This window comes from Deinococcus roseus, from assembly GCF_014646895.1.
GTDB classification, from domain to species: domain Bacteria; phylum Deinococcota; class Deinococci; order Deinococcales; family Deinococcaceae; genus Deinococcus_C; species Deinococcus_C roseus.
Genome location: NZ_BMOD01000002.1, coordinates 448,314 through 505,984 on the forward strand (window position 1 = coordinate 448,314; position 57,671 = coordinate 505,984).

At 56.6% G+C, this 57,671-nt stretch carries 48 protein-coding genes and 1 tRNA gene (2 of these 49 cut by a window edge); 27 read left to right on the plus strand and 22 right to left on the minus strand.

Annotation, left to right across the window (positions count from 1 at the left end; all coding sequences use genetic code 11):
• From IEY52_RS05140 to IEY52_RS05165, 6 genes are all read left to right on the plus strand, one after another.
• Window positions 1–962, plus strand: the 3' portion of a protein-coding gene (locus IEY52_RS05140; RefSeq protein WP_189000855.1) for a hypothetical protein. 310 nt of this gene lie to the left of the window's left edge; only the last 962 of its 1,272 coding nucleotides appear in the window; its start codon lies off the left edge, out of view; it ends in the stop codon at window positions 960–962.
• A gap of 2 nt (window positions 963–964) precedes the next feature.
• Entirely contained in the window at window positions 965–1,282 is a 318-nt protein-coding gene (locus IEY52_RS05145) for a hypothetical protein (RefSeq protein WP_189000858.1), read from the plus strand.
• 18 nt (window positions 1,283–1,300) lie between these two features.
• A complete protein-coding gene (locus IEY52_RS05150) occupies window positions 1,301–4,528 on the plus strand; it encodes a tubulin-like doman-containing protein (RefSeq protein WP_189000861.1) in 3,228 nt (1,075 codons plus the stop codon).
• Entirely contained in the window at window positions 4,525–5,817 is a 1,293-nt protein-coding gene (locus IEY52_RS05155; RefSeq protein ID WP_189000863.1) for a hypothetical protein, read from the plus strand. The genes IEY52_RS05150 and IEY52_RS05155 overlap by 4 nt, the downstream gene beginning before the upstream one ends.
• Window positions 5,814–6,416, plus strand: coding sequence for an OmpA family protein (locus IEY52_RS05160; RefSeq protein WP_189000866.1), 603 nt, complete (start codon window positions 5,814–5,816; stop codon window positions 6,414–6,416). The genes IEY52_RS05155 and IEY52_RS05160 overlap by 4 nt, the downstream gene beginning before the upstream one ends.
• A gap of 622 nt (window positions 6,417–7,038) precedes the next feature.
• Window positions 7,039–8,931, plus strand: a complete 1,893-nt coding sequence (locus tag IEY52_RS05165) for a hypothetical protein (protein ID WP_189000869.1) — start codon at window positions 7,039–7,041, stop codon at window positions 8,929–8,931.
• Window positions 8,932–8,959: 28 nt separating this feature from the next.
• Here IEY52_RS05165 and IEY52_RS05170 read toward each other — a convergent pair whose 3' ends face one another.
• Entirely contained in the window at window positions 8,960–10,333 is a 1,374-nt protein-coding gene (locus IEY52_RS05170) for a nicotinate phosphoribosyltransferase (RefSeq protein ID WP_189000872.1), read from the minus strand.
• A gap of 21 nt (window positions 10,334–10,354) precedes the next feature.
• Between IEY52_RS05170 and IEY52_RS05175 the strand changes: the two genes are divergently transcribed.
• The 5 genes from IEY52_RS05175 to IEY52_RS05195 all read left to right on the plus strand — a co-directional run bounded on the left by IEY52_RS05175 (window position 10,355) and on the right by IEY52_RS05195 (window position 20,638).
• On the plus strand, window positions 10,355–10,750 hold the full coding sequence (locus IEY52_RS05175) for a hypothetical protein (RefSeq protein ID WP_189000875.1): 396 nt from the start codon (window positions 10,355–10,357) through the stop codon (window positions 10,748–10,750).
• Window positions 10,751–11,102: 352 nt separating this feature from the next.
• Window positions 11,103–14,297, plus strand: coding sequence for an ATP-binding protein (locus IEY52_RS05180; protein WP_189000878.1), 3,195 nt, complete (start codon window positions 11,103–11,105; stop codon window positions 14,295–14,297).
• 338 nt (window positions 14,298–14,635) lie between these two features.
• Window positions 14,636–14,818, plus strand: coding sequence for a hypothetical protein (locus tag IEY52_RS05185; protein ID WP_189000881.1), 183 nt, complete (start codon window positions 14,636–14,638; stop codon window positions 14,816–14,818).
• A 107-nt stretch (window positions 14,819–14,925) separates the two neighbouring features.
• Window positions 14,926–18,165 carry a DUF11 domain-containing protein gene (locus tag IEY52_RS05190; protein ID WP_189000884.1) on the plus strand — a complete coding sequence of 1,080 codons (3,240 nt, stop codon included), beginning with the start codon at window positions 14,926–14,928 and terminating at the stop codon, window positions 18,163–18,165.
• A gap of 76 nt (window positions 18,166–18,241) precedes the next feature.
• The gene (locus IEY52_RS05195) at window positions 18,242–20,638 is read left to right on the plus strand and encodes a hypothetical protein (RefSeq protein ID WP_189000887.1); all 2,397 of its coding nucleotides are present in this window, start codon (window positions 18,242–18,244) and stop codon (window positions 20,636–20,638) included.
• 64 nt (window positions 20,639–20,702) lie between these two features.
• Here the strand turns inward: IEY52_RS05195 and IEY52_RS05200 are convergent, their stop codons facing one another.
• Window positions 20,703–21,695, minus strand: coding sequence for an ADP-ribosylglycohydrolase family protein (locus IEY52_RS05200; RefSeq protein WP_189000890.1), 993 nt, complete (start codon window positions 21,693–21,695; stop codon window positions 20,703–20,705).
• A 236-nt stretch (window positions 21,696–21,931) separates the two neighbouring features.
• Window positions 21,932–22,957 (minus strand): bifunctional nicotinamide-nucleotide adenylyltransferase/Nudix hydroxylase, encoded by a 1,026-nt coding sequence (locus IEY52_RS05205; protein ID WP_189000893.1) that lies wholly within the window; start codon window positions 22,955–22,957, stop codon window positions 21,932–21,934.
• Between the two features lie 120 nt (window positions 22,958–23,077).
• Between IEY52_RS05205 and IEY52_RS05210 the strand changes: the two genes are divergently transcribed.
• The 3 genes from IEY52_RS05210 to IEY52_RS05220 all read left to right on the plus strand — a co-directional run bounded on the left by IEY52_RS05210 (window position 23,078) and on the right by IEY52_RS05220 (window position 25,935).
• On the plus strand, window positions 23,078–24,352 hold the full coding sequence (locus tag IEY52_RS05210) for an alpha/beta hydrolase (RefSeq protein WP_189000897.1): 1,275 nt from the start codon (window positions 23,078–23,080) through the stop codon (window positions 24,350–24,352).
• Complete coding sequence (locus IEY52_RS05215; protein WP_189000900.1) at window positions 24,345–24,875, plus strand: PadR family transcriptional regulator; 531 nt, start codon at window positions 24,345–24,347, stop codon at window positions 24,873–24,875. Before IEY52_RS05210 ends, IEY52_RS05215 begins: the two co-directional genes overlap by 8 nt.
• 208 nt (window positions 24,876–25,083) lie before the next feature.
• A complete protein-coding gene (locus IEY52_RS05220; RefSeq protein ID WP_189000903.1) occupies window positions 25,084–25,935 on the plus strand; it encodes a DUF4350 domain-containing protein in 852 nt (283 codons plus the stop codon).
• Between the two features lie 82 nt (window positions 25,936–26,017).
• On the opposite strand, the gene IEY52_RS05225 is transcribed toward IEY52_RS05220, so the two are convergent.
• From IEY52_RS05225 to IEY52_RS05245, 5 genes are all read right to left on the minus strand, one after another.
• Window positions 26,018–26,746, minus strand: a complete 729-nt coding sequence (locus tag IEY52_RS05225) for a tetratricopeptide repeat protein (protein ID WP_189000906.1) — start codon at window positions 26,744–26,746, stop codon at window positions 26,018–26,020.
• A gap of 64 nt (window positions 26,747–26,810) precedes the next feature.
• Complete coding sequence (gene trhO, locus IEY52_RS05230) at window positions 26,811–27,596, minus strand: oxygen-dependent tRNA uridine(34) hydroxylase TrhO (RefSeq protein WP_189000910.1); 786 nt, start codon at window positions 27,594–27,596, stop codon at window positions 26,811–26,813.
• 154 nt (window positions 27,597–27,750) lie between these two features.
• Window positions 27,751–29,220 carry an S-layer homology domain-containing protein gene (locus tag IEY52_RS27020; protein WP_189000913.1) on the minus strand — a complete coding sequence of 490 codons (1,470 nt, stop codon included), beginning with the start codon at window positions 29,218–29,220 and terminating at the stop codon, window positions 27,751–27,753.
• 219 nt (window positions 29,221–29,439) lie between these two features.
• On the minus strand, window positions 29,440–30,039 hold the full coding sequence (locus IEY52_RS05240; protein WP_189000916.1) for an IMPACT family protein: 600 nt from the start codon (window positions 30,037–30,039) through the stop codon (window positions 29,440–29,442).
• Window positions 30,040–30,109: 70 nt separating this feature from the next.
• A complete protein-coding gene (locus IEY52_RS05245; protein ID WP_189000919.1) occupies window positions 30,110–30,694 on the minus strand; it encodes an NUDIX domain-containing protein in 585 nt (194 codons plus the stop codon).
• Between IEY52_RS05245 and IEY52_RS05250 the strand changes: the two genes are divergently transcribed.
• On the plus strand, window positions 30,693–31,745 hold the full coding sequence (locus tag IEY52_RS05250) for an N-acetylmuramoyl-L-alanine amidase family protein (RefSeq protein ID WP_189000923.1): 1,053 nt from the start codon (window positions 30,693–30,695) through the stop codon (window positions 31,743–31,745). The genes IEY52_RS05245 and IEY52_RS05250 overlap by 2 nt on opposite strands.
• Window positions 31,746–31,802: 57 nt before the next feature.
• Window positions 31,803–32,660, plus strand: a complete 858-nt coding sequence (locus IEY52_RS05255; protein ID WP_189000926.1) for a phosphatase PAP2 family protein — start codon at window positions 31,803–31,805, stop codon at window positions 32,658–32,660.
• A 30-nt stretch (window positions 32,661–32,690) separates the two neighbouring features.
• Here IEY52_RS05255 and IEY52_RS05260 read toward each other — a convergent pair whose 3' ends face one another.
• Genes IEY52_RS05260 through IEY52_RS05275 form a run of 4 tightly spaced genes read right to left on the minus strand, consistent with a single transcriptional unit; the run spans window position 32,691 to window position 36,256 of the window.
• Window positions 32,691–33,398, minus strand: coding sequence for an amino acid ABC transporter permease (locus IEY52_RS05260; RefSeq protein ID WP_229684643.1), 708 nt, complete (start codon window positions 33,396–33,398; stop codon window positions 32,691–32,693).
• Window positions 33,399–34,412 (minus strand): alpha/beta hydrolase, encoded by a 1,014-nt coding sequence (locus tag IEY52_RS05265; RefSeq protein WP_189000929.1) that lies wholly within the window; start codon window positions 34,410–34,412, stop codon window positions 33,399–33,401.
• A 50-nt stretch (window positions 34,413–34,462) separates the two neighbouring features.
• Window positions 34,463–34,936, minus strand: a complete 474-nt coding sequence (locus tag IEY52_RS05270; RefSeq protein WP_189000932.1) for a hypothetical protein — start codon at window positions 34,934–34,936, stop codon at window positions 34,463–34,465.
• Between the two features lie 30 nt (window positions 34,937–34,966).
• Entirely contained in the window at window positions 34,967–36,256 is a 1,290-nt protein-coding gene (locus IEY52_RS05275; RefSeq protein WP_189000935.1) for a hydroxymethylglutaryl-CoA lyase-like TIM-barrel protein, read from the minus strand.
• A gap of 76 nt (window positions 36,257–36,332) precedes the next feature.
• On the opposite strand from IEY52_RS05275, the gene IEY52_RS05280 reads away from it, so the two are divergent.
• The gene (locus IEY52_RS05280; RefSeq protein WP_189000938.1) at window positions 36,333–37,535 is read left to right on the plus strand and encodes a citrate synthase family protein; all 1,203 of its coding nucleotides are present in this window, start codon (window positions 36,333–36,335) and stop codon (window positions 37,533–37,535) included.
• Window positions 37,536–37,589: 54 nt separating this feature from the next.
• On the plus strand, window positions 37,590–37,973 hold the full coding sequence (locus tag IEY52_RS05285) for a VOC family protein (protein ID WP_189000941.1): 384 nt from the start codon (window positions 37,590–37,592) through the stop codon (window positions 37,971–37,973).
• 232 nt (window positions 37,974–38,205) lie between these two features.
• Here IEY52_RS05285 and IEY52_RS05290 read toward each other — a convergent pair whose 3' ends face one another.
• Window positions 38,206–39,207: a tRNA dihydrouridine synthase gene (locus IEY52_RS05290; protein WP_229684644.1), complete on the minus strand. Its 1,002-nt coding sequence runs from the start codon at window positions 39,205–39,207 to the stop codon at window positions 38,206–38,208.
• A 202-nt stretch (window positions 39,208–39,409) separates the two neighbouring features.
• Here IEY52_RS05290 and IEY52_RS05295 point away from each other — a divergent pair, with 202 nt between their 5' ends.
• The 3 genes from IEY52_RS05295 (at window position 39,410) to IEY52_RS05305 (ending at window position 40,875) form a co-directional block, all read left to right on the plus strand.
• Window positions 39,410–39,883: a GNAT family N-acetyltransferase gene (locus IEY52_RS05295; protein ID WP_229684645.1), complete on the plus strand. Its 474-nt coding sequence runs from the start codon at window positions 39,410–39,412 to the stop codon at window positions 39,881–39,883.
• Between the two features lie 65 nt (window positions 39,884–39,948).
• A complete protein-coding gene (gene argB / locus IEY52_RS05300) occupies window positions 39,949–40,698 on the plus strand; it encodes an acetylglutamate kinase (RefSeq protein WP_189001129.1) in 750 nt (249 codons plus the stop codon).
• Between the two features lie 103 nt (window positions 40,699–40,801).
• A tRNA-Gln gene (locus IEY52_RS05305) sits at window positions 40,802–40,875 on the plus strand.
• 191 nt (window positions 40,876–41,066) lie between these two features.
• On the opposite strand, the gene IEY52_RS05310 is transcribed toward IEY52_RS05305, so the two are convergent.
• Complete coding sequence (locus tag IEY52_RS05310) at window positions 41,067–41,501, minus strand: Lrp/AsnC family transcriptional regulator (RefSeq protein ID WP_189000943.1); 435 nt, start codon at window positions 41,499–41,501, stop codon at window positions 41,067–41,069.
• A gap of 397 nt (window positions 41,502–41,898) precedes the next feature.
• Here IEY52_RS05310 and IEY52_RS05315 point away from each other — a divergent pair, with 397 nt between their 5' ends.
• A complete protein-coding gene (locus tag IEY52_RS05315) occupies window positions 41,899–42,567 on the plus strand; it encodes an HAD family hydrolase (RefSeq protein ID WP_189000946.1) in 669 nt (222 codons plus the stop codon).
• Between the two features lie 4 nt (window positions 42,568–42,571).
• Here the strand turns inward: IEY52_RS05315 and IEY52_RS05320 are convergent, their stop codons facing one another.
• Window positions 42,572–43,480, minus strand: a complete 909-nt coding sequence (locus IEY52_RS05320) for a DMT family transporter (protein WP_189000949.1) — start codon at window positions 43,478–43,480, stop codon at window positions 42,572–42,574.
• Between the two features lie 98 nt (window positions 43,481–43,578).
• A complete protein-coding gene (gene dusA / locus IEY52_RS05325) occupies window positions 43,579–44,610 on the minus strand; it encodes a tRNA dihydrouridine(20/20a) synthase DusA (RefSeq protein ID WP_189000952.1) in 1,032 nt (343 codons plus the stop codon).
• A 204-nt stretch (window positions 44,611–44,814) separates the two neighbouring features.
• On the opposite strand from dusA, the gene IEY52_RS05330 reads away from it, so the two are divergent.
• Complete coding sequence (locus IEY52_RS05330; protein ID WP_189000956.1) at window positions 44,815–46,995, plus strand: CHASE2 domain-containing protein; 2,181 nt, start codon at window positions 44,815–44,817, stop codon at window positions 46,993–46,995.
• A 10-nt stretch (window positions 46,996–47,005) separates the two neighbouring features.
• Here the strand turns inward: IEY52_RS05330 and IEY52_RS05335 are convergent, their stop codons facing one another.
• Window positions 47,006–47,725, minus strand: a complete 720-nt coding sequence (locus IEY52_RS05335; RefSeq protein ID WP_189000959.1) for a DUF2971 domain-containing protein — start codon at window positions 47,723–47,725, stop codon at window positions 47,006–47,008.
• Window positions 47,726–47,839: 114 nt separating this feature from the next.
• The gene (mqnC, locus tag IEY52_RS05340) at window positions 47,840–48,961 is read right to left on the minus strand and encodes a cyclic dehypoxanthinyl futalosine synthase (protein ID WP_189000962.1); all 1,122 of its coding nucleotides are present in this window, start codon (window positions 48,959–48,961) and stop codon (window positions 47,840–47,842) included.
• Window positions 48,962–49,157: 196 nt separating this feature from the next.
• On the opposite strand from mqnC, the gene IEY52_RS05345 reads away from it, so the two are divergent.
• Both IEY52_RS05345 and IEY52_RS05350 read left to right on the plus strand, forming a co-directional pair.
• On the plus strand, window positions 49,158–49,673 hold the full coding sequence (locus IEY52_RS05345; protein WP_189000982.1) for a diguanylate cyclase domain-containing protein: 516 nt from the start codon (window positions 49,158–49,160) through the stop codon (window positions 49,671–49,673).
• 46 nt (window positions 49,674–49,719) lie between these two features.
• Window positions 49,720–50,892 carry a GGDEF domain-containing protein gene (locus IEY52_RS05350; protein WP_189000985.1) on the plus strand — a complete coding sequence of 391 codons (1,173 nt, stop codon included), beginning with the start codon at window positions 49,720–49,722 and terminating at the stop codon, window positions 50,890–50,892.
• A gap of 17 nt (window positions 50,893–50,909) precedes the next feature.
• Here the strand turns inward: IEY52_RS05350 and IEY52_RS05355 are convergent, their stop codons facing one another.
• From IEY52_RS05355 to IEY52_RS05370, 4 genes are all read right to left on the minus strand, one after another.
• Window positions 50,910–51,188 carry a hypothetical protein gene (locus IEY52_RS05355; protein ID WP_189000988.1) on the minus strand — a complete coding sequence of 93 codons (279 nt, stop codon included), beginning with the start codon at window positions 51,186–51,188 and terminating at the stop codon, window positions 50,910–50,912.
• Window positions 51,189–51,364: 176 nt separating this feature from the next.
• Window positions 51,365–54,205, minus strand: a complete 2,841-nt coding sequence (gene topA / locus IEY52_RS05360) for a type I DNA topoisomerase (protein WP_189000990.1) — start codon at window positions 54,203–54,205, stop codon at window positions 51,365–51,367.
• A gap of 273 nt (window positions 54,206–54,478) precedes the next feature.
• Window positions 54,479–54,913, minus strand: a complete 435-nt coding sequence (locus tag IEY52_RS05365; RefSeq protein WP_189000992.1) for a CpXC domain-containing protein — start codon at window positions 54,911–54,913, stop codon at window positions 54,479–54,481.
• 183 nt (window positions 54,914–55,096) lie between these two features.
• Window positions 55,097–56,017, minus strand: coding sequence for a branched-chain amino acid transaminase (locus tag IEY52_RS05370; RefSeq protein ID WP_229684646.1), 921 nt, complete (start codon window positions 56,015–56,017; stop codon window positions 55,097–55,099).
• Window positions 56,018–56,251: 234 nt separating this feature from the next.
• Between IEY52_RS05370 and IEY52_RS05375 the strand changes: the two genes are divergently transcribed.
• Together IEY52_RS05375 and IEY52_RS05380 are read left to right on the plus strand one after the other, a co-directional pair.
• Window positions 56,252–56,776 (plus strand): YdcF family protein, encoded by a 525-nt coding sequence (locus IEY52_RS05375; protein WP_189000996.1) that lies wholly within the window; start codon window positions 56,252–56,254, stop codon window positions 56,774–56,776.
• A gap of 108 nt (window positions 56,777–56,884) precedes the next feature.
• A protein-coding gene (locus IEY52_RS05380; RefSeq protein ID WP_189000998.1) for an extracellular solute-binding protein crosses the window boundary here: on the plus strand, window positions 56,885–57,671 show its 5' portion. Its footprint extends 389 nt past the window's final position; only the first 787 of its 1,176 coding nucleotides appear in the window; it begins with the start codon at window positions 56,885–56,887; the stop codon falls past the right edge of the window.

Consider the following 57,671-nt stretch of genomic DNA (forward strand, 5'->3'; position numbering starts at 1 on the left):
GGGCCTGGGAAATGCAAATCTGGGAGCACAAACCCACAACAGACCTCACCCGCACCCTGCAGGGCAACACGGCTGAAGAGCGCACCGCCCTGCAAAACCTGTGGCCCACCACCCCCCAGCAGGAATCTGTTGGCGGCCACGACACCGAGCAGGCCATTGTCAGCCTCACCCAGGAGTTCCAGAACGACGCTGGCACCCTGATTTTTCTGGTCACCAACACAGCAGCCAGCATCGGGGCAGCAGGACAGAAGGTGCTGGGCCTCAATGCCCCTGATTACCTGACCGCACTGGAAAACTGGAACCGGGTGGACAGCACCCGCGATGGGGCCACAGTCACCATCAATTACATTGTGAAAACCCCGGAACGCAACATCACGGGCAGCCTGGATGTGATTCTGGTGGCCCCCAGGACTTTTGTGGGTCCTGCCCTGCCAGAAGGCAAAAACCGTGAAGTGCTGAGGCAGGAAAAAGCCTCTGAGCCTGTCAAACCTGCAGAAAGCAAACCCTTCCCGGTGGCCCTGCTTCTGGTGCCCCTGTTGCTGGGCATCGCTTACCTGCTGTACCGCACATTTGCAGGTGGAGGATCCAGAGGAGGATGGGTGCTGGAGGTGGAAGGCCAGCGTTTTGACCTTGCTGGAATTCCCGTTCAGAAGGTGGTGGTGGCCCTGGCGGGTACAGGCGTGAGCAGTGAAGACGGAACCCATGTGGTGAATGTGCCCCAGGCTCCAGCAGAGAAATTTGCAGAGATCATCAGGGTGCCAAATGGCATCAAGATCCGCAGCACCAGTGAGAATTTTGAATTGAAAGAAATCGATGGCAAAGTGGCCACCCGCGATCTGGTGCTTCCATTCAAACCAGACCTGCCAGACCATTCTGCGGTCTTTGCTGGAGAAGTGAGGTCCAGCAGTGGGATTCCACGGCACATTGAACGCACCTTACAGATCCGTCTGGTGAAGGAGTAATTATGGATTATGTCAATGATGGCCTGAAACTCTACCAGCAGACCGAATTCTGGCTGCGTCTGGCCGGTGGCGTGGTGATCTGGTACTTTGTCGCCATTCTTTTTGCCCACCTGCTGTTCGGCGGAGGCAGGGAAGCCGTGCCTTCCACCAAGAGTGGCATGTGGCTCTCAATGGGGGTGATCTTTCTGGTTTTGATCGGTGGCTGCTATTACTGGCTGACCCCTGGCAACTGGGTGGCCGTGATCACCCTGGGCATCACCTATGTCCTGATCGTGCTGGTGCTGACCCTGGCACTCGGGCGTTTCGGCGGCGAGCAGTAAGGAGACTGAGGAAACACCATGCAGAATTACCGCGTCTTCAAAACCCTGGTCATCGGACTGGGCAGCACTGGAACCCGCATTCTGGAGTCGCTCTCTGAACGCATCGACTGGGAAGTTGGTGCCCTCAAACGTGCCCCCTGGGTGCAGTTTCTGGCCATCGAGACCGATGGCAGCATGAAAAGCCGCTTCAATGGCAGCGATGACTTCCGCACCCTGGGCATTGGACCCGATGCCTACCGGGACATCATCACCAACCCGCAAAATTACAACGAATCCATTGCGCTGGAAACCTGGGCCGACATCGACACCCTGCGCAAATTGACCGCCGGGGCCGTGGACACCGGTGCAGGCAACATCCGCATGGTGGGCCGTCTGGCCCTGCTGTATCCCAAGAACTTCCATGACATCAAGGGTGCCATCAACCAGCGGCTTTCCCGGCTCAGGGACCTGACCATTGCCGATGCCAAACGTGCCCTGAATGAACACAACACCGGGATCGAGACCGACCTGATGTTTGCCAGCAATGCCTCCACACAGGGGGAAGGCCTGCGGGTGATCGTGGTGGGCACCCTGGTGGGGGGCACCTGCAGCGGCACGGCTTCTGACATGGGAATCTTGCTGCGTTCGATCATGGGCAATGAAGAGAAGTCCATGGCAATCCTCACCCTTCCCCACCCGAATTACACCATCACCGATGAATCGCTGGCCGAGATCCGCAAGGCCAACGCCTACCACGCCCTGGTGGAACTGAACCAGTACTTTCTGTACGAGGACCGCGAGCGCTACAGGACCATCAAGCACCCCGACCAGATGTGGGGCCAGGAGGTGCTGCCCCCAGACGCCACCCCTTATGACCTGGCTTACCTGGTCGAACCCCGCAACAACCGCCCGGAAGACGAAACCAAACTGAACCAGGCGGTGGCAGACCGGGTGTTTCTGAACATTTTCTATCCCGAAACCGATCCGATGGCCACCACGGTGGACGGCGGAGACACCCCGGCCAAAAGGGGCCTGGCCTTCTCCTTTGCCACTTTTGGTCTGTCCACGGTGGAGTATCCGGTGCGCCGCATCATTGAGGCCTGCAAACTGAAGGTGCTGACCCACGCTTTGAAACAATGGAAAGGTCGGGAATCCGAATGGCGTGCCCAGGATGAGTTGGACCAGCTTGGCCTCACCATTGATCACCTCACCACCGTGCTGTTGCAAGACGACCATGGAGGCAGCGTGAAGCCTGCTGTGGACAACAAAGCCAGTGAGGTGGTGCGTAACGCCCGCAAGGACATTGGCCGGGCCACCCGGGCCCTCGAAGAACTGCGGGCAGCCTTTGGCAAGGAAAAAGGAGATGGCCTGAAGGGTCTGGTCACCTCCACCACCGAGGGAAACAAGAAAAGGGTGGCCCACGACCTCTTGCAGAACCTGCGCCGTCTGGTGGACAGCCGTCTGCTGGATTATGATTACGGCCCCAATTACCTGCAAGTGGTGCTGGACTCGGTTCCCGAGAGGCTTTCTGAATTGAAAGGCTGGGAACCTGCCGAGGCCAAAGCCAACGCGGTGAACGGGGTGCTGGACCAGATTGAAAGCATCTCGCGCAACACCCTGCTGGGCATGTTCTTCCTGAAAAACAAGGCCATCTCCCGCCTGATCCCGCTGCTCAGCAAGGCACTGAACGATGAAATCAAGGCCCGCACCCAGATCAAGGTCCGGGACGCCATGCGCGATTCGGGATACGGACAGCGCACCGAATCAGGCACGCTGTCCCTGATCGAGACCGAACTGCAACCTGTACGCAAACGGCTGCAGAACCTCAAACGCCGTCTGGACGACCAGTATTACCTGTGGAACGAGCGCCGCCTCAGGCTGGAAGGACGCGAAACCTCCGTGAACGGCCTGTCCCTGTTTGATGCTGCCGCTGGAGGCACCGTCGATGTGGAGTTCCAGAACGCCATCAATGACCGGGAACTGGAAAAACTCTCGGCCCGGGTGATCAACCAGTGGACCGACCTCAAAAAAGGGCTGCTTCCCGAACTCACCGATCCAGACTGGCTGATCCAGCCTTACGCAACCGGACTGCCACCTTTTGAACCCCTGCAACTGTTGCCCCTGGAAAACCTGGCGGTGGGTCCTTTTGAGCAACTCAGGCAGGACACCCGCAAGGATGTGGTCACCCGCCTGTACGAGAAGGCCTCCCCAATGTTCGACCCGGACGCCCAGATTGCCAGTGCTGCCAAACAGGCCGAAATCTTCCTGCCCGTGCAGGAACACCTCGGGCAGTCTGATCCTTACACCCCCATCAAGAAGCGCAAAAATGTGATCTCTGCCAGCAATCCCAACGAGGAGCGCTTTGCCCGTGCCCTCAAAACCTGGACCAACACCAACCCCGAAGCCAAACACATCCAGGGGGATGACCGCTACCGGGTGGTGATGCTCGAAGAGTGGTACAAATTCAGTTTGCGCGGCTCTTATTCGATTGCCAAACTGGCCATGTCCAAACCCGACCGTTACCCCACCTTTTTCACCCGCAGGCGGGACGACATCGAATGGACCCCGATTTCCGACAAAGAGCGTCACCTGCTCAGCGAGAGCGAAAAAATGGTCACCCTGGCCCTCTTGCACGAGGTGCTGCGTCTGGAAGGGGGCAAACTGGTGATGGAATGGAGTGCTGGGATGGGAGAAAGCACCGATCCGGTGCAACGCCAGCGCAAATTCCTGCCCCGCATTGGCAAAGCCAGTCGCATGCTGGCCTTCAGTCCCAGGGACCTCACAGGAAAGAGCCTCAGCAACGCCAACACCATCATCCATGCCCAGATTGACCGCAGGTACCAGGACATTGTGGGCCAGTACAAGGACCGCCAGAGCGGCAATCAGGCTTACGTGCTGCACATGCAAAAACAGTTGATGGAAGGCACCTGCCGTCTGGTGCAGGACTGGGACCTCCGGCAGGCCAGCGACGCTTTCATGGAGTATGCCAAAACCAAAGAAGGGCTGCTCTCTGCCATCCTGACGGTGTTCCCTCCAGACGAGGTGCTGCTGGAAAGCCTGCACCGCTACCCCGGAGACCGCAAACCCCAGGGCGGGCATTACCAGGACCACGAAGAGGGCTACTACTGCAAGAAATGTGGAGGCCTGGTGGGCAAAACCCGCGATGATGCCCTCCTCAACAACCTGCGCTGCAGCTACTACCCCGATGAGGCCCAGCACCCCTTTGGCCGGGCCTACAGCCTGATCGAGGATGTCATCCGTCAATGATGGATTTTCTGAAGGTCTTCCTGCAGCTCAAACCCGAGGGCTTCCTGATCCTGCTGGGCTTCATGGTCCCTGTGTTTCTGTACCTGCTGGTGCAGGTGCGGGGAGCTGTGGGGGTGACCGGCACCCTCAGGAACCAGTTGAACAAACTCAGAACCCAGGTCAAAGAACACCTGGAAGGCGACGAACCCTTCCAGGCCGAGGAAGACTTTGAGGGTCTGGCAGACACCACGGGCCACAAGGGGCTGCTGTTCGAGCTGCTGACCGCCATGCTGTACGCCCGCAAGCTCAACAACCCCGACCTCTCGGCCATCGGTGGCACCATTGCCGAGAAACTGCCGGGTTTGCAGCATGTGCGCAACATTCCCAACCTGCTGATGCTGGCAGGACTGCTGGGCACCGTGCTGGGACTGGCCTCGGCCATTTCCAGTCTGGGACCACAAATTGCAACGGCTGCCTCTGCAACAGACCCCAGCCAGCTGGCAAAAGCCCTGGGGTCCACCATGGGCCTGATGCAGGGGGCTTTCGGGTGCAGCCTGTGGGGGATTCTGTTCTCTTTGCTTGCCGCCTTTGTTTTGCAGAGCGCCCAGAAACAACTGGACGCCTTTCAAGATGAACTCGGGGCGTTCACAGTGCTGGAACTCGCTCCGGTGATGCTGCCCCACAATGCCATGAACCAGCTGGACCGCATGCGCAGCATCCTCAAAGGGGTCTCGGACAGCGTGCGGACCATCAACGAGAGCTTTGGGCAGGTGACCGGAGACTTTGGCAAGGTGCTCGGGGAGGCCGCAGGGACACTGAACACCACGCTGGACAAACTGATCACCTCTACCAACAACATCCAGCAGACCTTTGAAGGCAGTCAGGCCGCCATCAAGCAGTCTGCCCAGTCCCTGCAAAGCGGAGCGGAAACCCTGGCAAAAGCCCAGCAGAACGCCGCAAAACTGATGGAAGATGCCCAGGTGCGCTCTGCAAGGCAACTGGAACAGGCCCACGAGGAACTGCGCCAGCGCATCATGGAGCAGGTGAGAAAAATCGACGACCTGCAAACATCCTTTGTGGGCCAGAGCGTCCGGATCATCCAGGGCATCGAAAACACGCAGCAGCAGGTCAGCAACAGCATCAAGCTGTTCCGGGACCTCAGCGACAGCCAGGTGGGCTTCTTCAACACCCACCGCCAGGACCTCAAAGAAGAATTTCATGTGCTGCAGGGCACCCTCTCCAGGCACATTCAGGACCACCGCCAGTACCTGGAAACCCTGGCAAAACAGAACGGGGTGCGGCCCTCGTGATCCGCAAACAGCGGGAAATCGAGACCAACACCTACCTGGCTTTCAGCGACCTGATGCTGAACCTGGTGTTCGTGCTGGTCTTCTTCATTGCTGGCATTCTGGTGGTGGGGCAGGCAGGCTGGGACCAGGTCAGATACCGCAAAGCGCAGGACGCCGTTTATGCTGCCATCACCCACTCCGACCTGAAAAACAAACCCATTTATTTGCCTCCCACCCGCAGAAACGACCCTCCAGGGGTGCAGCGCTGGGCGTTTCCGGCCCAGAAAATGTTCAAAAGTGGCACAGCAGAACTGTCTGCAGATGGCAAAAACATCCTGGTGAGTTTTGCACGGGTGCTCAAGCAAAACCAGCTGTGGAAACGCATCCGCATTGAGGGGCACACCCAGACCACCAGAACGGGCACCAAAGAAAGCTGGGCGCTGTCTGCGGCCCGTGCCAGTGCAGTTGCAGATGCCATCTACTCTGAAGGGGGCATTCCCTCTTTTTATCTGGCGGTGGCGGCCCGTGGCGGCCAGACCCCCTTCAAGGGCATCAAATTCGACAGAGAGAATGACCGGGTGGAAGTGGTCATCGAGTACTCCCAGAAAGCCTTCCAGTGACATGACCGATCTGGAGACAGCCAGAACCTCTGTAAACCCCAATGATCTGGTCTTTCTGGCTGGATCAGAGGATGCTGCTGTGCGCAGTGCAGCACGAGCAAACGCAAAATTACCAAAAAATTTTTTTAATCTCCTTATCAAATTGGAAACTTTTGAAAACCCACAGTTCTCATCAAGAGAAATTCAAAGTTTAGAAAACAGCGGAACGTACGTTCAAGATATTTTATGGGAAAAAGTCATTGCTCACTTTTCTCCAGAATTAAAATGGAAAAGACTGATTCAAAGAAGCAGCATTAAAACGAAAATTTTACTGAAATCTGCAGAAATTCGATTTGAGAACAATGTATTAAAAATCAATATCAAAACAAAATTCCATGCCCTTGAATTACTCCGCATGGCAGATCAATTGAGAGATGATATCTATGAAAATTTTGGAGAAATCTCCATTGAAATTTTAAGTCTTTATGGATATAAAAGCTTTTTTCTTGATCAAACAGAAAATCACACAAATAAATCTAAGGTTCCCAAAAAAGAAAAATATGTTTATCATCCCTCTGCTGAACCATCTGAAGTTCCAGAAATCACCCAGGAGGAACTGAAACAGCTTCAGGACGAAGACGCCATGTACCGCCTGATCCTGAAGATCCCGCACTACAAGAATGCAAAGGACATCGAGGTCCTGTCCAACAACATCTTTCTGGCCCGTGAGTCCCGCTGGGAGGTGCGTGAAGCGCTGGCCCTGAACCCCAGAATCAAACCGGCCACCGTGCAGCGCTTTGTGCAGGACACCGACTGGACCGTCCGGCAGGCTGTGAGCACCCATCCGTTGCTGACTCCGGGGTTGCTGGACAGCCTTTCCCAGGACCGTTACTCTGCCACCACACGGGCCAATGTGGCCCTCAATCCCCGCACCCCTGCCCAGGTGCTCTCCCGCCTGACCCGGGATGAAGACCCAGAAGTGCGGCTGGGGGTGGCCAAAAACCTGGGAACCCTGCCCGAAGATCTGGCACTGCTGATGCAGGACACGGCTCCGCAGGTCCGGGAATACGCAGCAGCCCATCCGTTCACCCCTCTGGAAGCCCTGCAAGATGCAAAAGCAGAACCCTCTGCACACGTCCAGAGGGTGTTGATGCTCAGGCTCAGACCCCTGACCGAGGCTGCGGTGCAGGAAGCCCTGAAGCACCGCAGAACCAGTGTCAGACTGGTCCTGGCTGGACATGCCAGCACCCAGACAGACCTGCTGGACCGCCTGCTGAAAGACCGCAACCTGCTGGTGCAGTCTCTGGCGGCCCTGCATCCGGGGATGCCAGCAGCACTGGAAGGCCAGGGGGAGCATCCCAGACGCATTGCCGATTTGCTGATGGCCCGCAGTGACATCACCTCTGCAAACCACCTGACCATGCAGGGGCGCTCTGGGAACATTTGTTTTGCGCTGGCACTGGCTGGAAATCCAAAAACCCCTCCAGACACCCTGAAGCAACTGAGTCACCATGCCCATCCAGAGGTGAAAATCCGCCTGATTCAGAACCCTTCCACCCCCGCAGAGGCGCTGATTCAGATGGTGCACCATCCCAGGTGGCGAGAGCTGATCCAGACCCATCCGAATTTTTCCAGCGAGGTGCAGGCCCAGGTGCTGGAACTGGAACTGCAGGAGGCGCGGGCCTGGGATGCCAGCCCGGAAACCCTGCACCGTCTGGCCCACAGCAGGTTTCTGGAGGTCAAACTGCTGGTGGCTGCCCACCGCAACCTGCAAGAGGACACCCTGCATTTTCTGCTGCAGGATCCAGCCATCGAAGTGCATTACACCTTGCTGGAACGGGAAGGCCTGCCCGAAACCATCCTGAACAGCATGGCCCAGGAGTCTCCCATAGAGGTTCGCAGGCTGCTGGCCCTGGATGAGCGCAGCCCCGAAACGGCCTTGCTGATGCTGGCGGCAGACACCGACCAGACCGTGCAAATGAAACTGCTCACCCGTCCCAGGTTGCCTCAAAGCGTGGTGACAAAACTGGTCCAGAACCCACACCAGTCCATCACGGTGGTCCAGCAGGTCCTTTACCGTCCTGAAGTGAATGAAGCGGTGCTGCTGGCTCTGGCGCTCCATGCAGACCCAGCGGTCCGAACCTGGGTGATTGCAGATTACCGCCTGACCCCCGCAGTGCTGGAAAAACTGGCTGATGACCCCCATGACCCCATCCAGAGGCAGGTGATCCAGCACCCCCTCACCCCTGCTGCTGCCTTGCTGAAACTGACCCGCGAGCACAAACACCTCTGGAGCCAGCTGGTCAAAAATCCACACACCCCTGCAGAAGCCCTGCTTGTCATGGCAGATGATCCGCTTTACCACTGGTGCGCCTGGCCCAGAAGAAATGCCCAGTTTTCCCGCAAAACCCCAAGCCTGCTGGTGTACTGGATGGTGAAGCGTTTTGACCAGCACCACAGCCTTTACCGGCAAATAGGACAGCACCCGAACTGCAATCCCCAGGTGAGGCATTTGCTGAATCGGGTGCTGGACTGAAGCCCTGAATTTCAGGAAAGAACCGGGGTCATCTGGCCCGGATGTCCTCTAAAGATTCGTCGATCAGGAGTTCACCGTTGCGGTACACCACCTGCAGCAGGCTGTCTTCGCTGTACTTGCCGAATTCTTTGCCCTGGATGGTTTCAAATTTGCCGTTTCTCTTGACCAGATCGAGGATGCCGTCTTTTGAACGTTTGCCCGGATCGGTGACAGGGTCTTTGTAGATGGGCTGGTATTTGCCATCAATGATGCCTGCACTGGCCTTGTAGGCAAACTTCTGGGTGTCCCGGTTGACCATTTGCAGCAGTGCTCCACCCATTCCGAAAGCCACGTTGGTGGCACTGTAGCCCTCTCCAAGCAGCACGGCCAGGATTTCCCGGATGCTGTCTTCATTGATGCCGTCTCCCTGAATGACCCGCACAGCGTTCAGCACCTTGAAGCCCTTGCTGTTGATGGTGTGCCCGAATTTGGCATCCAGGGCACGCACGGTCATGCGAACCATGGCAGCAGGATCCCCCGAGTCAGGACGGATCACCACGGTGGCTCCACTTTCCAGAATTTCGTCGTGCAGGGTGGTGCCCCAGTGTTCGTTGATGGCGTTCTTCAGGTCGTAGGAATCGCTGACAATCGCCACCGTTTTGCCGGGTCTGGCAAATTGTTTGAGCATGTTGCGGTAGGCATCCACCTCGTGCTCTTTGCCCCAGCTGGTGATGCTGGAGTGCTCTGCAGCAGGGATGCTGAAACCTGCCATGGGGGTTTTGTAGAACCTGCGTCCGAACATCAGGGCCTCGACGGTGTCGGTGCCCATGAAGTTGGTCAGGTGGGCGAGGCCCCCTATTCCAGCACTTTCCTGGCTGCTGACCCCTCTGGAACCAAAGTCGTGCAGTTTGAAGTTGATTTCTGCAGCAGGATCGTCGCTGCTCTTTTCCAGGGCTTCCCGGATGATTCCCTTGAGGTAGTGGGACTGGGTGGCCACCGTGGTGGGGTACCAGACCCGCATCAGCAGCGTTTCAAACCAGCTGACCAGCCAGTAGCACCTGGGGTCGGTGTTGACCACGCTCATCAGGACATTGTGGGTGGGAACGATGCTGCCTTCTGGCACTGCGCGCACTTCCAGCGGCAATTTGCCTCCATGCTGCTCTGCAATGTGCATCCAGCCTTCAAAATTGAAGGGTTCGCCGTGGGCCTCCAGAATTTCCTTTGCCTCCTCCACCATTTCACGGGTGATGGGGGTGGAAAGGTAACGTTTCAAAAGGTACTGCAGTCCAAAAAAGCGGGTGTAGGGGTATTTTCCGCCCCGGGATTCCAGGTAGGAGTGAATGTACTGGGTGTTGGGTGGGTACTGCAGGTAGTGGCTGGCTTTGTAGGAATCGGTGTCAATGATGGTGTTTTCGGTGAACATGGGGGCCTCCTTTGAAGGCACTTGCTGTTTCTTGTTCTCATAATCCAATTTTTAATTATGAGTTTGGTGAGTTTTGAACATCTTTTCGCATCTGTGGTACAAGAGCTTATGGCCTATACCCTGTATATCACAGGCAAAAATCACCCCATCTCTGAAGCTGCATGGATTGATTTCACTGCCCAAAACCCTGAATTCCACCCAGACCCTCTGAACACCATCAACCCGAACACCAGAGAGCACCTTGCATTTTCTGGAGCACTGGCTTATCGACAGGGCAAGGCAGTCTTTGTGCTGATTCGAGGGAGAATCCAGTTCAGGGCACATGATCTGGAGATCAGCCTTCCTGTGGCACAGCACATTGCCGCTGCCTTGAACGCCGAGATCCTGGGAGAAGAAGGAGAAATGTACAGCAGCTGAGCCTCTTTTGACATTTCTTCCATTGGGCGCAGCACGCTGCGCCCCTACAGGTCTCACCTGAAATTCCTGCCAGCAGGGCGAGGCATGCCGTCTCGTGCTATACGAGGGACCGCAAGCTGTCTTGCCCTGACTACGCGCCTCGGGGACGGCCCGGTCGGCACTGGGCGCTGGTCCCTCAGCACACTCGCCCCTACAATTGGATCCCGCATTTCTGCCTTCTGCCTTCTGTCTTCTGCCTTCTGTCTTCTGTCTTCTGCCTTCTGTCTTCTGCCTTCTGTCTTCTGCCCCAGCATCAAGCTGACCATGCAGCCTCACCCCATCCCAGACCCAATTCCCCTATCATCAAGACAGAATGAATTTCGATCTGCAGATGCTCGGGTATCCGCATTTTCGGGGGAGCAAACTCCCCCCGCACAAACCCGTGGCTTTGCTGCTGCATCTGGCCTGCCGTCAGGAATGGGTTTCCAGAGAAGAACTCTCCACGCTGTTCTGGCCGGACACCGACACCCCCACGGCAAGACACAACCTGCGCATTTTGCTGCACCGCACCAGGCAGCTTTCCTGGGTTGAGGGGCTGGAGCAGGATGCCCAGCACCTGCGCTGGCAGGTCAGCACCGATGTGCAGCAATTCAGGCAGGCCTTCCAGCAGGGCCAGTGGCAGGAAGCGGTGCAGTTGCACAACGCTCCTTTGCTGGAAGGTTTTGTGCTGGAAGACATTCCTGGCTTGCAGGCCTGGTGTGACATCGAACAGGAAGCCCTGCTGTGCCAGTGGCAAAAAGCCTGCCTGCAACTGGCCGCCCAACTTGGGATGCAGCAAAAACATGCCGATGCCGCCCAGGTGCTGGGCAAACTGCTGGTGCAAGATCCCCTCTCTGAAACAGCCCTGCAGAAGTTTCTGGAAGCCCTTTACCTGTCGGGGCAGCGCAGTGAGGCCCTGAAAGCCTACGAGAACTTCAGGCAGCATTTGCAGCTGGAACTGGGACTAGAACCTCTCCAGCACACCCAGAACCTGCTGCAAATCATTCGCACTGCAGAGCCTTTGCCCGTCCCACACACAGAGGTGCATGAGGTGCCACTGGAGGTGCAACGGCCTCCAAAACTGGTGGGCAGAACACAAGAGCAACTGGCTTTGCTGCAGGCCAGAACCCCTCTGGTGCTGGTCTCAGGAGAGCCGGGGGTGGGCAAAACCCGCCTTCTGGAGGACATGTTTCCCCAGGCCCGCTGGCTGAGGTGTCGGGAAGGGCTGGAAAACCTGCCTTATTTCCCGCTGCTGGAAGTGCTGCGTCAGGGGAACCTGCCCGATCTGGGACCTTACCTGCAGGATCTGGCCCGCCTTTTGCCAGAGGTGCACCCTGCACCCCTCCCTCCTGCCGATCCCTTCACCCTGAAACCCAGGCTGCTGGAAGCCCTCAGGCTGGCTTTTCAGCAAGGATCTGGTCCTCTGATCATCGATGATTTGCAGTGGGCAGATGCAGCCACACTGGAATGGATCTCCTACCTGTTGCGCACAGGATCCAGGCAGGTGGTGGGCAGTTACCGCCAGCAGGAGGTTGCTGCAGAGCTGCAAAAAGTCCTGTCCCAGTGGAAAAGTGCTGGACAACTCACCCTGATTTCCCTGTCCAGCCTGACCGAAACCGAGATCCAGCGCCTGATGGCCGACCTCACGCACCAGCAGGAAGGCCCTCCGCTCTTCAGCCACTGGCTGCACCAGCATTCTGGCGGCAATGCTTTTTTTGCTCTGGAAACCCTCAAGGCCCTGTTTCAGGGTCACATCCTGCGCATTGAGGGGCAGGACTGGCGCACCGACCTGGACCACACCACCCGCGATTACTCTGAGCTGCAAGTTCCCACACAGGTGAAAGAGTTGATTGCCAGACGGCTGAAAAACCTGCCCGATCTGGCCTTCAAAGTGGCCCAGGCAGCCAGTGTGCTGGGGCAATTTTTGCCAGAGGTGCTTTCAAAAATGCTGAAACTGCCTGAATGGGACGTGCTGGACCAGCAGGATGTGCTGCTGGAAGCTGGTTTGCTGAAAGATCAGGGGTTTGCCCACGACCTGATCCGGCAAACCCTGCAGGCTTCCCTTGCCTCTGGCCGCCGCAGAATGCTGCATGCCGCAGCAGCCACCCAGTTGCAAAACCAGACCGATGACCTGCTGGTGGCCGGGCACTGGCGGGCTGCAAACCACATGGAAGAAGCCTGGACCCTGGAAATCCATCATGCAGCAAAACAAATCCAGCGGGGCCTGCTGCATGATGGCCTGAACATGCTGCAAAGACTGGCCCAGGAACTTCCAGAACCCCATCCCCTCAGGCTGGAAGCCCTGTTGATCTCCGGGACCCACCTGCACCTTTTGAACATGGATGACGCAGATCAGGCCCTGGAACAGACTTTAAAGCATCCTGCCCTCACCCCAGACCTGCACTTCAGGGCATTGCTCTCCCAGGTGGACAATGCGGTGTACCGGGGAGACATGCCGCTGGCCAAAATCCGCATTGAAACAGCAGCCCAGTTGATCCATCCTGACCAGACCCCCTCAGCCCTGCGCTTGCGGTTCTGTCATGCCAGATTGGAAGTTCTGTTGCGCAGCGGTCAATTTGCAGAAACCGAGCAGTTCATTCCCCAAGTTTACCTGCAGCACGGTCAGGACAGCATCACCCGCAGCTATGAAGCGCAATTGCTGTACTACCAGGGCAAATACCGGCAGGCTGCGGACCTCTTCGAACGCATGCGTCAGGAAGATCCAGACTGCATCTACATCCTCACCCTGGAAAACGATCTGGGGGTCAATTTGTGGATGCTGGGCAACCTGCAACAGGCCGAGCAGGAACTCCAGCAGAGCCTGAAACACTGGACAGGTTCTCCCCACGTCGAGGCCCTGAGTCACATGCACCTGGGATTTGTGCGGCTCTCACAGGGGAGGTTTTCAGAGGCCCTGCACTGCATGGACCAGGCCAGGATCGCCTGCCAGATGCTGGGCAGCCTGACTTTCGAGGCAGACATCGAGCAGCGCACCGGGGTGATTTACAGCCACGCAGGACGCTTTCAGGAGGCCCACCTCCACCTGCAGAAATCCCTGCACCTGCTGGAACAGGTGGGAGACCCCTACCGCATGGGCATCACCAGCAGCCTGCTGGCCCTGACCCATGCCATGCTTGGGGATGCAGAAAATGCTGAACAGCAACTGGCCTTCACTGCAACGCTGCTGCAACAACACCCCAGCCCTCTGGGAGAGCTGTTTCTGCTGCAAACCCAGGGCATTTTGCAGGCCCAGAAAGGCCACCTGCAAAATGCCCTCTCCTGCTTCCAACACACTGAAAAGCTTTCGCGGCTCAATCCCTTCCCGGAATTTCTGGTGATGAACCTGCTGGGACAGGCAGCCCTGCATCAAAACAGCCAGGATTTGCTCCAAGAAGCCCTGGAAATTTCAGAGTGTCACGGTTTCAAAAGGCTGGAATGGCAGGCGGCCCATTTGCTGAACAGAACAACCCAGGCAGCAGAGGCCCTACACTTTTTAAAAGAAAACAGTCCTGCGGGATGGTTTTATTGATGTTCGCCAAAAGCACTGCAGGTGCTTTTGGCTGAGCAAGCGCCCAGTGAGAACCCGGCCGTCCGGGGAGCACGCTTTAAGGGCAAGAAAGCGAATAGAACGGTCAGGACACCCAGACCCCCTACAGTTCTTTTGGCGTAGATCAATAGAGCATTTGACAGAAGAATAAAAGGTTGTTTCCTGGGCTGATTTTCTCTGAAACAGAAGGATTTTTCTGAATCCTCCTGTTTCACGGATCAACGCAGTAAAGCCACAAAACGGTGCATCCTTCTACCTTCTACCCTGAACTTTTGACCCATGAGACGCCCATGTAATGCTCCCTGTTACACACTGTCAGCATGGGCCACTCCTCTCGAAAACCCACAGAATCCAGAAAGAGCTTCATCCTGCATGTGAAACAGCAGGGAGACCTCCTGATTTTTGTGCTGCAGGACCTGCGAAGTGGTGAACGCAAGGAATTCACCAGCTGGGACAGCCTGGGTGTGCATCTGGAAGAAAGCATGGTTTTTCGGCTCAGGTGAGGGCCGCTGGAGGCAATCCATGAAACACTGGCCGCTCTGATCTTGCTGGCATTGACACAGCACCAGACATTTCAGCCCACCAATCTGGGTCCATTGATGGAGAAACCATGTCGAAACTGTTGAAACTGTTGAAACCCCTGAAACCCCTGAAACCCCTGCTGATCGGTCTGGGACTGCTGTCTCTGTGGTCTTGTGGAACCTACACTTCTCCTCCTCCATTGCCTGGTGGGAAAGTGGTCCGTCTGGAAATCTCACCAGCAGCCTTGCTTCTGACCGCCAAAGGCCAGAAGCAGCAACTGAAAGTTCGGGCTCTGGATGCCCAGGGCAAGACCCTTTCAACCCCAGCAACCAGAATCAACTGGGTGTCCTCGCGTCCAGAGCAGGTCGGGATTTCTGCTGCAGGGGAGGTTTCTGCCGCCACGGCTCTAGGGGCCACCCAGATCACGGCCCAGGTGGATGGGGTCACTTCTGCACCCGTGCTGGTCAGTGTGGCAGAACCTCAGGCCGGGGTCACGCTGCTGAACGACAGCCAGATTTCTGGCAGCCCAAATGCTGTGGATGAAACGGCTGAAGGGGACCTCGACAACCAGTACGAAGTGACCCTGAAGGGCATCCCAGAGCCCAAAGTGGGCAGCTTGCTGCTGGGCCGGGAAGGTCTGGCGGTGGGCGGTGAGGTGGTGTCCAGCCAGAAAACCGCTGAGGGCTTCAAGGTGCGCCTGAAACTGGTGCCTTTGAAAACCCTGATGAAGACCGCAAAGATCGACGAGGTGATCAGTTACCAGAACCTGCAGCCGGATTTCCCCAAAGAAATCCTGCAGCTTTACAACATTCAGGAGGTGGATGGGGCGTTCCAGTTCACCCCCAAACCGGGAGCCACCGTGCAACAAGCACAAAAGCTGGGCCTGCTGAAGCAAGCCGCATCTGGCACTTTCGTGCTGCCCCCATTCAATGAGTGTGAAACCACCCTGCCAGCCCTGCCCATCTCTCTGGGGCAGTTGCCTTCCATGACGGCCAAGGTGGAACCCACCTTTGAACTGAAATACGACACCCAGGACAACCTGCAGAAATTCATTGTGCGGGCCGAACCTTCCTTCAAAATCCAGATCAATCTGGTGGTGAATGTGGATGCACTGGTGGCCCTGGAGTGCAAATCCACCCTGTACAGCAAACTGTTGAAGCTTCCAGGCTGGGCGGGCCTGATTCTGGCAGGCGAGGTGGAAGCAGGGGTGGCTTTTGAGCTGGAAGGCAGATTGACCCTGGCCAAAGTGGGGGTGGAACTTTCCAGTGAAAGCAAAGCCAAACTGGAAATGGGCATCGTGTGCACCGCTGGCGACTGTCAATTGCTGAAGAAAATCGAGCCCAGCAGCACCAACAAGGTCAACTGGGTGGTGCCCAGCATCGGGCAGATCCGTCTGGAACCCAGCCTGTTTGGGTACGGATTTGTGGGCCTGAAAGCCGGAGCCACCCTGATCAAAAGCCTGCGGGCAGATGCCGTGAAAGCCAAAATGGGCGGCAAATATGAGGCCAGTCTGGCCCCTGCAGCCATCCAGACCGTGCCACAGGACCCGGATTACAAATCCAGTTACAAGCTGTCTTTGCTTTCCGAAATCGGGGCTGGCAAGAAAATCAATGGTTTTCTGAACAAGCTGGGCATCGTCAAGATGAACACTTTAAAACTGACCTTCAGCACACCTCTGGGTGCTTCCCCCAAAGGGAGGGTGACTTTTGACAAAAAAACCTTTGAGAAAGACGACAAAGTCAGTTTCAGGGTTTCGATGGACCCCACCAGTGTGAATTTTCCAGGGGTGGGCTACAACCTCAAAAAAGTGAAAATCCTGCGCCGGGTGCTGGGCAATGTGATCCAGGTACCGATCATCGAGCAGGTGGCCAGCAAGGACCAGACGGAGTTCACCCTGCTGTGGACTGCAGATCAGGGCTCTGCCAGTGCAGGCAGCGAATTTTACGCCTTCATGGAAACCCAGTTGCCCAGCATTTTCGATCTGGAAATCGGGCAGGCCGAACTGCAAGGCACGCCTTTTGAGGTGCTGCCCAGCGCAAATGCCGGGGCGGTCAACGATCTGGGACAGGTGATGCTGGACACGGGAATCTTCAAGGATGGGAACCTCATCCCCTATCCTGAAAACTTCTCTCCCACCACCCTTTTTCTGGGCACACCCTTATCCCACATCCTCAACAACCAGGGGCAGGTGGCAGGTACGCTTCTGGTGCCCACAGGCAACACAGTCAAATCCCACAATGCTTTCTGGCCAGACGAAAAAGGACAGGTGGTGGATCTGGGTTTTTCCATTGCAGACCGGGAAGTGATTGAGAACACTGCCACCTCCATCAACAACACAGGGACAGTGGTGGCCTGGGAGGTGTACAACAAACGGCCCCAGGATCCAGCGGTGTTTGACATGGGGGTCAAATGGGAAAAAGGGGTGCTCAGCCAGATTCCCCGCCTGTCCGACAGCTTTGTGATTCCCGTGGTGGTCAATGATGCTGGACTGATGGCTTTAAAATTCTTTGACACCTCGGTGGACAGAAACAGTGTGCGCCTGTCCGATGGTCGGGTGGTGGGTCTGCTGGGAGGCCAGGACACCACTGCCGTGGACCTCAACAACAAGGGGCAACTGGTGGGTTACGCCACCAATGAAACCGGCCAGAAAGACACCGCTTTCGTGTGGGGCAACGGGATTTTCACCAACCTGGAAAGCCTGATGCCTGATCCCTCCCAGAGCCTGGGGTCCCGTGCCCTTGCCATCAATGAAGCTGGAGATGTGGTGGGACAGTTGAAAACGGCCACAGGAACGCACGCCGTGATGTGGAGCAAAGGCAACTTTGTGGACCTGACCACCCTGCTGGACCCCGGTCTGAACATCCACCTGAGCACAGCGCGGGACATCAACAACGTGGGTCAGGTGCTGGTGACGGGCAAACAGGGAGACTTTCAAAAAAGCTTCCTGCTGCGTCCGGCCAGCAACAGTGCCGATCTGGCCCTCACCCTGACTGCCCCCAGCAAGGCCACCCCCCTGCAAAACCTGACCTACGCGGTGAACCTGCAAAACCTGAGCAGCAGCAGTGCCCAGAACATCCTGGCCGAATTCACGTTGCCCGAAGGCTTCAAGCTGGTTGGGACCACTGGATGGAGTGCCTGCAATCAGGTGCAGAGCACCGTGCTGTGTCTGGCCCCAGAATTGAAAAAAGAAGAACAGAAAGCCTTCCTGGTGGATGTCAAAGCCCCTGAAGCCACCGGGACCTTCACCCTCAAAGCCGAGGTGAGCAGCAGCACCCCCGATCCGGTGCTGACCAACAACCAGACCACCGGAACCACCACCATTGAGTGAAGGAGGAGTTTGTGAAACACCATCTGAAACATTGTTTTTCCTGGCTTTCTGCTGGCCTGCTGGGGGTGCTCTCTGGATGCGGCACGTACCAGTCCACGATCCAGCCCCCCCTCCCACCAGTGCCACCCTGACCCCTGCGGGGGGAACCATTGAGGTCAAAGGCAACGCTGGAAGCACCCTCTCTTTGCAGGTCCCAGCCGGGGCCGTGACCCAGAATGTGCCCCTGAAAATCACCCCTCTGGGCTCCAATGCCCTGAGGTTTCAGGTGGAACCCGCGGGTCTGCGCCTGCTCAAACCCCTGACCGTGACTTTTACCGGAACCCTGCCCGGCAAGGCCCACTTCTTCTGGAACGATGGGAAACGCCTCAGTGCGGTGCCCAGCACCCTGCAAGGCAAAACCCTCAAGGCAGAACTGCTGTTTCTGGGGTATCCACAAAGCGCTGCGAAGCAAAACACAGTCCAGAAAAACACAGTCCAGAAACAGGCTGATCCTTCCGTCACCCTGGACGTGGCCCCACTGGATTGCGCAGCCAGAATTGCCGAGCTGGAACTTCAACTTGCTGCTGCAGCCACCCGCAATGACTTTCAGGCCTCCTTCCAGTTGCACGATGAACTGCAGGCCGTGCTGTTGAACTGTTCCCAGACGGAAGTGCAGCGCCTGGAAACCCGTGCCTGCGATGCTTACCTGACGGCCCTGCAAAACGCACAGGTGACTGCTGCCAGCAACCTGCAGATTCTCTCCAATTTGCTGGTTCCTCTGGCAGCCACCACCAGCCATGTGGAAGCCCTGGACGCTCCCTGTGATGTCAGCCCCACCGCCGGAGTGATGGACCAGAAATTCAATCAGTTCCTGGTTTTTCTGGAAGCAGAGTACCGCAAAAACAGTTTCTTTACAGACACCGAAGACCATCTGGACCAGCTCAAGGTGCTTTTTGACCTGCAGGCCCAGTGCCAGTTCATGGGTGCAGAGCAGGCCACCTGCGACAGGTTCCCGGATCAGCTGTTCCCGGATGCCCTGGACCGCCTCAGGCAGGCTGCCTACCGCACTTGCCTGGACCGTGACAACACGGTGGTCCTCAGCCGGCTGTACCAGGACCATTTTGATCCGGTGCGTCCGGTTCAGCAGGGTTCCCAGAGCGGTCCTTACCTGACCCATGCCCGCTACACCTACGACGATCTGGAAAAAGACCTCGCCTACTGCACTTCTGAAGTGACCCTGCAGGTCTTCGACGACGCCACCACGGTGCCCATCGAGCAGCCCGGGCAGCAAAAAGAGCTGAATGCACCTTCTTCTCCGGGCAATTACACCACCGAAGCCGAGGTGACGGTTCCCTTTGATGGCAGCATCCACCTGGGCGGAACCCTGAGGGTGCCCAACTGTCCCAATGGTACGGTCAGCAGCGACGAACTGGTGTACCGCATTGCAGGCAAGGAAGTGGCCCGCTCAGGTCGCAACGGTGAGGTGTTCAACATCGACACCAGCCCTGCAGATTTGCTGCCTGCCCGCAACCTGAAAACCGCAGAACTCAGTGTGCTGCTGCCCTCGTACACCCTGGTGGTCCAGCGGGAGGGCAGTGCCTGTGGTGGGTTGCTGACCTCAGAATTTCCCCTGTACCGCATCAAGGTCAACGTGCTTCCTCCGACCCTGAGCGTCAAGCCCCAGAACAAAACCGTGGGCACCAGACGCAACCAGAAATTTGAAGCTTTTCTGGACACCCTGCCCACTTCAGACGTGAACTGGCAAACCGCCGGAGGCACCATCACCCAGGAGGGCACCTTCTCTGCTGGAACGGTGGCCGGAACTTTTGAGGTGCGGGCCACCCTGACAGACAGCCCGGACCACACCGCCACTGCTGCTGTGGTGGTCCGGGAGGATTTCTCAGGAATATACTCGGGCACCTGCAAAGACATCTCTCCGGCAGCGAACGGCAGTGGCAGCAGTTTCCCCTGTGCCCTGACCGTGCTGCACGATCCTTTGCAGACCCAGGCAGACCTGGTGGGTGTGGGCATCTTCACAGGCAACGTTTCTGGAAACCGCAAACTCTCGGCCACCCGCAGTGGGGAAACCGTTTTTGGGAACTTCACGTTCAGCACCTTCCAGGGCAATTACGTGAAAAGCCTGAACGAAACCGACCCGGATGCTGCCCGCGTGAACCTGCCCCTCAACCGGGCAGCCGGACAGGTGTGGGTGGGCACCCTGAACGGCGACCTGAGCAGCAGCATCGTGGCCAGCCTGACCGTGACCGCCACCGGCATCAGTGGCAAAACCGTGGCCGTGCAAACCCTGTGGAATGTCAGCGGGTCCATCGCTGCCAACCACACCCTGTCTTTCGGGCTGGCCACGGGTGGAGGTGCCAGTGTGTCCTTCACCGGAACCATCAATCCAGAGCACACCCAGATGTCGGGGACCTGGCGGGCCACTTCAGGTCCATCAAACGGCAAAACCGGAACCTTCACCCTCGAACTGCGTTGAGGGATGCATGCAAAAGACCTGCTGTTGAAGGCAGGTCTTTCTTATTTGCAAATGTTTTTGAGGGTCAGGTGTGCTTGAGGGGCAGTCCTTTGACCAGCCTTTCCAGCTCCCAGCTGTACTCGATGCGCTCAAACCATTCTGCTGGAAAGCCAGCATCTCCGAGGTGCGCCCCCAGAAAACTTCCAGTCAGGCAGGCAATGGAGTCGCTGTCTCCGCTGGTCACAGCGGCCCGTTTCAAAGCTGCTTTCGCATCTTCGGGGTGCAGCAGGAAACAGTAAAGTCCAGTGGCCAGCGCTTCTTCTGCAATCCAGCCCGGACCGGTCAGCATGCAGGGATCGGTGGTGAAATCTGGGTTTTTCAGGGCATCCCGCACCCTCAGAAGGGCACTCAGGGTTTCTTTCCAGCCTCTGGCAATGAAATAAGCCGCTGCTGGATGCTCGGATTCCTCCCAGAGGTTTGAAAGCCAGTCGTGGTGGTAGATGCCCAGTTGTGCCTCTGCATAATCCGTGAGGGCATGCAAAAGCCGTTCTGGAGCCATGCCCTGCAGCAGAAAATGCACTGCCTGAGCGGTGGCATCGCTGGCAGCAAGGGCCGTGGGGTGCCCGTGGGTCAGTGCCGCCTGAAACTGGGCCAGGCCACTGCGCACCTCGATGGGCACATTCAAAACCCCCACAGAAGCCACCCTCATGTTGGCCCCGCATCCCTTGGATCCGTGTTCGGTGGCCTTCACCCAGGGAACACCCTGCTCCAGACGTTCGCAGGCCCGCATGCAGGTCATGCCTGGAGCGCGGTCGTTCTCCTCAGAGTTGGCCCACTCCACAAATTCCCTGCGCAGCAGGGGTTCCAGTGTGGCTCCATCCAGCCGCTCTGCCTGCACAATTGCACGGGACACCGCCATCATCATCTGGGTGTCGTCCGAAACCGTGGTGCTGGTCAAATCCTGCGGTCCATCAGGAGGATGGTTCCTGAGGATCTCTGGGATTTTCAAAAATTCAGTGGGATACCCGTAAGCATCCCCGAAAGCCAGTCCGTAAAGCACACCGCGTGCATTTCCCATGGGGGACCTCCTTGGTTGCCGAGAGCCGAGGGCGCAGGGCCGAGGGCGAACTGTAAAGCCATTGCACTGGCCTGCAAGCTTGAGTTTTCCACAGGATCTTTCAGTGTTGACTGACTCTGCGCTCTGCTGCACAATGCTCTTGCTTCTTGGCTCTCGGCTCTGTCTTGGCCCCACTACGCGCTCACGTGACGGCACGTTTCGCGCTGGGCCGCCGGCCCTGTGCCCTCGGCTTTCCGTCAATTCTTCAGCAAAAAATGCTCAATGATGATGTAATGGTCCTCAAAAAACCACTCTGGGTGAGCAAAAACATCTGAGATGGGCACCCAGAGGGCATCGGATGCATCGTCCAGACCTTGCACTTTGGGGAGCTGTCCGATGCCCAGATCGAAGTGAAAGGCGTGGGTGATGGTGCGGCCCCTCAGGGAACGGGTGGGGTAATCGAAGACCCGCTGGTCTCTGAGGTAGGTTTCGATGTTGTCGATCTGGATGCCGGTTTCTTCGCGCAGTTCCCGGATGCAGCTGGTGATCAGTTTTTCATCGATCTCCAGGAAGCCTCCGGGCATGGCGAGTTTGCCTTTTCCGGGGTTGGCTGCACGGCGGATCAGGAGCACATGGCCGCTCTTGACCACCACAGCGTCGGTGGTCACAAAGGTGGGCGGAAAGGGGGCATCTTTCCAGAGCGCCTTGTAAGCCTGGATGTCTTTGTGCTCACCTTTGAGGTTCTGGTATTCCTCGGTTTTCTGGAAATCGTTCAGGAAGCGGTAAACGGCTGGAGGAACGTTTTCCTTGAGGGTCTCTGAGGGGCCTTCCTCGAAGTAGATCTTGCGCAGGTCCGTGGAGTTGAGGGGAGATTTCACCTTTGTGGGAATGAAAGCCCACTCGGGGAAGGAGCGCAGGTAATAGCTGCTCTCGTCTTTTTCGTGGCCCAGGAGGGCAATGTCGGTGTTGCCACGGGTCAGGTTGAGCACCCCAGTCTGCACGTCTGCCAGCCACATGTTTTCGTTGTAGAAATAATCCCGCACGGTGGTGAACAGGATCTTGTTTTTGTTGGCCCCGGCGTCCAGCAGGGATTGCAGGATCATGTCCTGGCGCTCGTCTGCGGTGAAGGGGTTTTTGGTGTTGCGGGCCGCTCTGGCACTGCCAATCACCACAATCAGTTTGTCTGCGGCCTCCAGACCTTCCAGCATCACCTGCAGGTGGGCGTTGTGGGGGGGTTCAAACCGTCCGATGAAGACTCCAAAAGTGTATTTGCGTTTGCGCATGGGATCTCCTCTATGTCTCATATTCTACAACATGATTATGAAAACAATGAGTCAAAAAGCACAGGCTTGCTTTCAATATATCTATTAGATATATTTCTTGTAGATACATCAGGAGGTCCCATGACCCCATCAGACAAGAGAAACCGCTGGATCAAAATTGGAGCCATCACCCTGGGGGCTGCAGCCCTGCTGGTCACCACCCTCTCCATGCTCACCGCAGACCTGCCCATCCCAAGGCCCACCGGTCCCCATGCCGTGGGTTTTGCAGAAATGGTGGTGCTGGATCCCTCCAGAACCTTCCAGAACCTGCCTGCCAGACCCATTTCGCTGGACATCTGGTATCCAGCCAGCAGCGTTCAGGGCTTCCAGGCAGAACCTTACAGCAGCAAAGCCCTCAATGCAGAAATTGCAAAAAGCCTGGGGCTCCCTCCTTTTCTGGGAGCCATCACCCCTTCTTACAGCTTCCGGGATGCCCCTGCTCTAGAAGGAAAGCACCCGGTCATCATCTTCAACCATGGTTTTGGTTCTTTCACCCGCCAGAATTTCTCCAATTTTCAGGAACTGGCCAGCCAGGGGCATCTGGTGATTTCCATCGGGCATCCCGGAGATTCCCTGATGGCCCGGATGCCCGATGGAAAAGCGATTTTGCTGGACAAACAGAATCCTGCTTACCTCGGGGTCACTGCACAGCAAAAAGACCTGCAAAATTTTCTGAGCAACAATGCCCGGTTGCTGGAACAGCAGCGCAAGGCCTCGGACTTCAGGGCCTACCAGCAGATCAGCCAGGACATGGCCCACATTGCGCCTTTTGAGCAGCTTTCCGGTCAGATTGATGCCTGGATTGAGGACACGGCTTTTGTGGTGCAGTCCCTCTCCCATCCGACAGGCATCCTGACCCATGCAGACCCACAGAACATTGTGCTGATGGGGCACTCTCTGGGAGGGTTGGTGGCCCAGCACTTTGCCCAGTATCCCCTTGCTGGCATCAGGGGGATCATCAATCTGGATGCGCCCTTTGTTCAAAGAAGTGCAACCTGGACCGATCTGCAACTTCCCACCCTCAACCTGCTCTCCACGCAGTACACCTTCAAGGGGCACAACATTGCTGTGGCAGGAACGCTGGACCCTCTTTTGAAACACAGCTCTGCAGGCAGTTACGTGGTTGAAATTCCGGGAACGGCCCACTACAATTTTTCGGACATGAATTACCTGCAGGCGCTGCGCTTCACCCCCATGCTGGGCAAAATCCAGGGGCTTAAAATGGAAAGGCACCTGAATCAGGCTGTGCTGGCTTTCCTGCAAAGGCTGCAACAGCCTGAAACCCTGGGCCAGCCCCTGCTGAAAAATCCAGAAATCAAAGAAAGCTTTTTCAGCGCCAGGAGGACCAATGATTGAACAGATCGTGCTGGGTTTCCTGATGCTCCGCAGCATGACCCTCTATGACATCAAAAAGGGCATGGAGAAATCCACAGAGCATTTCAGCAGTGCCAGCTTTGGCAGCCTGCATCCCACCGTGCAGCGCCTGGAAAAACAGAACCTGATTGAATCCCAGGAAGAAACCGTGGGGGGCCGCAACCGCAAGCGTTACACCCTCACCGATGCTGGAAAACAGCATTTTCTGAACTGGCTGGGTCAGGACATCGAACTGGAAAAAGTCAAAGACAACAGCCTGCTGAAATTGTTCTTCCTCGGTCACCTGCCTGCAGATCAGGCAAAAACCCTGATTGAAAGGTACTGCAAACACCTGGAACAGCAGATTGCATTGCTGGGCCTTCTGCATGACCAGACCGAAAAAATTCAGGTCCCAGAAAGCTTGCAGCGCATCAAAGACCACCAGGTGGCGACCCTGGAATTTGGCAAAGCCTACTACCAGTTTGCCAGAGAATGGTACATGAAAAAGTTCCTGGAAAATTCCTGAAATCCCCCTCAGCCTGCAGCAGTGAAATCCCTTATGTATCTTAAGATCCTTTATTTTTTTACAGATTCATGACATGCTCGGGATACACATGATTGCGTTGTTTCAGAAGGTCTGGAGCGTCCTCAGGATGCCCTGACTGTTCTGCAGGTGTTCTTTTGCACAGGAACCCTGCAGGGCCTTTTGCGAACATCAAAAGCGAGGGAATCCCATGAAAAAGCACTTCCTGATTGGACTGGCTTTGCTGGTCACGGCTTGCACCAGAAACCCCGTTTCTCCTGAACAGGCCCAGGTTGAGCCCCAGGCCTCCAAGGTGATCCTTTTTGACCTCTCCAAGGCAGAAGACGCTGGAAACGCCGACTGGCGCATCGATGGCGCTTACAGCAGCTGGGCAGACAGCCTGCGCAGCCTGGGGTACACGGTGCGCACCATCACCTCCGTGACCAGCAGCACACTGGTAGGAGCAAGCGTGCTGGTCATTCCTGAGCCCCAGAACCCCTTTTCTCTGTCTGAAAGAGACACCATATTGAGCGCCATGAACGGCGGCATGGGCCTCTTCATGATCGCAGACCACCGCATCAGCGACCGCAACAACAACGGCTGGGACTCCCCTGAAGTCTTCAATGGCTGGGATGGAAGCACCCCCACGGGGGTCACCAGCACCTACAAGTGGAGCCTGGACAGCCAGTACCAGTTCAAAATCAAATTCAGCTTCAACAGCAGTTACAGCGACCCCGTGTACACCGCCACCCCCCTGACCAGCACCCACCCCATCATTCAGGGCAGCACCTCGAGCAGCACAGACAATGTGACCAGCGCAGGCGTGTATGTCGGAACCAGTGTGGATGTCACCTCTGGTCAGAGCCTGATGGGAGCCAACGGCAAAACCTACCTCGCCACCAGCAGTTACGGCTCCGGGCGCGTGGTGGCCTGGGGAGACTCCAGCACCTTCGAGGACAACACCCTCTCCAACGGCAGCAACGGGCAGTACAACAACTGGGTGAACCTCTCCAATGCCAACCTCGCCAGAAATGCGGTGAAGTGGCTGGCAAAAGACCTTTAAACTGCCTCACCTGCTGAGAAAGCTTGAACCTCACCCGCTGCGCTCCTCTCCTGCAAGCAGGAGAGGAGTTAGGGTTGAAGCATCACTTCAGCAGGACCAGTTCTTCATCCACGTAGGGATCCTGAGAACCTGCAGCCTCCAGCTCTGCTTTCAGGCGCAATTGGATTTCCAGTGCTGCATCCCGATGGCCCAGTTCACGCAAAACCCGCGCAATGCACCACCAGGCAATGCGAATGGGTTCTTTCTGACCCTGTGCCTCTCTGAACTGCAGGGCTTTCTGGAAGGTTTCCAGGGCTTCTTCAAATCTCCTGTCAGCAAAATACGACCAGCCCAGGTTGTTGAGCAGGCTGCCTTCCCATTTTTTCGCAGCAGGATCAACTGAAGCAACAATGTAATCCAGGGCCTGATGGTTGAGAGAAATGGCCTGATCGGGCTTGCTGATCGCCAGCATGTGCAGGGCATCTGCAGCAAACCCTTGCAAGCCAGCCTGATCTGCCAGCTCAAAAGCCTGCTGAAAACACAGGCTGGCCTGTTCTCTTTCACCCGCAGAATTCCAGGTTCTGCCCCGCTCCAGCAAATACCGCACCTTCACACGAGGTGAAACCTGATCCAGATGGGCTTGCAATCCATCCAGAATCTGGTGGGCCTGCTCAAACTGTTTTCTGAGGCTGTGGGTGCGGGCCAGCTGGGTCTGCAGTTCCAGCAAGGCCTCAGGCCGGGTTTGCAAGTCTGGGACCAGGGCCAGAAATTTCTGTTCTGTGGTTGCAGGATCCGAAAAGTTCCATAAAACATCAAAATCAGCGGTGGACATGCTTTACATGATAACCCCTGATTTCTGCTGTCAGCAAAATTGGCAGCTGGTTTTCTCTGGATGGTCAGCTTTTGACCCCATCGCCAAACTGGGTGTTGACATCCTGAAAAGACAGGTCGCTTTCTTCCAGGCCACCATCAAGGGTGACCCGGTGGTCAAAAACGAAGCATTCCCCGGTCCAGCCGTCGTGCTGCTCAGGGCCAGTCAGGAAGTAATTCATGATGCCCCCCTCAAGCTGGTACACCTCCATGCCCAGGTCCAGCATCCAGGCGCTGGCTTTCTCACAGCGGATGCCCCCGGTGCAGAACATGGCGATGCGTTTGCCTTCCCACTCTTTCTGGTGGTCCAGCACATACTTTGCAAAATCCCGGAACTTTTTGACCCCCGGATTGATGGCCCCTTCAAAGGTCCCAATGCGGGCCTCGAAATCGTTGCGGTTGTCCAGCAAAACCACATCTTGCTGCTGGATCAGGTTCAGCCACTGGTCTGGGGGCACCTGCACACCGGTCTTGCTGCTGGCATCCACTCCCTCAATGCCCAGAGGAACCAGTTCAGGCTTCACTTTGATTTTCAGGCGCTTGAAAGGCATCTCGCTGGAGGGGGAACGCTTGGCCTGCAGGCCTGCAAAACGGGGGTCGGCATGCAAGGTGTTCCAGAAGGCATCCAGATTCCCCTGGGTCCCTGCCAGCATGCCATTGATGCCCTCAGAAGCCACCAGAATGCTGCCCAGCAGTTGCGATTGAACACACAGGTCTTGCAGCTCAGAAGCCAGTTGCTGTGGATCTTCCACCTGCACAAACCTGTAAAAAGAGTCATGGTACAGATCTAACACCTCTAACACCTCTAACACCAGCACATTGTACCAGTCTGTTTTGCATTGTCCCATGCAAAACCTTTTCCCAGAATCTCAGAAAAACCAAAAATGCAGCAGGGTTTCCTGCTGCATCGTGTTTGATTTGCGTTGGGCCCAGTGTTGAAGTCAGTGTTGCATCAGAAAGATGGGCTCAGAAGCTGAACTTCACACCAATGCGGGATTTCACGCCCAGGTTGTTGGTGGCATCGGTGGTGTTGAGGGTCAGGTTGTACTGGGGATCCAATTCACCGAACAGCGCAATGCGGTCTGTGAGGTTGAAGTTGGCACCCAGCAGCCCTCCAATGTAGAAATCAGATCCAGAACCGGAACCGTTCTGCAAAGGACCCTGCTTCCAGCCTGCTCCCACACCCACGTAAGGGCTGAAGCGGCCCCCATTGCCAAAATCCATGATCAGGTTGGCGTTGATGTCCAGGGCGCTGTTGCTGGGACGGTAAGAAGCCCCCAGACGCAATCCAGCGTTGCCCAGCACCCGGTTCACCCCGATGTTGGCTCCGAATTCCAGGCGGTCTGTGAAAGCACTGTTGTCGGTCAGGCCAGCAACACCGTTCAGAGACACATAGAATCTGGGCTGATAAACCGGAGCTGTTGCTGTGAAATCGCTGCTCTGGTCTGTGCTGGTGGTGGGGTCTGGTACAGCCACAGGAGTGGCGGTGTCCGGCGTGGTGGGTGCAATGTCCACAGTGGGTGTGGTGGGTGTGGTGGTTGTGGTGGTGTTTGTGGCAGTGTCAGGTGTGGTGGGGACAACAGCACTGACACCGGGTTCACCCTGTGGGCCTGCAGAACCAGCAGGTCCCTGAGGTCCAGTTTCACCTTGAGGTCCCTGTAGGCCCGCAGGACCAGCGGGACCCTGAGCTCCAGTCTCGCCCTGCGGTCCCTGAGGACCGGTGGCTCCTGCTTCTCCAGCAGGACCCTGAGCTCCAGTCTCGCCCTGCGGTCCCTGAGGACCGGTGGCTCCTGCTTCTCCAGCAGGACCCTGAGCTCCAGTTTCACCCTGCGGTCCCTGAGGACCGGTGGCTCCTGCTTCTCCAGCAGGACCCTGAGCTCCAGTTTCACCCTGTGGTCCCTGAGGACCTGCAGGCCCGGCTGGTCCCGCTGGACCTTGTGGGCCAGGGGTGGCCTGAATGGTGGCCAGTTGCTCCTGGGTGGCGGCAAGCTGCTGCTGGGTGGCATCCAATTGGGCAATCAGTTCATCAATCTGGGCTTCCAGATCGTCAATGCGAGCATCGCGGTCGGCATCGGCTTCTGCATTGGCTTCCAGATCGGCCTGAATCTGTTCAAATTCACCGCTCAGTTCACTCACGGCGTTCTGGATCAGGGTGAGGCCATCGTCATCCACCTGTTTGATGCTGGGGCTGTTGATCAGGCGGTACAGAATCAGGGCCATCTGGTAACGGGTGAGGTTTTCGCCTCCGCGGAAGGTGCCATCCGGGAAACCTTCCACCAGACCGTTTTCCACCGCATATTTCACGGCTTCTTCTGCCCAGTGTCCAGCTGGAACGTCAGAGAGGGTGGGTGTGACGGCAGTGGTGTCGGTGGTCTGTGCAAAGGCAATGGGTGCACTGAGAACAATGGCGGCAGTTAAAATCAACCTTTTACGCATGCTTTTTCCCCGCTTTCTTCGTGATGAAATGCAAGTTCATCTGCCCATCACGCTAAGCAGGAGCCATGATGCAGGCATAAAGAAAAATTAAACCCCATGGCTTCCTTAGCATTTTTCACAATTCAAAAGTCATGTCTGGAACAATCAGCAAGCAAAGATGAGGGTTTTTAACAAATCCTAAAGCCCCCTGCTTTCTTCATGGTTGGACTCATGCTTGCTTCATGAGTCAAGCAAGACTTTTCCCTGCCCTCTGGTGGCGTCCTGAACTTGCTGCTGGAGCTGTTCCAGCTCATCGGCAAGAAGACTGAGCTGAAAGGTCAGACCCTGCTCAGTGTATTCCTCAGAGCGGTCAAAAAGGGTGTGGTTCTCCAGCAGTCGGTAAAGCACACTGGTGAGTTCAAAAGGCACCTGAATGGTGAGGTCTATTCTGGGCAGTTCCTGGTGCTTTGCAGCGGTCCTCAGGGCTTCTGCAGCAGAGCCCCCATATGCCCGCACCAGACCTCCTGCCCCCAGTTTGGTGCCCCCGTAATAGCGCACCACAGCAACCACCGTGTGATCCAGCCCTTGCCCTTCAATGGCCCTGAGGATAGGCTGTCCTGCGGTGCCTCCAGGTTCCCCATCGTCATTGAAACGGTAATTCTGCTCAATTCTGTAAGCCCAGCAGACATGCGTGGCTTCCGGATGCTTTGTCCGAATGCCCTGCACAAAAGCCAGGGCCTCTTCTGGTGCATCTGCACGTGAAGCGTACACCAGAAAATCTGAACCTTTGACTTGTTCCTGGTGCTCTGTGGGGTGTTTGAGGGTGGTGAACAGGGCCATGACAAGTCAGCATAACGGATTGCCGAGGGTTGATGGCTGAAGGCAGAAAGCGGAAGGCTGACCGCTTGATCTACAGCAAACCCTTCTCTTTCAGCAAAGACCGGGCCTGATAAAGCGCGATCACAGAGTTGCCGTCCAGAATTTCTCCGGCTTCCAGCATCCGGTAAACCTCGCTTATAGGGGTCAATTTGAGGGTCAAAAGCTCACTTTCTTCTAATTGAGGTTCACCAAGTGTCACCCCCAGCGCGACAAAAGGATAAAAAACTGCACCACTGAAAGCGGGTTGAGGGTAGAAAGCAGGCAATGGGTGCCATTCTGTGGCCTCTCCTCCGACTTCCTCCAGCAGTTCCCGCTGGGCACATTTCAGGATGTCTTCGCCGGGTTCCACGCTCCCAGCGGGCACTTCGGTGATCACCCGGCGCAACGGGTGGCGGTACTGTTCAATCAGGGCAACCTGTCCATCTTCAGTGATGGGCAAAATGAACACGGCTGCCCCTCCCCGCGGGCGGTAGACATACTCAAATTGCATCCCACTGGGGGTTTCCACCTGATCCACCAGAATCCTGCGGGGTCTGGGGTGGATTTCCCGGGTGGCGAGAACCCTGTACTTTTCGATTGGAGCTTCATGAAACAAATCCCAGTTGCGGTGGCGCATGCATTTAAGGTACTACGAAGAGGTGCACCACCTTGCGCGTTTTTTCACGGCTTTACTGGCTCCTCTCGTTCTCACCAGCACCCTTGCCCAGAGTCTTCTGGCCGCTCCGCGCTACGCCAAACGCGAAGGTTTCACCCGGGTGGTTCTGGACCTTCCTCCAGAAACCCCTTACCTGATCACCTACCTGCCCGATGGGGTGCAAATCCGCCTGAACGGCCTGATTGCCGATGCCCTCTCTGGCACCATCAACCTGGAGGATGTGCAGTCCTGGTCTTATGTGGCGGATCCTCTCGGTGTCACTGTGCGCTTCAAAACCCCTTTTCCAGTCTCAGATCAGCACGGACTGAAGTTTCTGCCCCTTCCTCCCAGCGCAGACAGCACCCAGCTTCGTCTGGTGCTGGATTTCTCCCCAGGCATGTTGAGGATTGACCCTTTTCTGCCCCAGCAACTTCCGGTTTTTCCACCCAACAGCCAGATCGTGCTGGACCCCGGTCATGGAGGCAGCGACCCTGGAGCCACCGGAGGGGTCATCGAGAAAGAGGTCACCCTGACCATTGCTCGTCTGGTGCGGGATTACCTGAGTCAGGCTGGAGCCCTGGTGACCCTGACCCGTGATGGCGATGTGGACCTCAGCCCCAACAAAGACCGGGACCTGAAAGCCCGTGCTGCCATGGGCCGTTATCCCCAGCAGTACCTGGTCAGCATTCATGTGAACAGCGACACCGCAGGCAACGGAGCAGGCATCGAAACCTGGTATTACACCCCCCAGAGTCGCCTTTTCGCAGAAGCCCTGCAGGCAAGGGTGATCGAAACCACAGGCCACACTTCCCGTGGCGTCAAACGGGCCCCTTTTGTGGTGATCAAGGAAGCTTACGTGCCCTCTGCTCTGGTGGAGGTGGGCTTCACCAGTCACCTGCTGGACAGTGAAAACCTCAGGAACAATGATCACCTGCACCGCATTGCTTACGGCATTGCCCGGGCCATCCGGGACCAGTATCCAGCCGTGGTGGTGCCCTCACCTGAAGTGCTGCCTGCAGAGCTGTACCCGTAAGGCAATGGGTCTAAATGAAAAAGCGTTCCGCGTCTGGAAATCGGTAAAATGTGAGGCATGCAACTGATTGAACAACTGCAGCACCTCTTTGGAGGGCTGGGACCTTTCTGGCTGTACATCACCCAACTGGGCAATGACATGGCTTTTATCGCGCTGCTGGCTTTGTATTACTGGCTGGTCAGCCCTGCTGGCGGAAGGCAACTGGGGGTGTGGTTCGGACTCAGCCTGCTGGTCAACACCGTGATCAAGGACAGCCTGGGCACCCAGCGGCCTTACGACCTCAAAGCAGGCATTGCCAGTGAAGCTGCCATGAAAACCGGCACCGGACCGGGCTTCCCCAGTGGGCATGCCCAGATGAGCGCCACTTTGTGGTGGATTGCCGCCGCCCAGGTCAGAAAAAGCTGGTTCTGGGTGCTGGCCTCTGTGCTGGTGGTGCTCATCGGGCTGTCCCGCATTGTGCTGGGGGTGCATTTCCCCGCAGATGTGATGGGTGGTCTGATTCTGGGTGCCTTGTTCGTGATGACCGCTGCCTTTGTGCAGGTTCCAGGGCTGAACATGCTGGCCCGCGTTCTGACCGGGGTGATCGGTCTGGTGCTGGCTTACCTGCTGCCCGATCTGGCGCTCAGCATTGCGGTGCTGGCAGGCTCACTGATCTGCAGTGGCAAATACCATGTCCCCCGAACAGCAGGTCACAAGCTGGCAACCGCTCTGGTGGGTCTGCTGCTGGTGGCCATCGTGTACATCGGCCCCAAAGTGGTGCTGAGTGACGACATGGAACACAGTGGCATCGGGGAATTCCTGCGCTACTTTGCACTGGTTCTGGTGGCCCTGGCTGCCGTGCCCAGAATCATGCGTTTTCAGCGTCTGGCCGTTGAACCTGCACCTGCTCTGGGTGCCCAGGTGACTGCGGATTGATCCTGTTTGCCCCAGCCCTGGAATACCTATTCAAATCACCCGGCGGTCCTGGTTTTCGGCCAGCACACCCCGGGTGTATTTCTGTTCCAGAAAGTTCAGGATGCGGGTCAGCAGGAAGGTGAGCACAAAATACACCACAGCCAGAACCGCGTAAGTCTCGAACTGGCGGTAAGTGGCCCCGATGATCAGGCTTCCCTGCCGGAACAGTTCCGTGATGGTGACGGCACTGGCCAGACTGCTGCCCAGAATCAGGGAGATGAATTCGTTGCCCAGCGCAGGCAAAATGAACATCATCGCCTGGGGCAGAATGATGGACTGCAGGGTTTGCAGGTTGCTGAGGCCCAGACTTCTGGATGCCTCGATCTGGCCTCTGGGAATGCTCTGCAGCCCTCCCCGGATGATCTCCGAAACATAAGCCGCAGAATAAAGCCCCAGAGCCAGCACAGCTGCCGGAAAAGCATCCAGAAAAATGCCCAGGGTGGGAAGCCCGTAGTACACCACACCCAGTTGCACAATCAATGGAATGCCCCGCACAAAAGTCACGTACAGCCTGCCCAGCTGGGACAGCACCGGGAGACGCCAGAGTTCAGACACCGCAATCAACAGTCCGAACACCAGACCCACCCCCAGTGCACTCAGGCTGACTTTCAGGGTCATGACCGTGGCGGTGAGCAGCAAAGCAGGCCGGTCTCCTTCAAAGACCGACCTGAAGCCCTCCAGCACTTCTGACAGGGCCACTTACACCCCCAGAATGTACAGCATGGCTTCCGGGATGGCATTCCTCCAGGTCACCCAGTTGTGCCCACTGTGGTACTCGCGGTACTGGTGGGGAACCTTGAGGTCCTGCATCAGGGCGGCCATCTTGCGGTTCACACTGCAGAGCCATTCGATGGTTCCAGTGTCCATGGAGATCCTTAAATGCAGGGGTGGATGTTCTTTCAGGTGGTCCAGCAACCAGGGGTGGGCCTCGTAGGCATCGAAGTCCTCACGTCCAGGTTCGGCCAGGAAGGCTCCCGAGTGGGTGACCACATGCTGGAACACCTCCGGGTGCTTGCTGGTGGTGTACAGGCTGATCAGGCCCCCCAGAGAGGCCCCCCACATGCCGCGTCCCTCTGCATCGGTCCTGACAGAATACGTGGATTCAATCAGGGGGAAAACTTCAGTGCTGAGGAAAGTGTAGTAATCATCGTTCAGGTAATACTCAATGGTGCGGTCATTGGGTTCCAGAAACACGAACACTGCAGGCTGAATTTTCTGCTCTGCAATCAGGAGGTCCGCAATTTCTCCCAGCCTTCCGGTTCTGAAAAATGCCACCCCATCCTGCACGTAAAACACCGGGTATTTCTGGCTGGCATCGTAGCCAGGAGGGGTGTACACGTAAGCCCTGCGGGTTCCCAAAAACACCGTGCCTTCCCAGGTGTGCCGGTGCACCTCGCCTTTTGGCACGTCTTTCTTGCTGTTCATCAGTTTCAGGACCCGGTGAAGCTCGTAGGTGCCCAGTTGAATGGCCCTGGGGTAATTCCACCAGGGGTTCAGGCTTTTCTGGGGGTTGTCGGGGTCGGCAAAAGGCTTGCCGTCCTCCCCGATCCAGGCGTACTCCACCCAGCTGTTTCTGGGCAATTCCAGCTCAATGTACGGGGCATCCAGGGGCACAGGCGCACTGCGGTGCCAATCGTTGAAATCTCCGGTGAGGGCCACAGCACCCACTGGAGGCAGGAAACGGACTTTCTGACCATGCACTTCAAATGCCATAACAGGCAGTTTAACAGCTGTCTGGATTCAGGTTTACGGGTCATGCACGTTTACAAATAATCAAAAAATCGGTCCCACCATGTAAAACGGTAACCTTCTGGAATGGGTAAAACTCCGTCATATATGGCATTTTGAAGACTTGTCTCTTCCACATAAAAGAATCCATGATCCTGCGCAATTTGAATGGCGAATTTCAGGGTTTCAGAAGGCTGAGGATCAAACAGGGTGTGGCTTTCCTGAGGCTGCCAGCCCCACGTGGTAAACAAATGATCAAAACAGGAAAACCGCATTCCATATTTCCAGGCACCCATTGCCAGAAGGATCTCAGCAGCAAAAGTAGAATCCTGTCCATGGTGAACATCTACAGTCAGACCCAGAGAGGTTTCAATTTCAGCAGCACATTTTTTGATTTTGTCCAGCAAACATTTGTACGCTTCCAGGTCAAAACCCAGAGGATATTCCCAATCCTGTAAGTTGGATTTTGCATCTGCTGCCCGAAGTTTCTGGTCAAGTTCTGCATCCATGCCCCCATGATGGCAGGTTCCTGAACCTCCTCAAACCCCCACTTTGTGGTCCAGCCTTCCCTCGATTTCTTCCCATTCAATGGCAGTCTGGCGGCCTGCAGCAAATTCCTGATCCACCCATGCGGCCAGTTTCAAGAGGGCAGGATCGGTTTTGGAAAGTTCCATCCCGAGGTGCTGTTTGACCACAAAAATCAGTCCTGCAAGGCCTGACTCTTTGGTGATGGAGACTTCCAGAGGGCGACCCAGGAGTTTGGGAACATCAAACGGAGCGTACATCCACCAGAATTTGTTGAGGCCATCTGCGTGGATGCCTGCACGGGTGCGGTGGGCATCTTTGCCATACAGGGGGTATTTGGCGGGCAACTCCTGGCCCATGGCGGCATAAAAATCCACCAGGGCATTGAGGGCTGTGAAATCGGGTTTTTCCTGAAAGCACCCCATCCCGATGAGGTGCAACAGGATGCCTTCCAGCGGGGCATTTCCGGTGCGTTCTCCCTTGCCCAGCAAGGTTCCGTTGATGGCTGCACATCCGGCCATCAATGCTGCAAGGGAATTTGCCACCGCCAGATGGGTGTCGTTGTGGGGATGAAATTCCAGCTGTTCTGCCTCAAGTCCCAGGCCACGCATGGCTTTGATGAGGGCTGGCACGGATCTGGGGGCCTGCACATTTTCCAGAGGCAAACCCAATCCCATGGTGTCACACACCCGGAATTTTGGCTGAATCTGGTAACGGCTGGCCAATTCCTGCACCTGGCCAATGAATTCCAGCATGAAGGAGAGGTCTGCACGGGTGGCATCTTCCAGATGGAGTCTGGGGCGGATGCCTGCGTCTAGGACCATTTCCACGGCTTCCAGGTAGGTCCGGGCAGCCTGGGATCGGCCTCCGGGCGTGAACTTGTGAAAGGTGTGGTAATCCGAGATGGAGGCCAGCATCCCGGTTTCCTGGATGCCCAGGGACTGGACCAGGCCCACGTCTTTTCTGCTGGCCCGGATCCAGGTGGTGGGTTCGATGGGTGCGCCACCCTGGTGCCTTTCCAGTGCACCCTGCAGCATCTGCAAATCTGCATCTCTGTACACAAAGAATTCGGCCTGACGGATGGCCCCACTCTGCCCGGTGAACTGGCACATCAGGTCATAAATCTTCAGGCCTTGCTGGGGGTTGAGCGGCAACCCGCCTTGCTGTCCGTCCCGGTGGGTGGTTTCGGTGGTCCAGACCTGGGCAGGCAGGTTGCTGGGTGGAGCTGTCCAGCGGTATTGCGGGAAGCTGTCCTGCGGAAAAGTTTCCGGGAAGTATTCGGGAGAAGCTTCAGGTGTGGTCATGCCTTAAACTAGATCTGTTGATTTATATTGTCAATCTTGATTCATCAATCAATGTGTTTTGCCGTATACTCTGGGCATGTCCAGCACCCTCAGTGCAGAAGAAGCCGCCCAGCTGCTTGGAATTTCCAGGGCCACCCTCTACAGTTATGTTTCCAGAGGGATGATCCGCTCTGTGGAGCAGTCCAGCAAAACCCGCGAAAAGCGCTACCTGAAAGAGGACCTTGATGCCCTGCTGCAACACAAGGAACAGCGCAAAAATCCTGCCGAGGTGGTCAAAAGCGCTTTGCACTGGGGCAGTCCCGTGCTGGACACCAGCATTTCCCTGATCGAGCAAGGGAAATTGTTTTACCGGGGCATGGAGGCCACCGGACTGGCAGCCACCCGCTCTTTTGAAGAAGTGGCTGCGTTGCTGTGGACAGGTGATTTCACTCCGTTCCCCGCAATTCGGCCTCTCCTGATGGAAGATGGCCTGCTGGAACAGTTTAAAAAACTGCCCATCCTGAGCAGGTACCAGGGGGTGCTGCTGCATGCCCAGAGTCAGGATCTGAGCGCTCTGGACCTGAAACCTGCCAGTTTGCTGAAAACAGGCCGCAACATTCTGGCTGTCCTTGGCTGGGCCACCACAGGGCAAGCTTCTGAAGGCAGCATGGCAGAACAACTCAGCCTGTTCTGGACTGGAAAACAGGACACTGCTCTCCTGATCAATCAGGCCCTGGTCCTGTGTGCAGAGCACGAACTGAACATCTCTGCGTTCACCGTGCGCTGTGCGGTGTCTGCAGGGACGGATCTGTATGCCTCCATCATCACAGGTCTGTCTTCTTTGCAGGGCCGCAAACATGGAGGAATGGTGCCCAGGGTGGACCGCTTTTTGCAGGATTGCCTGAGGGACGGTACCAGGCAATCCGTGCAGCACACCCTTTTAAGAGGAGAAAGCATTCCTGGATTTCAGCAACCCCTTTATCCATCAGGAGATCCCAGAGGCAAATTCATGCTGGAACAGCTGCAGCAGCACCTCCTGGACCCGGCCCTGCAAACGGTCATGCAGGAGTTGTTGCCCCTGATGCACCAGGAGTTCGATGGGCACCCCACCATCGACTGGGCCCTTGCCTTGCTGGCCCGCCATCTGGGCCATCCTGTTCAGGCAGGGCTGGCATTGTTTGCACTGGGACGCACCACAGGCTGGATTGCCCATGCCCTGGAGCAATCCCAGGATGCGCGGCTGATCCGCCCCAGGGCCAGTTATGTGGGACCTGTCCCTCAAACCTCAAACCCGGATTGAACATCTGACAATTCTGGCATATGATTTATGTTGAAAGCATAAAAAGGAGCACCCATGAAAATCCAACTGAGCAGTGTGCTGGTCAGCGATCAGGAAAAAGCCCTGCAGTTCTACACCCATATCCTGGGCTTCGTGAAACACATGGACCTTCCCATGGGAGAGGCCCGCTGGCTGACTGTGGTCTCCCCCGAAGGACCCCAGGACATTCAACTGGTGCTGGAACCCAATTTCAACCCTGCGGGTGCCACCTATCAGAAGGCCCTCTTTGATCAGGGCATTCCTGCCACTGCATTTGCCGTTTCAGACATTGAAGCCGAACACCAGCGTCTGGTGCAGCAAGGGGTCACATTCAAACTGCCACCCACCCACACGGGTGGTCCGGTCATTGCTGTTCTGGATGACACCTGCGGGAATTACATTCAGATTTATCAGGTGTGAGTTTAAAGAGGTGCTTGGAGGGGCCTTGTTGGGGCCTCGCCCTTTGCCGAGAGCCCAGGGCCGAGGGCAAAAAAACTGGATTGTCAGGTGTTTCGAGAGGGTTTCTGGGAAAGAAATCTTTTTTCAGCAGGCTTTTTCTGAGCATCAAACTTTTCATGATGACTTTCCGACAATAGCCAGGAAGCCCTTTGCTCTTTGCACTCGGCTCTCGGCACTCAGCCCTCGACTGCCCTCAATTTCCCTTCGCAATCTCGAAGCCACCCAGCCCACCCAGCACCCCCTTCACATCCTCCACAGTGCCGACCTGTTGCAAGGCGGGTTTCAACTCTGGATGGTGGGGAAAATACTGCCAGAGCACTTTTCTGAGCTGCCGGATGCCTGTGTGCTCTCCATACCAGAGGGCATTGAGTTCGGCATGCTGAATGGCGAACTGGCATCTTTCCTGCAAGGTGGGCTCTGCTTTTCCCTGCACCAGCGAGAAAATCCAGGGGTTTCCCACAGCACCCCGGCCCACCATCACCCCGGCCACACCGAGTTGCAGGCGTTCCTGAAACTCCTGCGCGGTCTTCACGTCGCCCGAACCAATCACAGGAATTTGCAGGGTGTGGGCCACCTCTGCCACCGTGTCCCAGTCTGCATGGCCCTCGTAACGCTGGGCACTGGTGCGGCCATGCACGGCGATCAAATCTGCTCCTGCTTCCTGCAAGCCCAGTGCAATTTCCAGCGCGTGGTTGCTGTCCCAGCCGATGCGCATCTTGGCACTGATGGGCAGGGTGGTGGCTTTTTTCATGGCAGACACCAGCGAGAAAGCCACTTCCGGGGTTTGCAAAAGGCAGGCCCCTCCCCTGCCTTTCATCTTGGGGACCGGGCAACCCATGTTCAGGTCAAGGGCTGCAGGGGCATAATCCTGTTCGATGATCCGGGAAGCATCTGACAGCACTTCAGGGTCAGCACCAAAGAGCTGCAGCACCAGACCTTCTTCTCCTGGATAGGGTTTTCCCAGTTCAAGGGTGCGCTCTCCGCCCTCCAGGACCCCCTGGGCGCTCATCATTTCACTGACGGCCCAGGCAGCCCCGCAGGACCTTGCAAGTTTTCGGAAAGGTGCGTCCGTGTATCCTGCCATTGGAGCCAGCATTCCCCGAGACAGCTTCAGGCGGTCTGCATAAAAATGCAGACCACTGGAAGTTTTTGTTGCCATGCTTTGGGTTGCCGTGTCGGGGGTCAGAACATCCATCTGTTCCACCATGACACAGGCAGGTGAGAGGGGATTGTGGGTCTGTCCAGCTTTCTGTGTGCAGCAACCGACGCAGCAAATCCAGCAGGCAGGGCTGCAAATTCATCTGCAGCCTCACCCCCAGAGCGCCACCCGGCAACTAAGCAAGCGGGAACGGGCATGAACAAATGGTCATATACTGTAAGAGCGGTAGGAGGTCCATGTGCTGACATTTAGAGAAGTCACTCCCCAGGACGCAGAGCGTGTCCATCAACTTTATCTGGCTTCTCCGCATTATTTTGGTCTGATCGGCACCCACATCCCCAACCTCACCGAGGTGGAACGGGAAGTGTACCTGGCAGCGCTGGACCCCAGACGAACCCTTGTCTTTTTATGCAATGGCGAACAGGAACTGGGGTATCTGGATTACAAGATGGATTACCCACAGGCTGGCGATGTCACCATCAATTTGCTTCTGCTCACCGAAAAGAACCAGAGCAAGGGCTATGGTCGGGATGCTGTGCGCACCCTGGAAGCCCAGCTGAAAACCAGCACCCGCGCCAAACGCATTCTGGCCAGCGTGTATGGTCAGAACCCGCAGGCCGTGCGGTTCTGGAAAAACCTGGGGTACACTTTTGCCATAGACGCCCGTCCCATCATGGAATGGTACGCCAAACCACTGGAAGTGACTGCTTAAGCCAGGTTAAAACAAGCTTGCAACAAACAACTGAACCCCCATCCCACAGGAGACATCAAACCATGATTGTCATCAAATATGGCGGGAACGCCATGAAATCGCTGGAACTCAGACGGGCCATCACCCAGGAAATCAGCACCCTGCGCTCCCATCTGGACGTGGTGATTGTGCACGGGGGTGGGCCTGTGATCGAACAGAACCTGCAGGCCCGCAACATCACCAGTGAATTCAAACGGGGTTTGCGCGTCACCACCCCAGAAATCATGGATGTCACCGAGCAGGCCCTCACCCGCCTGTCCAAGGAGCTCTCCCAGGACCTCGAAAATGCCATTGGCCTCAGTGGCCGGGACATGGAATTGCTGGTCGGTCAGACCATCGCAGAGGACCTGGGCCGGGCTGGACGCATCAACACCGTCAACACCGATCTGCTGCGCAAACTGCTGGGTGCAGGCATCACCCCGGTGATCGCCTGTGTGGGCATCGATGAAAACGGCGAAGCCCTCAATGTGAATGCAGACTGGGCCGCCGGGGCCGTTGCTGGAGCTTTAAACGCCCCCATCCTCTACCTCACCGATGTGGACGGCGTGTACACCAATTACCCCGACCCGGCCAGCCTTGCCCCACAACTGACCCGTGCAGACATCGAGAAAGGCATTCAGGACGGCTGGATTGCCGGGGGCATGATCCCCAAAGTGGAGGCAGCCCTGCACGCCCTGGACAAAGGCGCTCCAAGTGCCACCATCAGCTCTGGGATGCGTGCTGATGTGCTGGTGGAGGCGGTCTTCGGGCAGAGCGGCACGAAGATTGTTCCCTGAGTGTTTTGCCTCCTGCCCGTCTTTTTGCTCCAGGGCAGGGGGGCTTGACGGATTCCAGAACTCACGATATACTTCTACGCGTCCTGTAGGAACTCTTCGGTACTGGGGTATCGTCTAACGGCAGGACAACGGTCTTTGGAACCGTCGGTCATGGTTCGAATCCATGTACCCCAGCCAAAAATGCCAGCCTTCAGGGGCTGGTTTTTTCTTTGTACGCCATGCGGCTTAAGCCAGATCCATGAGGGCAAAAACAGCCAGAGCTTCTACACTGAAAGGGCGTACAAACTTGACCTTCCTCCTTTAAGAAACCGCAGCCTTGAGCAAGCTGCGGTGTTTTTTTGCGTTGATTTTTTTGCATCAAAACACTTTCACCAGCTGTTCTGGTGCAGCAAGGTGGAAAACACCAGCGTGGTTTCGGTGGTTCCAAAAGTGCTGAGTTGCTGCACCAGGGTTTCCAGGTCTTCAATGGAACGGGTCTGGATGTCCAGCATCAGGGAGACCTGACCCAGCACATGGTAGATTTCGCGGATTTCTTTTTTGTGCTGCGCCCACTCCTGCACGGCTTTGTAGCGGGTGGCCGGGCAGGTCAGGTGAATGAAGGCTTTGAGGGTGTACCCCAGTTTCTGGGGGTTGATGGTGGCGGTGTAGTTTTCAATGATGCCTGCATCTTCCAGCTTGCGAATGCGTTCGGCCACACTGGGTGCAGTGAGGCCCACCTCCCGGGCCATCTGGGCATGGGTCAGGCGGGCATTTTGCTGCAACAGGGTCAGGATCCGCTGGTTGGTTTCGTCCAGAAGGCTCATGCTGGCATTCTACCTTTGATGTCAAGGAAACCGTGGGATTTTGCTTTGGATTGCTGCTGTTGCAAAAATCCTGGATTTTGCACACTGGAAGCATGGTTTTGCTTTCTGTTTCTGGATGGGTTTTGCCTGGTGGGTCTGGATTCCGTGGCCCTTGCAGTTTCAGGCAAAGTCTGAGCCAGAGGCTACGCCTGTTGGCCTAAGACAGGCTCCTCCAAAAGACGCATGTGCATTCAAAGGTCTGGAGCAATAATAAACACATCTCCAGAAGGACAAATTCTTGAAGGAGGTGTTTAAAAACCGTCCTTCTGGCCCCTCCCCTTCGGGGGAGTTTTTTGATGGTCAGGCTTGCTTAAACCACGTGGCAGAAAAAGGTACAGATTCTGTCACAATGTTGTCAATGACCCGAGCTGCCCTTTTTAACCTGGATGGAACCCTGCTGGACCACAGCAACACCGTGGAGCAATTTCTGGCAGGCCATCTGCTGCGCCTGGGGGTCCCAGAAACCTCCAGAAGTGCTTATACAGACTGTTATTACCAATTGAATCAGGAGGGCCAGCAACAACTGCTCTTTGAAACCCTGCAGCAAAAATTTCTGCCTGGTGTGTCCATCGAGGTGCTGAAAGAAGATTTTGCACGTTATGCGTGGCAGACTCCGGTGCTGTACCCCGGCACCTACACCACCCTGCTGGAACTGCGGGCCATGGGCCTGAAACTGGCCCTGATCACCAACGGCACGGTGTTCAGCCAGCGGGCCAAAATCGCTTTTTCCCGCCTGGCCGAGTACATGGATGTGATCCTGATTTCTGAAAGTGAGCAGGTCCAGAAACCCCATCCGCAGATTTACCAGCGGGCACTGGACCGCCTGAATTTGCCTGCCAGGGCCTGCACTTTTGTGGGTGAAGACCCGCTGGAAGACATTGCCGGAGCTGCCCAGATGGGCATGAAAACCGCATGGCTGCACCACGGGCGGCTGTGGGAGCACCGGGACATCCAGCCAGACTGGGTGCTGGGATCCATCTCAGAGCTGGTTTCGGTGTTCTCCAGATTGCTGCCTTTGAAATTCTGAACCTTCAGGCGGTCTGGGCTCTGGAACGGGTGGGATAACTGGCCACCGCCACCCCCAGCAAGAGCACCACACCCCCCAGAATCACCTGTGAACCTGGAAATTCTTTGAAAAACAGCATGGCCAGCAAGCTGGACCCGATGGGTTCCAGCAAAATCAGCAGGGTCACCAGGGTGGGGTCGATGCGCTTCATGGCCCAGTTGAAACTGGTGTGCCCGATGAGTTGCGGAATCAGGGCCAGCATCGCAATCCAGAAATAGGCTTCCAGTGGAGCCTGGTATCCCACTCCGGTCAACACCGGAAGGGGCAGCAAGGTCAGCGCTCCGGCACCGTAAGCCAGTCCTGCATAAAGCTGGGTGGGCACCCCCTCATGCTGGGCCTGCCTTCCCAGCATGAAATACGCTCCGGCACACATGGCCCCCACCAGGGCCAGCATGTTGCCCAGCAAGGGATTGGGGGCTGTGAGGGTGGTGTCCTGTCCAAAAGCCACCAGTGCGCCTCCAGCCAAAGCCACCCCGATGCCAGCCAGGGTTTGCATGCTGGGCGGGGTTTTCAGGAAAATCCAGGCAATCAGGGCCACCCAAACGGGCGTGGTGGTGGCCAGGGCCGTGCTGGATGCAATGCTGGTGTAACTGAGCGAGGTGATCCAGGTCATGAAGTGCAAGGCCAGCATCACCCCGGAAGCCAGGGTAAACCCCCAGGCCCTTCGGGACAATTTCTGCCTTCCCAGACCACGAAGCGTAAAGGGCAAAAGCACCAGAGAAGCCAGGGTCAGCCTTCCTGCAGCCACCACCAGGCTGAACAGAGGCGTGTGTTCAGGGTGGGCATTGGAAGCAAAGCGGATCAGGACGGCAGCGCAGGACACGGCCAGCACACCGAGGGTCAGCACCAGGGGAAGTTGCACGCGGGAAGTCATGGTTCTGCGATTCTAACCGGAAAGGGGGAAGCTGCGCTTGCAGAAAGGCCGAGAGCCATAGCCATAAAGGATTTGGGCCTTCTGCCCTCGGCCTTTCCTCAACCCTGAGCAGGCACTTCAACACTTCCCAGCACAGGACGCGCATCCAGCACCACATCTGGGACCAGCTTGATGGCATTTTGCAGCACTTCCAGACCCGCTCCGGGCTTGAAGGAGTGTTCGCTGATGTGACGTTTGAAGGCCCTGGCTCCGGGCTGTCCCTGAAACAGGCCCAGGATGTGGCGGGTGATTTTGCTGATGTACACGCCTTTTTCCATTTCTGCTGCTGCATATTCCTGCAAGGCAAGCAGGATTTCCCGGCGGGTTCGGGCCGGTTTGCTGTCTCCAAAGATCTGCTGGTCTGCAAGGGCCAGCATGTAGGGGTTCTGGTATGCAGCCCGTCCGATCATCACCCCATCCACATGCTGCAACTGGGTCTGGGCGCCCTGCAAATCCAGAATGCCTCCGTTGATGATGATTTCCAGTTCTGGGAAATCCTTTTTGAGCTGGTGCACCACGTCGTAACGCAGGGGGGGAATTTCCCGGTTCTCTTTGGGGCTCAGGCCAGACAGCCAGGCTTTTCTGGCATGCACCGTAAAAGAGCTGCAGCCGCCTGCATGCACCGTTTCAATAAAGGCAGTCAGCAGTTCGTAGCTGTCCAGATCGTCAATGCCAATGCGGTGTTTCACGGTCACAGGAATGGACACAGCTTCCTGCATGGCCTGCACACAGTCGCGGACCAGTTCGGGTCTGGCCATCAGGCAGGCTCCGAAAAAACCGTTCTGCACCCGGTCGCTGGGGCAGCCCACATTCAGGTTGATCTCGTCGTAGCCGTACTGCTCGCAGATTTTTGCACTTTTTGCGAGGTCTTCAGGGTTGGACCCTCCCAGTTGCACCGCAATGGGGTGCTCCTGGGAATGAAAAGACAGGTGTCGGTCCTGGTCTCCGAACAGGATGGCTCCGGTGGTGACCATCTCGGTGTACATCAGGGTGTGCTGGCTGATCAGGCGCAGGAAAAACCGGTCGTGCCGGTCGGTCCAGTCCATCATGGGGGCGACGCTCAGGCGTCTCATGGGCAGGGATTCAGACATGAAAAAGGCTTTCTGGAGGGAAGAAACTGCATGAAACAGACCCTTTCTGGTCTTTTTTTCAGCCCTCCAAGGGGGTCTGCAGCAGTTGGGTCAGGTGGCCTGTTCTGCCAGCACACATCTTCTCGATGGTACAACACCCTGTGCAGGCTGTGCATGACCTGCGGTCATACTTTTGCAAGCCTGTCTGTGACAAAATAAATGGATATGAGACCTGCTGGACAGTTTCCCCTGCTGACTTTGCTCCAGCGGTTTCCTTATTTCTGGCGCACTTTGCCTCTGGCCTTGCTGCTGCTGGTGATGCAGGCCTTTCAGCTGTTCCGGGCCAGCGATGACAGCTTCTGGGATGTGTGGACCCGCCTGCTCTCCCGGTATGCCAGCACGCCGGTGGTGGTGGTCGCCATCGATGAAAAAACCCTGGCAGCTTACGGGCGGATCAGCAACTGGGACCGCCACATGTACGTGCAGGCCCTGAATCACCTGCAGCAGGCGGGGGCTTCTGCCATTGGGCTGGATGTGCTTTTCCCGGAGCGTTCAGGTCAGGACCAGGAATTTGTGCAGGCCATGCAACAGCAGGGCGTGGTGCTGGCCGATGCAGAGATTTTTGGTGAACGGGTGCCCCGCCATCCCGACCTGAAAAATGCCCAGTATGGGGCCATCCTGCTGAACACCTCTTCGGGCAACATTGCCCGCACCTTCCAGACCCAGTACACTTTTGCCTCGGACCAGAGCAGCCAGCCCAGTTTTGCAGCCCAGCTGGCCCGCAAAGCAGGTTATGGGGTGGAGCTTTCCGAAACCCCCCAGTACCTTTCGTACAATGCCCCTCCGGGTCAGGCTTTCCTGCAGATCTCTTTTTCTGATGTGGTTCAGGGTCAGTTTCGTTATGCAGATGTACAGAACCGCATTGTGCTGATTGGGGTGACTGCAGGAGGAGTGGAGCGGGACCAGTTCCTGAGCCCGTACACCCGGGGTTTTCTGGGAAATCCGCTGCCCATTGCTGGCGTGGAAGCCCAGGCCACTGCAGTGCACACCCTGATTCAGGGCGGTTTCACTGCACCACACCCGCTGATTCTGGGTGTGGTGTCTGCCCTGATTTTGTTGCTGCTGGTGGGTTCCCAGGTGCGGGGCCTCCTGGTGATGGTGCTGCTGGCGGTGCTGGTTTTTGCCCAGGGGATGCTGCACCAGGAAGGGCTGATGTTCCCGTTGACCTCGCTGGTGCTGGCGGTGGTGGGAGGTTTGCTGCTGCGTCTGGTCTTTGCTTTCACCGATGTGCAAAAAGGCATCAATGCCCAGCTCAAACGCCTGAGCTTGCAATTTCAGAGTGAAAAACCTTTCTCAGGCAGCCCCCTCAAACGCCTGGAACTGCTGCAGGAAATTGAGGAAAAACTGTCGCAGGAACGGGTCAGGTTGCAGGTTTTGCTGGACAATGTGGACAGCCCGATGTTTCTGTCCGGTGCAGACGGCAAGATCACCCTGCAAAACCCCTCTGCTTTGCGTTTGCTGGGAGAACAGCCCAGCCTGCAGGCCCTCAGGCAGCATTTTGACCTTCCTGACCTTGCAGAAGGGATTGAGCGGGTGTTGCAAGGTCAGTCCAGCTATGAAGCCCTCAGTGAGAATGGCCTGCTCACTTTGCGGCCTGTGGTTTCAGGAGGCCTGGTGGGCAATGTGACCCCCACCAACCACTTCACCCACCTGCTGGAACAGCACGACCAGCACGCTGCAGCCATTGTGCATGACTTCCGCAGTCCCCTCACCAGCATCATGGGTTTTGCCCAGTTCATGGAAGCAGATGCCAGCGAAGAACAGAAGGAAATTCTGGGCATCATGCTCTCAGAGGCCAGACGCATTGCCGACCTCATCGATGACTTCCTGATGGTCTCCCGGTCCAAAGCTGCCATCCTGGACATTCGTGAAGTGGAGCTGGCGTCCCTGATCAGGCGCGCAGCTGCGGTGGCAGCCCCCCTGTTCACCGAGAAACACATGGTGCTGCAACTGGATTTGCCCCGCACGGTGTTCGTGGAAGTCGATGACCGGGCCATCACACGTGCCCTGCTGAATTTGCTTTCCAATGCCGTGAAATACTCCAGCCCTTCCAGCGAGGTGAATGTGAAACTGGTGGTGCACAACGAGGAGGTGCTGCTGAGCGTGCAAGACCATGGTGTGGGCCTGTCCCCGGAAGACCAGCAACGCCTGTTCGGGCGCTTCTTTCGCAGCAGCAATCCGGCCATTCAGGAGGTCAAGGGCACCGGTCTGGGCCTGCACACCGTCAAGGAGCTGATCAAAGCCCATGGAGGCGAAATCTGGGTGGATTCCCGGCTGGGAAAAGGCTCCACTTTCACCATCCACCTGCCCCTGAAAGAAACCGTGCTGCTGCCAGAACTGGTGTAATCTCGCACACTCAGAACTCTGGCTGCCACAGAAAGCGAGAAGGCTGGATGCGGTCCTGAAGCTGGATGTCCCCGTGGTAGTGCTGACACAGATCAGCAATGATTTCAGGGAGGTGGTCTCCTGCATTGGGGTTCACATAGATGTTCTGGATCAGGGCATCAAGGTTCACATCGAAAGCCTCAAACACCGGAGGTTCCTGGTCCTCTGAACTGTCTGGGGTCTGAGCATCTTTTCTGCTGGTCAGCAAGCGCACCTCGTTTTCGTACTGGAAACTGACATCCTTGAAGTTCACGTTCTGCACCTGCACCTCAGAGGCGATGTTTCTGGAGGTCATGTCGATGTAATGGATTTTCACCAGTTCCAGGTCTGCTTCTGCTTTCTGCAGCGCTTTCTGCAAACGTCCCACCGTGGTGTTGATGCACACGCTGTTCTCTTCACGCCCGTAAATTTTCCACATGGCGTAGCATTCCTGATCGGAGATGTTCCAGCAGACCACGTGGGTGTTCAGGCGCATCTGTTGCAGGGTCAATTGGGTTTCCTGTTGTTTGTGGTGTGATTCCTGGTCCTTGACCCGCAATTCCAGCGCTCTGGGCAGGTGGCCTTCAAAGTGGTCTTCAAAGGTGTCCACCCGACGGAAGGCCAGCTGGGATTTCTGCAGCAGGTACAGAAAACTGGCCAGATCCATGTACCGCCAGATCAGGGTGTCGACCTGAATTTCAGTGCATTTCAAAGGCATATTGCACTGTAAACAGAGCGTTCAGCGTCAGAAAGCAAGATGTTCTGCAGTGTGAAGGCAAACAAAAACCTCCCCATGTTCGGGGAGGCCAGGTCAGCAAGGTGGGATTCAGGCAGGAGAAGCCTGGGATCCCAGGTACTCACGGGGATCCACCTGGCGGATCACCTGGAAGAAACTGTTGCGCTGCGCAGGCTGGAAACCCGCATCGCTGATGATGCGCACCAGTTCACGCACGGTGGCGTTGTGGCGGCTGTGTCCTCCGGCAGCAGACACCACATTCTCTTCAAGCATGGTGGAACCCACATCATTGGCCCCATAAAACAGGGCGGTCTGGGCCACTTTGAAACCCTGCGCAGGCCAGGAGGCCTGAATGTTGGGCTGGTTGTCCAGGGCAATGCGGCTCACGGCCAGGTTTTGCAGGTACTCGTAAGCGGTGGCTCCGGGGGCCTTGCCTGCCAGACGGGTGTTTTCGGTTTGCAGGGTCCACATGGCGAAACCTGCAAAGCCGTTTCCATACTGTTTCAACGCGTGGTCTTGCTGCTCACGGATTTTCAGCAGGTGGCTGGCCCGCTGTTCCAGTGTTTCTCCAAAACCAATCACCATGGTGGAGATGGTGTAGAGGCCTTTTTTCTGGGCCTCATCCAGAATGCGAACCCAGTCCTGGGTGCGAATGCGTGCAGGAGCAGCTTTGGCCCGCACCTCATCTTCCAGAATTTCCCCACCTGCTCCAGGCAGACCGTCCAGACCGGCCTCGATCAGGCGGTCCAGAATTTCGCTGGCACTCCAGCCGAAGAACTTCTCGAAGCCCAGGATTTCCTCCGGGCTGAAGGCTTCAATGCGGATGGTGGGATGGTTGGCCTTGATGTGCCGCAGCAGACCGGTGTAATACTCAAAAGGCAACTCGGGGTTGACCCCCCCTTGCATCAGGATGCGGGTGCCCCCCACCTGTTCGAGTTCATGGATTTTCTGGCTGATGTGGCTGTAATCCAGGGTGTAGGCATCCGATTGCTTTTTGGTGCGGTAAAACGCGCAGAAGTTGCACGCCACATTGCACACGTTGGTGTAATTGATGTTGCGGTCAATCAGAAAGGTCACCACCTGAGGGTCAGACCGTCTGAGGCGCAACTGGTGGGCCACGGCAGCGACATCACCGAGGGGCAGGTGGTACAGGGAAACCACCTCTGCATGCGAGAGGCGTTCACCATTCAAAGCTTTTTCCAGAACATCCATTTCCCTCACTTTAACACCACCCCAGGAAAAAAATGGGGATGAATGCCCTGTTTGCATGCTGCATTCCATCACGCCTGAGGACATATTTTTATACACTAATCTCATACTGCACTGCTGTCCAACCCTTGCCTTTCCACCCATTGCACAATGTGCTGGTCGTGCTCAGAGGCAATTCCCCGAACAAGGATGTGACCCCATGATGGATGATCCAGAACAAATGAAGCCTGCAGAACCCCATGCTGCAGAGTTGATTGCCCTGATCCGGGACCCTGCCAGTGGGGCTTACAGCCGGGAACTTTTTGCACCCCGGCTCATTGAAGAAACCGCCAGGGCCACCCGTGAACTGAGCGCCCTCACCCTGGGACTCTTGGAAGCCAGCGATCAGGGTCAACTGTCTGCAGAACAGGTCCGCACCGTGCTGGATTTGTTGAAGCAAACCCTGCGGGCCTCCGATGTGATTTTTCGCTTCAGTGACACCGAATTCTTGCTCATGCTGCCCGCCACCATCAAACTGGATGGAGAGATGACCTGCCAGCGCCTGATCCAGACCCTCAGGCAGGATTTGCCTGACACCATCAGGCTGAACATGGGTCTGGTCACTTACCCTGAAGATGTGCTGCAACCCGAAATGCTGCTGGAAGTGCTGACCGCCCGCAAACAAACCGCCTTGAAGTCTGGCCCGAACACCTGCATTTCCGACAGCGGTTTCTGAAACCTGCCCAGCCAAACCTGCTGAGCCAAAACCCTGGAGTCAAACCATGGACCATCCATCCGATCCTGCATCCATCCCCGATGACCTCCTCATCCGTGACCCCCTGACGGGCAGTTACACCCGTGGCCTGCTGGAACCCCGCCTGACCGAGGAGCTGGCCCGTGCCGAACGGGAAATCAGCCCGCTGGTGGTGTGTCATTTTGACCTGGACCATTTTGGGCAGTACAACCAGGAGTTCAGTTTTGACCACGGCAACCAGGTGCTGAAAGACGCTGCCCACTGGACCTACCAGTCCATCCGCACCTCTGATTTGCTGTTTCGTTCAGGTGGGGATGAGTTTGTGCTCTTGCTTCCCACCACCACCCGTGAGCAGGCCATGGTGGTGTGTCAGCGCATTCTGGAACGTTTTGAGCAGGGTCCAGTGTCCATCAGCATGGGGGTGGCGTCTTACCCGGAAGATGGAGACCAGACCCACCTCCTGCTGGACACCGCCCACAAGCGCCATCTGGTGGCCCGCACAGACAGCAGTTGCAAATACGTCACCCATGAGCACGGAGACAGCCCCAGAATTTATTTCAACACCCAGATCAAACCCGTGGAGCGTGAAACGGCTTTTGAAGCCCTGCAGGGTTTTCTGCAGGAGCTTCCCAACCACCAGCAGGGTTTGCTGCTGATCGACAGCGACGCGCAGGCTGGCCGCACTTTCTTCCTCAGACAGGCCGCACTGCTGGCCCAGCAACACAATTATCTGGTGCTTCCCCTGGTGTTCTCTGCAGAAACGGCCGAGCAGCAGATCCTGGCCGAAACCCAGGTGCTGCAAAGCCTGCTGGACGAGGTGGAACACACCGGCAAAACTGGACTGCTGGTGCTCTATGATGGACCTGCAGACGTTCCGGCCTCCATCCTTGTACGGGTCTTTCAGCAACACGACACCTCCCGGCCTCTGGGCGTGGTGGCCCTGGGCAAGCCTGAAGAAGCCCCACAGGTGTCCCTGTCCCACACCCTCAAACTTGAGCCTTTCAGCAAGCAGGGCCTGCACCGCTGGGTGCGGGATGTGTTCCACTGGGATGCTCCGGAAGCTTTCATCCAGCAGCTCTTGCAGGCCACCCAGGGCTATCCTGCCCGTGCAGAAATGCGCCTCAAAACCCTGCTGGACGCGGGCATCCTGCATTACACCGGAGGCACCTGGAAGTTGCGTGAAGACGCGGATGCAGGTTGAGCAGAGGGATCCAGCGTCTAAATCCGCAAGATCAACAGCAAGGTCCGTCCCACCGGGGTGAGCTTGCGCTGTTTGCCTGCCTCGATGCGGGCGGCTTCCTGGGGCTTCAGGTGCACGAAGTCCCCATAAGGCAGATCGATCAGCAACTCCCCCTCCAGGCACAGGTAATAAGAATCCAGAGCCTCATCTGCTTTTGCTTCATTCAGCAGGCAGGTCAGGGTTTCCCCTCCGGTGTGCGGAAGGTGCATGGGGGTGTTGGGCAGGGTCTGTGCCAGCTGTTTCAGGTGGATTTTCATGGGTGGGAATCTTGAGGGGGTTGCTGGCGGTCAGTCACACCATGCTTTGTTGCAGAGGCCCTGTACTTGTAGGGGCGAGCGTGCTGAGGGACCAGTGAGCAGTCCCTCGTACAGCACAAGATGGCATGCCTCGCCCTTTCTGCGCATTTCAGGTTGTGCTGAATTGAGCTTCCTGGTCAAGCGCTCACCGCTTTGCGCCAGGCCTCCTGCAGCTTTTTGGAGATCTGCAGCATCATGCCTTTGGCTTTTTTGACCTCCAGCCCAAGCTCTGGAGCCACGTCTTCGGCTTTTTTGTTCTCCTCGCGGAGGGCCACAATCAGCTGGCGTTCGGTGTCACTGAGAACATTCAGGTGGGATTTGAGGTCTTTCCATTCGGCTTTCTGGGTTTCACCAGCGGGTTTGGCCACTGTTTTGGGTGCAGCTTTGGAAGCAGCTTTTGCAGGGGCTTTGCCAGACGTTTTGCTGGTTTTGCTGGTCTTGCTGGGGGCTGCTTTTTTGGTGGCTTTGCCTGCTCTGGCTTTGGGTGGCTTGCCCCGTTCTGCCATCAGTTCGCGGGTTTTTTCTGCGGTGAGGCTGTGGGCATCCTCTCCGTTGCGCAGATAGGCGTTGTTTTCCCCATCTGTGAGGTACGGGCCAAAACGGCCCACTTTGACCTGGATGGGGGTGCGGTCCGGGTATTCAAAGATTTTCAGGGGGGCGGCGCTCTGTCCCATGCGGCTTTTGGGGGCAGCAAAGAGGGCCTGTGCCTGCTCCACCGTCACAGTAAAGAGGCTTTCGTGTCCGGGCAGCGTGCGGTTGTCCTTGCCTTTTTTGAGGTAGGGACCGTAACGTCCATTCATGGCCCAGACTTCTTCTCCGTCCAGGGTGCCCACCAGCCTTGGAATGGTCAGCAGTTGCATGGCACGTTCCAGGGTCATGGCGCTCAGGGAATCCGTGGGAAACAGGCTGGCGGTTTTCTCGCCCATCTGCACGTAGGGACCATAACGGCCTGCTTTAGCCACCACATCCTGTCCGGTCACAGGGTCCTGGCCCAGAATGCCCTCGTCTCCGCCTTTGGAGAGGAGTTCTTCTGCCTGCTGCAGGGTGAGTTCATCGGGGGCAATGTCGTTGGGCAAAGTCGCGCTGACCTCGCCTTTTTTCATGTAAGCCCCGAATTTGCCCAGTCTGACTTCAATCTCCGACCCCACCAGGGCAGGCACAGGAATCAGGCTGATCGCTCTGGGATCAATCTGGTCCATTTGCGTCTGGATCTGGGATTTCAACCCTTCATCTCCGAAGTAGAAGTCTTGCAGGTAGGGCACGTGTTCTTTGCGTCCTCCGGCAATCTCGTCAAGGTCTTCTTCCATGCGGGCGGTGAAGTTGTAATCCACCAGCCTGGAGAAGTGGTTCTCCAGCAGGGCCTGGGTGGCAAAAGCCGTCCAGGTGGGGATCAGGGCCGTTCCACGTTTGAAAACGTAACCCCGGTCCTGAATGGTGGAGATGATGCTGGCATAAGTGGAGGGGCGACCGATTCCGGCGGCTTCCAGCGCCTGCACCAGAGAGGCCTCTGTGTAGCGTGCAGGAGGCTGGGTGTGGTGCTCGCGGGTGCGCATGTCCTTGACCCGCACGCTGTCCCCTTTCTGCATCGGGGGCAGGATCACTTCACGGTCTTCCAGAGCAGCTTCAGGGTCGTCTGAACCTTCCACGTAAGCCCGCAAGAAACCCGGAAAATCAATGGTTTTGCCACTGGCACTGAAAATGGCGTCCAGGCCCTGCAAACGCACCTGCATTCTGCGGCCTCTGGCGTCTGCCATCTGGCTGGCCACGGTGCGTTTCCAGATCAGGTCATACAGTTTGAACTCATCGTCGGAGAGCTCGCCTCTGACTTCCTGGGGGGTGCGGAATCTGGAGCCTGCCGGGCGAATCGCTTCGTGCGCTTCCTGGGCGTTTTTGGCTTTCTTGTCGTAGGTGCGGGGGGTGGGGTGCAGATACTCGTCCCCGTACATCTGGCGCACCTGTTTGCGGGCCGCTTCCATGGCCTCTTTGGAGAGGGTGGTGGAGTCGGTGCGCATGTAGGTGATGTAACCATTCTCGTACAGGCGTTGCGCCGTGCGCATGGTGCGCTGGGCATTGAACCCGAGTTTTCTGGAGCCTTCCTGTTGCAGGCTGGAGGTGATGAACGGCGCGTAGGGCTTCTGGGTGAAGGGGCGCTCCTCGGTGGAGATCACCGTGAACTGGGCAGCTTTCAGGCGCTGCAGCAGCTGTTCGGCATCGGCCTGTTTCAGCAGAACCACTTTGGCATCGGGCTTGAGTTCACCGGTCAGGGCATCAAAGTCTTTGCCTGTGGCCAGCCTGACTCCACCCACTTCGATCAGGGCAGCCGTGAACCCTTCTTCTTTGAGGGTCCGGAACAGTCCTTCCAGGCTCCAGAACTCTGCACTCCTGAAACGCATGCGTTCCCGTTCGCGCTCCACCAGAAGACGGGTGGCCACGCTCTGCACCCGGCCCGCGCTGAGTTTGGGGGCCACTTTGCGCCACAGGACAGGTGAAACCTCGTAACCGTACAGGCGGTCCAGCACGCGGCGGGCCTCCTGGGCATGCACCAGGTTTTCATCAATCTGGCGGGGGTGCTGGATGGCATTTCGGATGGCTTCCGGGGTGATCTCGTGGAAGACCATGCGTTTGACCGGCACCTTGGGTTTCAGTTCCTGAAACAGGTGCCAGGCGATGCTCTCCCCTTCACGGTCATCGTCTGTTGCCAGCACCACTTCGCGGGCCTCTTTGACCAGGGCTTTCAGCTTGGCAACGTGCTTTTTCTTCTCTGAGGGCACCACATAAAGGGGTTTAAAATCGTGTTCCACATCAATGCCCAGGCTGGCCCAGGGCTTCTGCTTGAATTGTTCCGGCACTTCGGATGCCGAATTGGGCAAATCCCGAATGTGTCCAATGGAGGACTCCACCTGGTAGTCCTTCCCCAGGTATTTCTCAATGGTTTTCGCCTTGGCGGGCGATTCCACAATCACCAGTGTCTTAGCCATTACCCAAACCCCATCACCCCGAGAGTTCCCCTGCTGCAAGGTGTTCACGGACATCCAGTTGCTTGCGTTTCCTGCATGTGTTCCAGATCCACGCCCAACTTCAACTTAGCGGCACATTAGCATAAAACCCGAAGTTGCGCTAGCACATCGGGTAAGATTGCCTTTTCCAAAACCCGCACTGATGCAACAGAAAACCCAGGTTTCCCTGGGTCTGAAGTGTTGCTCGATTGAAAAGCCCGAGTCCAAGCTCAGTTCAAAAGCACCCGAAAACCGTCACATGACTTTTTTGCGTTTGCGCAGAATGGGGTAGAACTCTGCCAGTTTGCGGCGGAAGAAAATGTAGGTCAGCAGTTCATGCACGTCAAAGACCACATGGTTGCTGGGAATGTAAGCCGGGAGACGTTTGTCTGAAAGGTCCACGCGGCCCTGCTCATCGAATTGCTCGAAGGCTTCCAGGGTGGGGTCTTCCAGGCTGGCTGCAGGCACAAAATGCACGCAGTATTCCAGTTTGGGATCGTAGTAGGTCACGGGTTCTTCCACAAAAGTCACTTCACCGCAGGAAGGACAGGTGGTGGTGTTGATTTTCCCGGCAAACAACTCATCGTGCAATTCGGGGTGGGTGCCAATGTTCAGCACTTCATAGAGTGTGACGTTGTATTTCTTGCTGCAATTCGGACAGGTGAAAGGGTGCTGTTTGGAGCTGGTCATGTTCCCCTCATTGTACAGAAATCTTACAATTAAACGTAGTGCCCACCGTCATCGACAAACCCCCCAGAACACCCAAAACCTTGCAAAAATCGCACCCGAAGGTGCGACTTGGCAGAAAAAGGGCAGGTCCTGACTAGACTTGCCCTTTTTTTCAGCCCTTTCAAGCAACTTCAAGCCACAGGGTCAATCGACGTAGGTGAGCCAGTGGTCGTATTTGGGGTTTTTCCCGGTCACGATGTCCAGGTAACGCCCACGGATTTCCCTGGTGATTTCCCCGGCCCGTCCAGTGCCGATTTCCCTGAAGTCGATGCTGGAAATCGGGGAGACTTCTGCAGCCGTTCCGGTCATGAACACCTCATCGGCAACATACAGTTCGTCGCGGGTGGCCATGACTTCTTGCACTTCCAGCCCCATGTCGCGGGCCACATGGAAGATGCTGTCTCTGGTGATCCCGGTCAGGGTCACACTGTGGGCAATGGCATACAATTTCTTGCCCTTGATGAAGAAGATGTTCTCTCCGCTGCCTTCAGAGACGTAGCCCTCTTTGTCCAGCATGATGGCTTCATCAAAACCAGCGCTGATGGCGTCTGCCTTGGCAAGCGAACTGTTGATGTAGTTGCCGCCCGCCTTGGATTTGGTGGGCAGCACGTTGCCTGGAGAACGGGCCCAGGAGGAGGTCACCAGTTTGGCCCCTTTCTCGATGGCTTCATCTCCGAGGTAGGTGCCCCATTTCCAGGCCGCCACCATCACTTCCACGGGGCAGGGCAGGGGGTTGAGGCCCAGCGATTCCCCACCACGAAACACCAGGGGACGGATGTAGCAGGCGTCGTAGCCGTTGTCTTTGACCACAGATTTGATGGCACTGTTGATTTCATCTGCGCTGTAGGGCACAGGCATGCGGATGATTTTGGCACTGTTGAACAGGCGCTCGGTGTGCTCCTGCAGGCGGTAGATTGCTGCTCCTTTTTCGGTGCTGTAAGCCCGGATGCCCTCAAAAACACTGCTGCCGTAATGCAAAGCGTGGGCCAGAACAGACACCTTTGCCTCTTCCTGAGGAACCAGTTTGCCGTTCAGCCAGATCAATCCTGCTTGGATACCACCCATAATGCCTCCTGTTTGTTTGCCCTCAAATTTTACCCCACAGAACAGCAGGGCGTCAGCGATGTTTAGCCACTCCATCCATGGCCATCAGACCCCACTGCCGTGGTGACAGACCCTGCTTTTGTGTCAACAGAACACCACTCTTCCATTTGTGATCCATCTCGCTTTAGTATGAAAACCGGAGTGAATCAAAGGATGCGAAGCGGCTGGCCACAATTGGGTGTTGTCCTTACTTTCATGATGGGGTTTCCCCATGCAAGTCCGGCCAATGTTTCGGAACCCCAACCCACGGTGATTGTGCTGGGAGCTGCCCAGTACAATGGCAAGCCCTCCCCCATCTTCAGAAGCCGCCTGCAACACGCCCTGAACCTGTACCAGACTGGACGGGTGAGCCGCATCATCGTCACCGGGGGCAAAGCCGAAGGGGACCGTTACAGCGAAGGGGAAGCAGGCCGCAATTTCCTGATTCAAAAAGGCATCCCGGCCAGAACCATCCTGGCCGAAACCCGCAGCCGCAACACCTATGAAAACCTCAAAAACTCACTGGGCTGGGTCACCACCCCGGTCAGCGTGGTGACCGACTCCATTCACATGCCCAGGGCCATTGCCATGGCCCGTGACCTGGGCATGAAAGCCAGTCCCAGCCCCAGTCCCCTTCCAGAAAACACCAGCCAGGAATTTCTGGAAAATTACGCAGCGCGGGAACGGCTGGCTTACATGGCCTACCTGCTCATGGGCGAAAAAGCCACCGAGAAAAAATGATGGGAATCAAGGGTGGGGCTTGCAGATCCATGTTTCAGATGAAGAACTTCTAAGCAACCCCGTGAACAAAGTGCAACTTCTAACTTCTTTTATACGTACAATTCATGCATGAAGCGACTGACTGTCCTGATGCTGCTCCTCCTGGGGAGCGCTCAAGCCAAAACCGAAATCAAAATCTGGCATTATCTGCTGGCCGAACCCTCCCCCACCCTCTTCAACCAGTTCGCTGCAGAATTCAACAAATCACAGGACGACTACGTGATCAAGCCTGAATATGCGGGTGGTTACAAAGAGATGGGGCAGAAAATCATCGCCAGCATCCGGGCCAACACCACCCCTCCAGCCGTGCTGATCGACAATGCTTTCTTTGTGCGCCTGATGCAGGGCGGGCAACTCAAGGACCTCGACAAATTCACCGGGGTGATCCCTGAAAGCCTCAGTTCTGACATCTACCCGGTGGCCTGGAACATCGGCAAGAACAAAGACGGACGTTTCGGGTTGCCCTGGGCTGCCAGCAGCATGCTGATGTTCTTCAACGGAGCTGCCTTCAAAGCCAAAAACATCGCCCTGCCAGACACATGGCCTGAATTTTATGCTGCAGCCCAGAAATTGACGGGCAGGGGGACCAGTGGGGTTTCTTTCATCACCGAGTCCTGGATTTTTGCCTCCATGGTGTACAGCCAGGGCGGAGACCTGGTCAAAGACGGCAAACCCAACCTGCTGGACCCTGTGGTGGTGGAAAGCCTGCAACAACTGGTCAACCTGAAAAACAAAAAAGCCCTGATTCCCCGCGCCACCAGCGAAGTGCAAAACGCCGTGATTGACTTCCTGCGCACCAAAACCTTCATGGTGGTGGCCCCCAGCAGTGCCTTCCCGCTGGCCTTCAAGAACCCCA

Bases quoted from the DNA above. Each gene is read 5' to 3' on its own strand.
- IEY52_RS05145 (WP_189000858.1), top strand. From the start codon at position 965: ATGGATTATGTCAATGATGGCCTGAAACTCTACCAGCAGACCGAATTC.
- IEY52_RS05150 (WP_189000861.1), top strand. From the start codon at position 1,301: ATGCAGAATTACCGCGTCTTCAAAACCCTGGTCATCGGACTGGGCAGC.
- IEY52_RS05155 (WP_189000863.1), top strand. From the start codon at position 4,525: ATGATGGATTTTCTGAAGGTCTTCCTGCAGCTCAAACCCGAGGGCTTC.
- IEY52_RS05165 (WP_189000869.1), top strand. From the start codon at position 7,039: ATGTACCGCCTGATCCTGAAGATCCCGCACTACAAGAATGCAAAGGAC.
- IEY52_RS05170 (WP_189000872.1), bottom strand. From the start codon at position 10,333: ATGTTCACCGAAAACACCATCATTGACACCGATTCCTACAAAGCCAGC.
- IEY52_RS05180 (WP_189000878.1), top strand. From the start codon at position 11,103: ATGAATTTCGATCTGCAGATGCTCGGGTATCCGCATTTTCGGGGGAGC.
- IEY52_RS05185 (WP_189000881.1), top strand. From the start codon at position 14,636: ATGGGCCACTCCTCTCGAAAACCCACAGAATCCAGAAAGAGCTTCATC.
- IEY52_RS05190 (WP_189000884.1), top strand. From the start codon at position 14,926: ATGTCGAAACTGTTGAAACTGTTGAAACCCCTGAAACCCCTGAAACCC.
- IEY52_RS05195 (WP_189000887.1), top strand. From the start codon at position 18,242: ATGCGGCACGTACCAGTCCACGATCCAGCCCCCCCTCCCACCAGTGCC.
- IEY52_RS05200 (WP_189000890.1), bottom strand. From the start codon at position 21,695: ATGGGAAATGCACGCGGTGTGCTTTACGGACTGGCTTTCGGGGATGCT.
- IEY52_RS05205 (WP_189000893.1), bottom strand. From the start codon at position 22,957: ATGCGCAAACGCAAATACACTTTTGGAGTCTTCATCGGACGGTTTGAA.
- IEY52_RS05210 (WP_189000897.1), top strand. From the start codon at position 23,078: ATGACCCCATCAGACAAGAGAAACCGCTGGATCAAAATTGGAGCCATC.
- IEY52_RS05215 (WP_189000900.1), top strand. From the start codon at position 24,345: ATGATTGAACAGATCGTGCTGGGTTTCCTGATGCTCCGCAGCATGACC.
- IEY52_RS05220 (WP_189000903.1), top strand. From the start codon at position 25,084: ATGAAAAAGCACTTCCTGATTGGACTGGCTTTGCTGGTCACGGCTTGC.
- IEY52_RS05225 (WP_189000906.1), bottom strand. From the start codon at position 26,746: ATGTCCACCGCTGATTTTGATGTTTTATGGAACTTTTCGGATCCTGCA.
- IEY52_RS27020 (WP_189000913.1), bottom strand. From the start codon at position 29,220: ATGCGTAAAAGGTTGATTTTAACTGCCGCCATTGTTCTCAGTGCACCC.
- IEY52_RS05240 (WP_189000916.1), bottom strand. From the start codon at position 30,039: ATGGCCCTGTTCACCACCCTCAAACACCCCACAGAGCACCAGGAACAA.
- IEY52_RS05250 (WP_189000923.1), top strand. From the start codon at position 30,693: ATGCATTTAAGGTACTACGAAGAGGTGCACCACCTTGCGCGTTTTTTC.
- IEY52_RS05245 (WP_189000919.1), bottom strand. From the start codon at position 30,694: ATGCGCCACCGCAACTGGGATTTGTTTCATGAAGCTCCAATCGAAAAG.
- IEY52_RS05255 (WP_189000926.1), top strand. From the start codon at position 31,803: ATGCAACTGATTGAACAACTGCAGCACCTCTTTGGAGGGCTGGGACCT.
- IEY52_RS05265 (WP_189000929.1), bottom strand. From the start codon at position 34,412: ATGGCATTTGAAGTGCATGGTCAGAAAGTCCGTTTCCTGCCTCCAGTG.
- IEY52_RS05270 (WP_189000932.1), bottom strand. From the start codon at position 34,936: ATGGATGCAGAACTTGACCAGAAACTTCGGGCAGCAGATGCAAAATCC.
- IEY52_RS05275 (WP_189000935.1), bottom strand. From the start codon at position 36,256: ATGACCACACCTGAAGCTTCTCCCGAATACTTCCCGGAAACTTTTCCG.
- IEY52_RS05280 (WP_189000938.1), top strand. From the start codon at position 36,333: ATGTCCAGCACCCTCAGTGCAGAAGAAGCCGCCCAGCTGCTTGGAATT.
- IEY52_RS05285 (WP_189000941.1), top strand. From the start codon at position 37,590: ATGAAAATCCAACTGAGCAGTGTGCTGGTCAGCGATCAGGAAAAAGCC.
- IEY52_RS05290 (WP_229684644.1), bottom strand. From the start codon at position 39,207: ATGGATGTTCTGACCCCCGACACGGCAACCCAAAGCATGGCAACAAAA.
- IEY52_RS05310 (WP_189000943.1), bottom strand. From the start codon at position 41,501: ATGAGCCTTCTGGACGAAACCAACCAGCGGATCCTGACCCTGTTGCAG.
- IEY52_RS05315 (WP_189000946.1), top strand. From the start codon at position 41,899: ATGACCCGAGCTGCCCTTTTTAACCTGGATGGAACCCTGCTGGACCAC.
- IEY52_RS05320 (WP_189000949.1), bottom strand. From the start codon at position 43,480: ATGACTTCCCGCGTGCAACTTCCCCTGGTGCTGACCCTCGGTGTGCTG.
- dusA (WP_189000952.1), bottom strand. From the start codon at position 44,610: ATGTCTGAATCCCTGCCCATGAGACGCCTGAGCGTCGCCCCCATGATG.
- IEY52_RS05330 (WP_189000956.1), top strand. From the start codon at position 44,815: ATGAGACCTGCTGGACAGTTTCCCCTGCTGACTTTGCTCCAGCGGTTT.
- mqnC (WP_189000962.1), bottom strand. From the start codon at position 48,961: ATGGATGTTCTGGAAAAAGCTTTGAATGGTGAACGCCTCTCGCATGCA.
- IEY52_RS05345 (WP_189000982.1), top strand. From the start codon at position 49,158: ATGATGGATGATCCAGAACAAATGAAGCCTGCAGAACCCCATGCTGCA.
- IEY52_RS05350 (WP_189000985.1), top strand. From the start codon at position 49,720: ATGGACCATCCATCCGATCCTGCATCCATCCCCGATGACCTCCTCATC.
- IEY52_RS05355 (WP_189000988.1), bottom strand. From the start codon at position 51,188: ATGAAAATCCACCTGAAACAGCTGGCACAGACCCTGCCCAACACCCCC.
- topA (WP_189000990.1), bottom strand. From the start codon at position 54,205: ATGGCTAAGACACTGGTGATTGTGGAATCGCCCGCCAAGGCGAAAACC.
- IEY52_RS05365 (WP_189000992.1), bottom strand. From the start codon at position 54,913: ATGACCAGCTCCAAACAGCACCCTTTCACCTGTCCGAATTGCAGCAAG.
- IEY52_RS05370 (WP_229684646.1), bottom strand. From the start codon at position 56,017: ATGGGTGGTATCCAAGCAGGATTGATCTGGCTGAACGGCAAACTGGTT.
- IEY52_RS05375 (WP_189000996.1), top strand. From the start codon at position 56,252: ATGATGGGGTTTCCCCATGCAAGTCCGGCCAATGTTTCGGAACCCCAA.